The following is a 56,382-nucleotide window of genomic DNA, read 5'->3' on the forward strand; positions in this document are numbered from 1 at the left end:
TACACTGGGTCGGAATAAGGTACTCAGAGAACGATAACCTCATGTGGACATTGCTTGTTTCCGCTGCTGTCCTCGTCCTGTACGTGACAGCAGTGGTCTTCGCGATACGGGCGGCACAGACCGCCCGAACACCGCAGGGCGCGGTTGGCTGGGTGGTGTTTCTGATCTCAGCTCCGATGATTGGCGTACCCATGTACCTTTTTCTGGGCCACCACCGTTTCCGCGGGTATCGCATTGCGCGAAAGCACAGCGAACGCGTCGTTGAAGGCATCAAAAGCTTTGCAGATTTTTCAATGCCCGAGCCCGGCTCAATGCCGTTCAACGCACGGCCATTCGAGGTTCTGGCGCACCTGCCGGTATCGCGTGGAAACGGTGCCAATTTGCTGATCGACGGCAAGGCCACGTTCGATGCCATTTTCGAGGCAATCGACGCCGCGCAAAGTTATATCCTGATCCAGTTCTACATTGTCCGCGATGACGACCTGGGCAAACAGTTGCAGTCCAAACTGATTGCCGCAGCCGAGCGTGGTGTCTCGGTCCGCTTTATGACCGATTCCGTCGGCAGTTATGGTCTGCCGACCGCCTACCTTGACACCTTGCGCGCCGCCGGGGTCGAGATTGCAAACCCGCGCGACCGGCGCGGACCACAATATCGCTTTCAGCTGAACTATCGCAACCACCGCAAGACCGTAATCATTGATGGTGAAACGGGCTTTATTGGCGGTCACAATGTAGGGGTCGAGTATCTGGGCCAGAGCAAACATTTCGGCCATTGGCGCGACACACATCTGAAAATGACCGGCCATATCGTCCGTCAATTACAGTTGATTTTTGTCGAGGATTGGCACTGGGCCCACGAAGAAGATCTGATTGATCAGCTCAACTGGGCCGGATCAGAATCCGAACAGGACATGAATGCCCTGCTGGTCGCCACCGGTCCGGGGGACGAAACGGAAACTGGTGCGATGATGTTTTTCTCGGCCATCACTGCAGCCAAGGAACGGATATGGATCGCCTCACCCTATTTTGTTCCTGATATCGACGTCATGACGGCCCTGCAGCACGCTGCCCTTCGAGGTGTCGATGTGCGCATCCTTGTACCCGAGGTGATTGACCACCGCCTGCCCTGGCTGGCTGCCTTCGCTTATTTCGACGAAATCCGCGACTGCGGTGCGCGGGTGTTTCGGTATACTGAAGGGTTCATGCATCAAAAGGCATTCGTGGTCGATGACACTCTGGCTGCTGTGGGAACGACCAATCTGGACAACCGATCATTCCGGCTGAATTTCGAAGCCATGGCACTGTTTTTCGACCAACGCGCGGCTGAAGCGGTGGACAAAATGCTGCGCGACGATTTTGAAAACAGTTATGAATTGACCCGCAAACTGCCCGAACAACCCGGCTATATTCGGTTCGGCTCGCCGCTTGCGCGCTTGTTCGCACCCATCCTCTAAGACATCAGCTCTTCTTTGAAAACCTGGGTCATCAGCGCAACCATAAAGGCCGTCGACAGGCCAAACGCCAGCAAACCTGTGACCGAGGCAAACGCGCCAAAAATGCGCAGTGGCTCACCCAACACAATGTCGCCGTACCCTAGGGTGGTGAAAGTCACCAACGAGAAATACAAGGCCGAATTCCAGTCAGGCAGAACATCCCCCAACACCCAGACGATCGCCCACAACCAGACTTGAAACGTGTGAATTGCAACGATGAATGCTAGTGCGATACAGATGGGACCGGCGATGGCAAGAAACCGTTTCGTGTTCTCAAGCCGGGGTACCGCGTGCCGGATGACCTGCGTACACCACGTCAAAAGGATGATTTCGATTAGGAAGCAAATCCCCAGGTAGATACTGCCCCAAACAATCTGCTGCGCTAGTGTCATAAACTCGTATCCCGGCCCGGAGAAGTTCTGACACAATGGCGACTTAACCAAAAAAGAACAAGGCTGTGACAATCGCAAAAGATTGCGCCCGGATGCTGGACTCTGTGGGGTGGCGTTGCACATTGTGACAGGCACTGTCCAAGGGGTTTGCATGCTGCTGAATATCGACAAGGTCCAGAAATCCTATCCCGGCGGGCGGCCGGTGTTGCGCGATGTGTCACTGGCTTTGGATCAAGGTCAGACGCTGGCTCTGACCGGTGAAAGCGGCAGCGGCAAAAGCACGCTTTTGAACCTTGCTGCCGCTTTGGACAGCTTTGACGGCGGCGAGATTACGCTGGACGGCACCGCCCTTTCTTCGCTGGATGACCGTGGTCGGGCCGCGTTGCGCCGTGAGAGCGTGTCGTTGGTGTTTCAGCAATTCAATCTGATTCCATCGCTGACGGTCGCTCAGAACCTCTCATTTCACGCCCGATTGGCGAACCGTGAAGACACCGACTGGACCGCGCAACTGGCTGAACGGCTTGGTTTGTCCGACTTGCTGACGCGCTATCCTGAAAACCTGTCAGGCGGTCAACAACAGCGCGTCGCCGTCGGCCGCGCTATGGCCCCCCGGCCTAAATTGTTGCTGGCGGACGAGCCAACCGGCAATCTGGACGAAACCGCCAGCGCGACCGTGCTGGATTTGATGCTTTCGCTAGTTGCCGAGACAGGTGCCGCCTTACTGTTAGTTACGCACTCGCCAGACATCGCGGCGCGTCTGGATCGGCGGGCGCATCTGACCGGTGGCCATATCGCATGACTGGGGCAATCATACAGGCATTGCTGTCGCATTGGCGACGTCACTGGCTGCAACTGGCAACGCTGTTGATTGGCATCGCGTTGGCGACCGGGTTGTGGTCGGCGGTGCAGGCCATCAATGCCGAGGCGCGCGCCAGCTATCAACAGGCCAATGATCAGCTTGCGCTGGGTCTGTTTGATGAGCTGCGCGACCCGTCCGGCCCGATCCCGGTTGAGCGTTATGTCGCGCTGCGCCGTGCAGGTTGGCAAGTGGCAGCTGTTTTGGAAGGCCCCCTGCGGATTTCGGGTCGCACGGTACAGGTGATGGGCGTTGACATGGTCGCCTACCCGGCCCTGCCCGCCGTGACCCAGATTGAGCAAAGCGAAACGCCCCCCGACCCGGCCGACATGCTGACCGCACCGGGCCGCTTGCTGGCTGCGCCTGATCTTGCACAGGTGCTGCGCGGGCAAAGCGGTCTGCCGCCGATTCTAACCTCTGACACGGTTCCGCCTGATCTGATCCTGACCGATATCGGCGCTGCCGAGACACTTCTGGACAAATCCGGGCAGATCTCGCGCATGATAGTGCTTCCGGATCAGCCGCTTGGCGTACCACCGCTATCCGAGATCACGCCTGAACTTGAACGGATTGCAGCTTCGGCGCAGTTGGATGCGGCCAGTCTGACGGATAGTTTTCATCTGAACCTGACCGCATTTGGACTGCTGTCCTTTGCCGTCGGTCTTTTTATTGTTCATGGCACCGTCGGGCTGGCCTTTGCGCAACGAAGGGCGATGATCCGCACCCTACGGGCTCTGGGTGTCTCAATGCGGCGTTTGATCTGGGTGATCATGGCTGAATTGACCGCGTTGGCCCTGATCGGCGGCACCTTGGGCCTGATCCTTGGGTTCTTTCTCGCCGGAGCGCTGCTGCCCGACGTCGCGGCCACTTTGCGCGGGCTTTACGGCGCACCTGTCGACGGGCAAATGTCCTTGCAACCGCAATGGGCGCTGGCGGGGCTGGCGATGGCATTAGCGGGCACAATGTTTGCCAGTGGCCACGCCTTGTATCGATTGGCGCGTATGCCCTTGCTGACTGGTTCCGGAGTTCAAGCTTGGCGTGGTTCAGCCTTGGGACAACGCAGCGCGGGCCTGATCGGTCTGACCCTGATCGGGGGTGGCTTTGGCATAGGGTTTGCCTTTAACGGGTTGGTTGCCGGGTTTGTGATGGTCGGCGGCATTCTCACCGGAGCGGCACTGACTCTGCCCTATCTTCTGTCCCTCGCCCTATCGGTTTTTCATCGGCGCGCCCGAGGGCCGATCGCACAATGGGTCTGGGCCGATATGCAGGCGCAATTGCCGGGTCTGTCTTTGGCTTTGATGGCACTGCTGCTGGCTTTGGCCGCGAATATTGGTGTCGGAACCATGGTTTCCAGCTTTCGCCTCACCTTTGTTGGCTGGCTGGATCAACGCCTGACGTCCGAGGTTTACGTGACCGCCACTGACAATCAACAAGGTCAACAGATTGCCCAATGGCTAGGCCCGCAGGTGGACGCCGTGTTGCCAATCCGCAGCGTTGAACTGATCCACGAAACCGGGCCGTTGTTCTTATACGGAATTGTGGACCACCAGACTTACCGCGATCACTGGCCTCTGATCGCCTCTTCAGATGATGTCTGGGATCGCGTCCTGACGGGTGACGCCGTTTTAATCAATGAACAGCTCGCCCGCCGTGCGAGTTTGTGGCCTGGGGATACGCTGACCCTGAATGCAGGGCATGCGCTGACCGTGGCAGGTGTTTATTCGGACTACGGCAATCCAACCGGTCAGGCGATCGTATCAATGCCGCAGCTTGACCAAATCGCCCCGGGGGCCGACACGCGCAGGTTCGGTATCCGCCTTGCACCCGAGCGCGCCACCGAAGTAACGCAGGCGTTGCGAGACCAGTTTGACCTACCTCGGCGGGCCGTCGTGCAACAGGCCGCCATGAAAGCGCAATCGCTGGCGATCTTTGACAAGACCTTTGTGGTGACTTCCGCACTGAACGTACTGACACTGGGGGTGGCGGGATTTGCCATCCTGACCAGTTTGCTGACATTGTGGACGCAGAGGCTGCCGCAGGTTGCCCCGGTTTGGGCGTTGGGGCTGACACGCGCGCAACTGGCACGGCTAGAGGTGTTGCGCAGTGTGCTGCTGGCGGCGTTGACGGCCGTGCTTGCCTTGCCACTTGGGTTGGTTCTGGCCTGGGCGCTGTTGGTGGTGATCAACGTACAGGCTTTTGGCTGGCGACTGCCGATGTTTCTGTTTCCTGCTGATTGGGTCTATCTGTTTGTGCTGACCCTGTTTGCCGCCTTTGCCGCCGCAGCCTTGCCCGCATTGCGCTTGATGCGTTTGCCACCCGCCGACCTTCTGAAGGTATTTGCCAATGAACGTTAAAGCTTGGCTGTTTGTCCTGATCCTATTGCTGCCCTCTGCCTTGCACGCGCAGGGTTATGCCGGGCTGGGCGGGTCAGCCGACGGGTTCGACATCCCCAAGCCTGGCTACCAGTTCGAATTTCCGCGGGATCACGGCCCGCACCCGTCCTTTCGGATCGAGTGGTGGTATCTGACTGCCAACCTGACCGGAGAAGACGGGCGCGACTACGGCATTCAATGGACCTTGTTCCGATCCGCCCTGAAACCGACCGAGGCCGAAGGTTGGCAAAGCCCTCAACTGTGGTTGGGACATGCTGCTGTGACGACTGAGGAAGCGCATTATTTTGCCGAACGCCTGTCGCGTGGCGGCATAGGTCAGGCTGGGGTGACTGCCGAACCATTCGAGGCCTGGATCGACGAATGGCATATGCGCGGGCCTGATCCCCGCGCCTTGTCCTTGTCCGCGAGCGGCGCCGAATTTTCCTATGACCTAACCCTGACAACTCAAGGTCCACTGGTGTTTCACGGAGAGGACGGATACTCGGTCAAGTCCGCCGATAGGCAGGCCAGCTATTACTATTCTCAACCCTTCTATGACGTCGAAGGTTTACTGCGCCTACCCGATGGAGATGTCGCTGTCACCGGTCAGGGCTGGTTGGATCGTGAGTGGTCCAGCCAGCCTCTTGCTGCCGATCAAAGCGGATGGGATTGGTTCTCGCTCAGCTTTGATGATGGCAATAAGCTGATGGCATTTCGCCTGCGCGGCGGGCGCGGGGATTTCACAGCGGCCACTTGGATCACAGCAGATGGCACCGCGACGCCCCTGCCCGACGGGTCCGTTTCGTTCACACCGCTGGATACAGCACGAGTCGCTGGTCGGGACGTGCCCATCCAGTGGCGCGTGACATTGCCTGATCGCGATTTGCAGGTCGACGTATCGGCGATCACACCCGATGCCTGGATGGCGACGCGGTTCGAATACTGGGAAGGCCCCGTAAGGGTCTCAGGCAGCCACTCTGGGCGCGGCTACCTTGAAATGACCGGATACTAGCGCACCACGTAAACCGAGACCGTCGAATGCCGCACGACCCGCGCCGCGTTCGGACCCAGAAGATAGTCCTTGAGGTCCGGTTTGTGTGCGCCGATCACGATCAGATCGCTGTTCGCGCTTTCAGCGGTCTTCAAGATCTCCTGATAGGCCGTTCCGGTGGCGACGACGTGGCGGATTCTCTCGTTCCGCTCTGCACCCAAAGTTGCCGTACACATATCGGTCAGTTTGGTATGCGCCTCATCCAGCGCCTTTTCGTGGAAATCCGGTTGGAAAAAGCCAGATACCCAGCTTTCCCCAAAATCCGGCAACACAGTCACAACGTCCAACTGCGCATTGTCCTGTTCAGCCAGGGCCGCCGCGGTCTTCAACACATGTACGTCCAGATCGCCATTGCTGATATCAACGGCACAAAGAACAGAGTTTGTCATGCGGGCACCTCTTGTCTGGCGGCGCGGCCGCGTTGAAGGAAAGCGATCAGCCCCAGCAGAATCATCGCCGGGATATAGATCAATTGCTTCGGCGGCTGACTGGATGGCAGGCTGACCGAGGTCAGACGCACCGCGTCATCCGCGTAATAGTCGAAGTTATCCAACTCATCCGCGACCGGGGTGCCAAACATCGGTTCGTCCAGTTTGACCAGACCGTCCTCTTCAATCAGCATCAGGCCCATGGCGTCCACACGCGCGGCGCCACCCTCTTCGCTGCCAACCGGCACTACGACCGTAGTGTCCGTCATCTCCAGAGTGTCAAAATCAGGGCCGCTAACGACAAGGCGGACTTCTGTTCCCGGCGGCGTTTGCCCGATCGTTTCAACGAAGGCCGACGGTTCAACCGACGCATAGGGCGGTGAAAGCCGATCCATGAAGAAGTCGGGCCGGAACAGCGCAAATGCAACGAAGATCAGCGCGACGCTTTCGTAAATACGGCTGTGCGTCACGAAATAACCCATCGTCCCCGCAGTAAAGACAAGGATGGCTATGGTTGCGAATATCGCGACGGTTATCCCTTCAACCCAGGTGACGTCGATCAACAGCAGGTCCGTATTGAAGATGAACACAAACGGAAGTGCCACGGTGCGCAGGCTGTAGAAGAACGCGGTGAAACCGGTTTTGATCGCATCGCCGCCTGACACAGCCGCTGCCGCAAAGCTTGCCAGCCCGACCGGAGGCGTCACATCCGCCATGATCCCAAAGTAGAAAACGAACAGGTGCACGGCGATCAGCGGCACGATCAGGCCGCTCTGCGCGCCTAGTTCGACAACCACACCAGCCATCAGCGAGCTGACAACGATGTAGTTCGCCGTGGTCGGCAGGCCCATGCCCAGGATCAGGCTTAGGATACCAACCATCACCAGCATCAGGATCAGGTTGCCGCCCGACAGGAACTCGACCAGATCGGCCATCACCTGCCCGACACCAGTCAGGGTAACCGTGCCAACGATGACACCTGCAGTCGCGGTCGCAAGGGCGATACCGATCATGTTGCGCGCGCCGTCAATCAGGCCCTGCCAAAGGTCGGCGACACCATCGATAAAGCTGGCGTTCAGGTTACTCTGCCCACGGAACAACGCCTTGAGGGGCTTTTGAGTCAGCAGGATCACGAACAGTAATGCGGTGGCCCAAAACGCTGACAAACCCGGCGATTTCTGTTCGATCATCAGGAAATAAACCAGAACGATGATCGGCAGCAGATAGTGTAGCCCAGCCTTATAGATATCAGCGATGACAGGTAGTTGTACTTCTTTGGCGTTCGGATCATCGGGTTCCAGATCCGGCACCTGAGCCGCCAGATACAGCAGCACCACATAGACCGCGCAGACAATCAGGCTCAGGACCAATCCGGCCGCCGAGGGCACCCAGCTGGTGACCGCATCGACCGGGTATTGCGAGCCATAGCAAAGCCCCGCAAACACAAGGAAGAACATCAACATTCCAACGACAGTGCGCGCCAGATGCACGTCGCGATCACCCAGTGTGGGCATGTTCCGCTTCACCGCTTCAAGATGAACGATATAGACGAGCGCGATGTAGGAAATCGCCGCTGGCAGGAACGCGTGGGTAATCACCTCGACATAGGAAATGCCCACATATTCCACCATCAGGAAGGCCGCAGCGCCCATCACAGGCGGCATGATCTGGCCGTTCACTGAGGAGGCAACCTCAACCGATCCGGCCTGTTCACTGCTGAACCCGACGCGCTTCATCAGCGGGATGGTGAAGGTACCGGTGGTCACAACGTTGGCGATGGACGAACCTGAAATCAGGCCGGTTGCCGCAGAGCCCACAACCGCCGCTTTGGCCGGACCACCGCGCAGGTGGCCAAGGGCACCAAACGCCATCTTGATAAAGTAGTTCCCTGCCCCGGCCTTGTCGAGCAAGGCGCCGAACAGCACGAACAGGAAGACGAATTTGGTGGAAACACCCAAGGCGATGCCGAACACGCCCTCGGACGTGATCCACATGTGGCTCATGGCCTTTTTCAGGCTTGCGCCTTTCCAGCGGATAACCTCGGGCACCCATTCAGATGAGCCAAAGAACACATATGCCAGAAAGATCGTCGCGATAATGGCCATTGCAGGCCCAAGCGCACGGCGCGCGGCCTCGAACAACAGCAGCAGGCCGGCCAATGCGACCCACTTGTCAGTGTCATCCGCAAGACCGCCCGCATCGACGATCTTTTCGTAGAAGAAGTACCCGTATAGCGCAAGAAACGCGCCAGCGACCCCCATAATCCAGTCCTGAACCGGGATATAGTCACGCGGGCTGGATTTCAGTGCCGGATAAGCGGCAAAGGCCAGAAACATGGCAAAGGCCAGATGAAACTGACGTGCATTATTCACGACGCTGCCCGGCAACACATAGTTGGCGATAGGCGATGCTAAAAGCACCTGAAAAATCGACCAGATCGCCGCCACAACGGCCAGAAAAATCCCGACATTGCCGACCGGATTACGCCCACCCGCATCGGACGAAGCTACCAGTTCCTGCAGCTCTTCTTCGGATAGCGGACGATTGGATTGTGTGTCGGAACTCATGCAAATGTCTCCCCGTCGTGGCCATTTTGGCCTTTTGAACCACCCGTTATTTTACGGGCTTTAGGTTGCAGGGCGCCCGTGGGCACCCTGCGTCAGGTCTGGTTTACTGAATCCAGCCTTTTTCTTTGTAGTACTTCTCGGCACCCGGATGCAGCGGAGCCGACAGGCCGTCCGCGATCATCTCTTCGGGCTTGAGGTTTGCAAATGCCGGGTGCAGCTTTTTGAAGTCGTCGAAGTTTTCAAAGACCGAGCTGACAACTGCATATACCGCGTCTTCCGACACGTCTGCCGAGGTCACAAAAGTCGCGCCAACACCAAAGGTTGCGGTGTCACCGTCAGAACCGCGATACATGCCACCGGGGATGGTTGCGGTGCGGTAGAACGAGTTGTCGCCAACCAGCTTGTCCACGGCGTCGCCGCTGACATTCACCAGCACGGAATCACACGCGGTGGTGGCTTCTTGGATCGAACCCGAGGGGTGGCCAACGGTGTAAACCATCGCGTCGATCTGGTTGTCGCACAGAGCAGCAGACTGTTCAGCCGCCTTCAGCTCGGTCGCCAGTTCGAAATCGTCGGTGGTCCAACCCATTTCGCCCAACAGGACCTCCATGGTGCCGCGCTGACCGGAACCGGGGTTGCCGATGTTGACGCGCTTGCCCTTCATGTCTTCAAAGTTCGTGATGCCGGAATCGGCACGGGCAACAACGGTGAACGGCTCGGGGTGTACCGAGAAGACGGCGCGCAGACCTTCGAAGGGACCAGCCTCTTCGAATTTCGAGGTGCCGTTAAAGGCGTGGTACTGCCAGTCGGACTGCGCCACACCAAACTCCAGCTCGCCTTCGCGGATGGTGTTGATGTTGTAAACCGAACCACCGGTCGATTCGACCGAGCAGCGCACGCCGTGCTCTTTGCGGCCTTTGTTGACCAGACGACAAATCGCGCCGCCTGTCGGATAATACACACCGGTCACACCACCGGTGCCGATTGTGATGAATTCCTCTGCATACGCGGCCGGAGCCATAAGGGCCGCGGTGACGACCGCGCCGAGGCTAAGCTTGCTGCTGTTTTTCATTTTCGTGAACTCCCAATTCTTTTGGTGGATGGGAGACTGTTAGCGGTCCCATCCGGGACCTGCCGGTACGCCAACTGCACCTGTCTTGCAACAGGCACAAGCGACTGAATTTCCAAATTCTCCCAACACCTTCGACGTTTCATTCAGATACTCAACTTGTCAACCCCCGTACTCGGCCTGACACGCCCACGCCGCATATCTGAGGGCTTTTTCCGAACTTTCCCCCCAGAATGTCCAAATCTCAGGTCTTTTGGTGGTCAGGAACAATTCTTTTGAAACTCGGTTCGGTGATCTCTAGTGTCAAACCGACATTCACAGACACCTGTAAGCGCAGGGCTGGAAAGGAATTTGTTCTGCAACTGCCAGGAAAGGCCGTTTAAAATGAAGCCAGCGTCACCCAGCCCGTTGCTTGTCATCGCTCTGACCATCAGCGCAGCGATTGCGGCCTGGGGTATAGTCGACCCGCAAGGGCTGGGGCAGCTTGCATCCGCAGCGGTGGCTACGCAGTTCAACAGCCGTGGCTGGTTCATCATGCTTGAGGTCAGCGGCCTGCTGTTTGTCACGCTGTATCTGGCCTTGTCCCGATTTGGCGACATTCGCCTTGGGCCCGACGGGGCCGAACCTGAGTTTTCAACGCCTGCCTGGATCGCCATGCTGTTCGCAGCTGGCATGGGGGTTGGCCTGTTATTTTATGGCGCGGCCGAACCCCTGACCCATTTCGAGGTTCTGCGCCAATACAACCCCGATCCCATGGCCGCCGGTCATGCCTTGTTCATAACCTATCTGAACTGGGGATTTCACGCCTGGGCCATCTACGCGATCGTTGGTCTGGTCATCGCCTATTTTGCCTATCGTCGAGGGCGCACGCTACTGCTGAGCGCCCCTGTAACCGATACATTGGGTGAGGCCCGCTGGACCAAATCTCTGGGATGGGTTTTCGATCTGCTCTCGATTGTTGCGATTGCCGTCGGCTTGGCCGGGTCGCTGGCGATGGGCGTATTCCAGATTCAAACCGGCCTAGCTGGTCTGATCGGGATTGATTCACCTGGCGTGCTAACCCTGCCCGTTTTTGCCTTGCTGTGCGTAGCTTATATCATTCCGCTGCGCCGCGACCTTGGCGAAGGGATGTCTCTGCTGTCCAATATCGCGATGCTGATTGCGGTTGGAATGATGGTCTATCTGCTGATCCTCGGCCCCACATCGTTCATGATGGACGGCATCGTGTCAGGCTTCGGACGCTACCTCTTCGGCGTTCTTCCAGCTGGATTCTCTACAGCTGAATTCTTCGACGACATCATCGTCGACTGGTTCCACGGCTGGACGCTGAACTATATGATCTGGTGGTTGGCCTGGTCGCCTTTTGTGGGCATTTTCATCGCCCGAATCTCACGTGGGCGCACGATCCGAGAGTTTTTGGTCGGTGTCATCGTTGCCCCCACCTTGTTCTCGATCTTGTGGTTCGGCATTTTCGGTGGACTGGGTTTCTACGACACTCTGCGTCAGGACGGTACCCTGTCCGCCGTTAACGCCGAGAATCTGGACGCGACAACTTTTGCCCTGCTTGCAAAATTCCCATTGGGCGGTGTGACGCAAATCGCCACTGTTTTGGCCGCGTTCCTGTTCGTTGTAACCAGCGTCGTAAGCGCAGGATTCACACTAGCAATGATCGGCACTGGAGGTGACGAGAACCCGTCGCCCCGCATCCGCACAATCTGGGGCATTATTTTGGGGGCACTGGGGCTGGCGATGATTCTGGTGGGCGACATTTCCGTGGTCAGATCAATCATCGCACTTTCGGCCATGGCGTTCGTCTTTATCGTACCGATCCTCGTGATCTGCCTGTTCAAAAGCCTATCGCGAGAGGACCGAACATGAGCGGACAGTTTGTTGATACCATGCTGAATGTTGTCGTTTTCGCATATATCGGATTCCTGATCTGGTTGATCTTCACAGGCTTTCCCAAGGCATCCAAACCCGCCGACTCTGAGACTCAGGCAAAACGTCACCAAAACGAATAGATGTGATTTGGCAGTGTGTGCAAACGCAATGCCGAAAAAGAAAAAACAGAGAGCAGGTTTCCCTAACCCTCTGTTTTTACTTTGGTACCCAAGGCCGGACTCGAACCGGCACGGTATCACTACCGGGGGATTTTGAATCCCCTGCGTCTACCATTCCGCCACTTGGGCCACGACCATTGGATTAGCGCCCATAACCGGGAAGGTCCAGAGGCAAAAAGCAACCAAAATCCAGTTTGTATTCGCGGTGATGCTTGACGCCTTGCCGGGCGCGTGGTTTGGCTTGCGCTACGTTAGAACAGGATTTTAGCATCTTATGTTGCGATCGCTTTATGACTGGACCATTCGTCTGGCAGAACATCCGCATGCATTGTGGGCGTTGGCCTTCGTGGCTTTTATCGAAAGTTCGGTCTTTCCGATCCCACCTGATGTTTTGATGATTCCCATGATTCTGGCCCGCCCGTCGCGGGCTTGGCTGATTGCATCGGTCGCACTGGTCTTTTCGGTGTTGGGGGGCTTGCTGGGCTATGCCATTGGCGCGTTCTTTTATGAAAGTCTCGGCCAACCGATTCTCGAGTCGATGGGCAAAGCCCACGCCATGGAAGAGTTCAACACCCGCTTCAACGATTTCGGCTTTTGGGCCGTACTTGCGGCTGGGGTTACCCCCTTCCCCTACAAGGTCATTACGATCATGTCCGGTTGGACTGGTATGCCGCTGGGAACTTTCATCGCCACCTCTATCCTAGCCCGTGCCTTGCGGTTCTTTATGGTTGCCGGTCTGCTTTGGGGCTTTGGAGAACCGATCCGGGCCTTCATCGAGAAGCGGCTGGGCCTTATGTTCACTCTGTTCGTCATCCTGCTGTTCGGCGGATTTTTCGTGGTGAAATACCTATGACTCGCAAAAACACTCTGATCCTGATCGCTACGGCAGGGTCTGCGGCACTTCTGCTTGGGGCGTGGGGTTTTCAGTACCTCGGCGGCTTGGCGCCTTGCAAAATGTGTATCTGGCAACGCTATCCGCATGGCGCCGCCGTTCTAATCGGAGCAATGGCTTTGGCCCTGCCACGGGCAACGCTGTTGCCATTGTTGGGAGCGCTTTCGGCCCTAACCACGGCTGCAATCGGCGTGTTTCACTCGGGGGTCGAGCAGAAATGGTGGGAAGGCCCGTCTAGCTGCACATCCGGTGACATCGGCGGCCTGTCGACAGAGGATCTGATGGAACAGATCATGTCCGCCCCGCTGGTGCGTTGCGATGATATCCCCTGGCAGATGTTGGGCTTGTCGATGGCAGGTTGGAACGCTGTCCTGTCCGGCGTGTTGGTGCTGGTCTGGATCGCAGCCTGGCGCGCTCGTTAAAGTTCGTCCAGTTCCGCATCCCAATAGAGAAAGTCGATCCAGCTGTCATGCAGGTGGTTCGGCGGGAACTTGCGCCCAATATTGCGCAACGCCTCTGATTCCGGTTGGCGCGGAGGCTTGCGCAACGTCATCCCCGCCTGTCGCAGTGACTTTGACCCTTTTTTTAGGTTGCACGGGCTGCAGGCCGCCACGACATTCTGCCAGCTTGTGACGCCCCCTGCCGCACGCGGTACCACATGGTCAAACGTCAGATCACCCCGGCTCCCACAATACTGACAGCGGAATTCGTCCCTCAAAAATAAATTAAAGCGCGTGAAGGCCACGCGCTTTCTGGGTTTTACATAATCTTTCAGGACAACGACCGAAGGTATTCGTATCTCGGTACTGGGGCTTCGGACGACTTCGTCGTATTCAGCCACTATGTCCACCCTGTCCAGCCAAGCAGCCTTGATCGCCTCTTGCCACGGCCACAGGGATAACGGGTAATAGGATAAGGGGCGATAATCGGCGTTCAAAACCAATGCCGGATGATGCCTGAGCGCACCGGGTTCCCTGACAAATTCGGTCCTGAAGTCTCCATCCATCTCAGAATCGCTCCTCGCTCTGCTCTGCCCGTTTTTGACATCAGAGCGGGGAACACCCGCCCCGGCCTTAACTTAACTATATATCGTGTTAAATCTCTGACAAGCCCTGAGTTTCCACAATATCTCGGGGATTGGTTAATCCGAATCTGTAACACCTGCGTAACAGTTATCCACAGGTTGCGCCTCACTGACCTGCGGGCTATGGCGTTTGTCATGTCCTGGTTCATTCGCTTCAACAAACCTTTCGATGTGCTGCCGCAGTTTACCGACCGCGCCAACGCAGATTCGCCCCGCCGCACTCTGTCAGACTATATCGATCTGCCAGGCGTTTACCCGGCCGGGCGGCTGGATCGGGACAGCGAAGGCTTGATGCTGCTGACCGACAATGGGCGACTGCAAGCGCAAATATCGGATCCAAAACACAAGATGGCCAAAACCTATTGGGTTCAGGTCGAAGGTCTGCCGGATGACGCTGCCATGAAAGCCCTGCGAGACGGGGTTGAACTGAAAGACGGCCTGACCCGACCTGCCAAAGCCCGGTTGATGGATGAACCGCCAGGGCTGTGGCCCCGCAATCCGCCGATCAGAGTGCGCCAGACGGTGCCCGATTGCTGGATCGAACTGACCATCCGCGAGGGCCGCAATCGGCAGGTGCGGCGGATGACAGCTGCCGCCGGTCACCCGACCCTGCGCCTGATCCGCGCCCGGATCGGCGACTGGTCGCTAGAGGGGCTTGAGCCAGGCCAATGGGACAGCCTACCGACGCCAACATTGAACTCTGCCCCGCAAGGCAAACGCGACCGTCGTCCACGCCGGTGACAAAAACTGCATGTTGTGATAGGCTTACAGCATGAAAGTCACACCCGACATTCCAGTACCAACCGGCATTCTTGAGGCCGCTCTCTATGTCGACGACCTGGATGCTGCCGAACGGTTTTATGGAGAGATCCTGGCGTTGGAGAAAATCCAGCGCGTGACGGATCGACACGTATTCTTCCGGATCGGCAGTTCGGTCTTGTTGTTGTTCAACGCGGAAGAAACCGAGAAACCGCCGGGTAATCCCGACTTGCCCGTTCCCCCCCATGGTGCGCACGGGCCTGGCCACGTTTGTCTGATCCTGACACGCGCGGAGATCGACACGATGCGCAAACATCTGCTGGATTGGAATATCCCCTTAGATGCCGAGTTTGACTGGCCAAACGGCGCACGCTCTCTTTACGTGCGCGATCCGTCAGGCAATTCGGTTGAATTTGCCGAAGGGCATTTGTGGGGCTGACCTCTCAGAGTGCCGCGCCCACCGATAGATCAAACCTTTTGGATATTCTATCAACCAGCGTGCCATCCTGCAGTGGCACGCCATAGGCGACCGAGTAGTCGCGAAACCCCATCTTGTCGTAGTAGCCAAGACCCATCCCATTATCGGCGCGGATGGTTGCATTAATCGCTGTAAACCCTATTGCCGCCGCGAATTTCGAAGTTTCCGCGAACAAGGCCCGGCCCGCCCCTTTCAGCGCAGGATGACGTCTGGTGAAGGTCGCGATATCGGCGCAATCCTGTGGCAACGCGTCGTGCATTCCCAGCCACTGAAAGCCAGCCACCTCTCCTTGATCGTCCAAGGCGACGTGGGTGCAGATTTTGTCAGCGCCCTCTAGGTAGCTTTGAACGAACAACGCGTCAGAGAACGGAATTTCAAACGCGGTGCTGCCCCCGATTTCGATGATCTCATTGAGGATGCGGCAGGCTGTGGCCACATCCTCTGGCATCATGGGGCGGACCGCGATCATCCCTACAGACTCAGTTTGTCGCGCATAAAGGCCAGCGCGACACTCAGGCCGTCCGGCGCAATTCCGTGGCCGGTACCCTTCATCACATGAGCGTAAACCTCTTTGAACCCGGCCTCTTGCAGCGCTTCGGCGGCGGCAGGCAAGGATTGCGGCGGCACCACATCATCGACGTCACCATGAACCAGCAGAATCGGCATCCGGCTGACCGTCTCGTCGGGCAGCAGATCGGGTTCTAGCAACCGTCCCGAAAAGGCAACGATGCCGGCAACCGGATCCTCGCGACGCGGTGCGACGTGCAGGCTCATCATCGTGCCCTGGGAAAACCCGAACAATACAACCTGTTCCGGCAAAACATCCTCGTCCACCATCAGCGCATCGAGGAAGGCGTTGAAATCCTCAACCGCCATTTCCATGCCGCGTCGGGCCTCTTCTTCGGACGAACCGTCAATCCATGGGATCGGAAACCACTGAAACCCATTTGGCATCCCGGGGATCTGCTCGGGCGCATCGGGGGCGACAAAAAGCGTGTCGGGCAAGTGTTCGCCTAAAGGATCGGCCAAGCCCAGCAGGTCGGCCCCATTGGCCCCATAGCCGTGCACGAACACAACGACCGAGCGTGTGTCGCCCGAAACCGGCTCTTTTCGGAGCGCATTCAAAACCCGTGTCATCTGATCCCTTCTCGTTCTTTAGCCACCCGGTAATAGGCCCACAACACACGCGCCGCAACCGATCGCCAGGGCGACCAAGCTTCGGCCATTTGGCGCAGTTCTTTGTCCGTGGGACGTTTGGGCAAGTCATAGAGGATGCGCGCTGCCTCTTGCAGCGCCAGATCGCCCGGTGCGATCACATCGGCGCGCCCCAAAGAGAACATCGCGTATATTTCGGCTGTCCAGACACCGATCCCCGGCACCTCGGTCAAAGTCGCGATGACATCCGCATTAGAAGCGTCGCGTAATGTTTTGTAATCAATACGCGCCTCAGCCAACGCGCGTGCGTAGCGTATCTTTTGACGGCTCAGCCCCACGGCCCGCAAATCGTCATCGGTCGCCCACATGATCTTGCGTGGTCCGGTCAGTTTGGCATCCTGCATGCGTTTCCAAATGGCGCTGGCCGAGGCCACGCTGACCTGCTGGCTGACAATAGCGCTGAGAAGTTGGGCAAACCCATCCGGACGGCGACGCAGGGGCAAAGGCCCAGTCTGATCCATCGCCCAGGCCATCCGCGGGCATTCCGCGGCCAGCCATTCGGCGCCCTCTGCGACACAGTCAGGTGATTCAATGATGCGTCCGACAGACATGGGCCCTCCGGGAAAATGATATCGCGCTCACGGTAGGTTGCTTTGTCGCAGATGCAACCCGCTTGTACGACTGGCTTTTCAAAGATACGCATTGGCGCATGACACTAACGACGACAACCCTCGACACCAGTCGCGCCAAGCGCAATGTCGCCGTTTTGGTGGCGGCACAAGCTGTACTGGGCGCACAGATGCCGATGCTCTTTATCGTGGGCGGGTTAGCTGGGGATTCACTGGCTACAAACGCGTGTCTGGCCACCCTGCCGATTTCGCTCATCGTGCTGGGGTCGATGTTGGCTGCCACGCCGATCTCGGCGATCATGCAGCGCTGGGGACGGCGCGCCGGGTTTCTGGTTGGTGTTACTGCGGGGGCTTGCGGCGGGGCGGTCGGCGCATACGGGTTGTTTCTGGGCTCGTTCCCGGTCTTCCTGCTGGGAAGTCTGCTGACCGGCATTTACATGAGCGCGCATGGATTTTACCGCTTTGCAGCCGCTGATACGGCGTCTGACGCGTTTCGGCCCAAAGCGATTTCATATGTCATGGCAGGCGGTCTAGCAGCGGCGATCATCGGTCCGCAGATCGTCAAACTGACCTCGACCGCATATGTGATTCCGTTTTTTGGTACCTATCTGGCTGTCATCGCGATGAATGTCTTTGGGTCAGTGCTGTTTTTCTTCCTCGATATCCCGACGCCCGAAAAGCCAAAGGAAGACGCGCCCAAAGGACGATCCCGGCTTGAAATGCTTAGAACCCCACGCATCGCCGTGGCGATCATTTGTGCGATGGTTTCCTACGCTTTGATGAATCTTGTCATGACCTCGACCCCGCTTGCGGTTGTGGGGTGCGGTTACAGCGCCAACGATGCCGCTGATGTCGTCACTAGCCATGTTCTGGCGATGTATGTGCCCAGCTTTTTCACGGGCCAGTTGATCGCGCGGTTCGGAGTCGAAAAAATTGTAGCCCTCGGTCTCGCCATTCTGGCCGGCGCGGGTGTGGTTGCTTTGCAAGGCGTCGAGTTGGGCAATTTCTTTATCGCGCTGATCCTGCTGGGCATTGGCTGGAACTTTGGCTTTATCGGCGCCACGACGATGCTGGCCGCGTCGCACGACGTGAACGAACGTGGGCGGATGCAGGGGCTGAACGACCTGCTGGTGTTTGGGGGCGTGACACTTGCGTCGCTCGCTTCGGGTGGGTTGATGAACTGCTCGGGTGGTTCACCAGTCGAAGGCTGGACCGCCGTGAACCTGGCCATGATCCCACTGTTGACGCTGGCAGGTGGTGCGCTGCTGTGGTTGGTTCTGAAACCCTCTGAGCCGGAAACGGTCTGACGCCTACCAGCGCCCGCTGGCAACGGACCACATTAAGGACGCTCTGCGGCGAATTTCACCCTGTGCGAGGTCCCCGACGGCGACGCGCTCTGGGCGAGTTACGACACGCCGCAAAACCCATTCTGCCTGCCATCCCGCAAAAAGCGCGGGGCGGGCATCTGCTGAAACACCTGCACTGTTTGACCGTGCGCGCTGAAGTTTGTCCAAGGCCTTTTGCGCCAGTGACCGAACACCATCAGACGTGCCGTCAAGCAAAGGAATACGACCACGCGCCTCAAGATCAGGAATCGCCCGAAACCAGCTCGCCACCCCTACGCCATAGCCGAAATCGCGCAGCACAGCTTCGTCCGCTTCACCCAGAACCTGCGCGGCTGCGACCATTAAGGATCCGGCGCTATGGTTGATGTAGGTGTCGAAATGCGCTTCATCCTCAAACGGATCACGGTAAATATCCCAACGCCTTACGGCCACATACTCATTCAACGTAGCCGCCAGATCGGGCGATAGGACCTGCGACAGAGGCGTCACAACCTCATGCCGACGTACTGCCTTACCTTCGGCAATCTCTTGCAGCGCATCGCGCCACCATTGCAGGCGCATCTCAGCGATCATTGTCTCTTGCGTGACCCAAGGGGCCCGAGCAACCTCGACATTCAGCGCATAGAGCGGAAACAGTTTAGGCCGTACCGCAACGGGTGCCGCCATGACCGCCATGAACCGATCAGGATCGGCGCGATGCACCAATGCTGCGCAGGCCTTAACGTCATCATCAAAATCTACGCTCACTCGGCCACCGCCGTCTGTGACCCGCAATCGCGCACCAGTTTCCACTGTATCGCGTCCAACAGCGCCTCGAACGAGGCATCGACTATGTTCGCGCTTACCCCCACGGTCGACCAACGCCGCCCCTGCCCGTCTTCGCTGTCGATTATCACGCGGGTCACCGCCTCAGTGCCGCCCTGCGTGATGCGTACCTTGAAGTCGACCAGACGCATGTCGGACAAAATCTGCGAATACTGCCCCAGATCCTTGGCTAGCGCTTTGGCCAGCGCGTTCACCGGCCCCCGGTCACTGCCGTCCTCGTCCAAAGACTCGCTAACCGACAGTTTCTTTTCCCCGTCGACTTTCACAACAACGACGGCTTCGGATAGGCTGACCATCTTGTTGTACTTGTTCTTGCGCCGCTCAACGGTCACCTTATAGCGCTTGACCTCAAAGAACTCGGGCAGCTGCCCCAACTCATCACGTGCCAGCAGCTCAAAACTGGCCTGCGCAGTGTCATAGGAATACCCCTCGGCCTCGCGCTGCTTGATCCGGTCCAGAATGCGCCCCAGCGCCGGGTTGTCCATTTCGACGGACAGACCGGCCTCGGTCAAGCGTTTGCGCAGGTTCGACTGCCCCGCCTGGTTCGACATCGGAATGATCCGCGCATTCCCGACAGAGGCCGGATCGACATGTTCATAAGTCGATGGGTCCTTGAGGATCGCGCTGGCATGCAGCCCTGCCTTATGTGCAAAGGCCGAGGCGCCGACATAGGCCGATTGCTTGCTGGGCACCCGGTTCAGGATATCGTCCAGCATCCGGCTGATGCGCGTCAAACCGGCCAGAGCTTGCTCACTAACACCAATATCGAAACCCGACGCATAGGGCTCCTTCAACAGCAAAGTCGGGATCAGAGCGGTCAGATTCGCATTACCGCATCGCTCACCCAACCCGTTCAGCGTGCCTTGTATCTGCCGCGCGCCCGCATCGACAGCGGCCAGAGAGCAAGCCACCGCGTTTTCGGTATCGTTGTGGGTGTGGATGCCCAGCCGATCCCCCGGCAACCCGGCGGCAATCACTTCGGTCACGATCCGCGTTACCTCGGCGGGCAGTGCGCCGCCATTAGTGTCGCACAGCACAACCCAGCGCGCGCCAGCATCCAACGCCGCCTGACACACCTGAACCGCATAGCCGGGGTTGTCCTTGTACCCATCAAAGAAGTGCTCGGCATCGAACAGCGCCTCACGCCCCTGCGCCACGATATGCGCAACCGAGGCGTGGACATTCTCGACATTCTCCTCCAGCGAGATTCCCAGCGCGTGGGTCACGTGGTAATCATGCGACTTGCCGACCAGACACACCGCCTGCGTGCCCGCATTCATTACAGCGGCCAGCACATCGTCATTCTCAGCCGACCGGCCCGTGCGCTTGGTCATACCAAACGCGGTCAATCGGGCCGAGGTCTTGGGCGCAACTTCGAAAAACGCGCTGTCGGTCGGGTTTGCGCCGGGCCAGCCACCTTCGATATAGTCGACCCCTAGTACGTCCAACGCCTGCGCGATCTGCACCTTCTCAGAGGTCGAAAACTGTACGCCCTGTGTCTGCTGCCCATCGCGCAGCGTGGTGTCGTAGAGGTAGAGGCGGTCTTTGGTCATCACACCCCCTCCAGCTTGGCAGCGTCGAACCCAGCACCGGGCACCAGTTCGACACCATCCTTGCTCATACGAACCTCAAGCCCAGCAGCCAGATAAGCGGCTTTGAGACGGTCCACTTCCGAGAAGTCCTTGCTTTGCATCGCAATGACCCGCGCATCTGCCAACCGGTCCGCATGTGCCGACAAATCCGTCGATGTGGTATCCGCCCACGCCCCCATCTCGGGGGTCAAGAGACCAAGCAATTGTGTGCTGGCCAACAAACTAACGGCATCTCCATCCGCAGCCAGACGGTGGAGTTCAGCCAAAGCGCCCGCAGTGTTCAGGTCGTCACTAAGCGCTGCGATAACTGCAGGTGCCGCGCTGGCGGCGGGCTCGATGCCCGACGTCAGCGCCCGCCACTTGCGCAGCGTCGCCTCGGCTTCACGCGCCTTCTTCTCAGTCCAATCCATCGGCTTACGATAGTGGGTTTGCAGGAAGACAAAGCGGATCACCTCACCCGGGACGCCCTGCTCCAGCAGATCATGGACGGTGAAGAAATTGCCCAAAGATTTGGACATCTTCTTGCCTTCCACCTGCAGCATCTCATTGTGCAGCCAGACCTTTGCGAACTCACCATGCGGATGGGCGCACTTGCTCTGCGCGATCTCATTCTCATGATGCGGGAACATCAAGTCATTGCCACCGCCGTGGATGTCAAAACTCTCGCCCAACAGCTCATAGCTCATGGCCGAGCATTCGATGTGCCAGCCCGGACGCCCCCGGCCCCAAGGTGACTCCCACCCCGGCAATTCGTCGGTTGAGGGTTTCCACAACACAAAATCCATCGGGTTTTTCTTGTAGGGCGCAACCTCAACCCGAGCGCCCGCGATCATGTCGTCGACGGACCGGCCCGACAATTCGCCGTAATGCTCTTTCCAGCTGTCCACGGCAAACAGAACATGGCCCTCGGCCGCGTAAGCATGGCCCTTGGCGATCAGGTCTTCGATCATCGCGATCATCTGCGCAATGTATTGCGTAGCGCGCGGCATTTCATTGGGCTCTAGCGCCCCAAGCGCGCCCATATCGTGCAGATACCAACCGATGGTCTCATTCGAGCGTTCCTGAACCAGCTGCTCCAACGTGCCTTCAGCCCCCGCCTGTTGCCGTGCCAGCGCGGTCGCGTTGATCTTGTCATCCACGTCCGTAAAATTGCGCACATAAGTCACGTGATCCGCACCATAGGTGTGTCGCAACAATCGGTAGAGCACATCGAACACCACTACAGGCCGTGCGTTGCCCAGATGGGCGCGGTCGTAAACTGTGGGCCCACAGACATACATCCGCACATTGTCGGCACTGATCGGCACGAAATCCTCTTTCGTCCGCGTCCGGGTGTTGTGCAGTTTGATCGTCGTCATCGGTCGGCTCCTAAAGACAGCATGGCTGGTCGCGTTAACGCGGGCTTAGCAACTTGTCTCAGGGATGAAAACGAAAGAAACCGGCCCGCTTGAAGTATCAGCAGGTAATGCAGCAAATAATGATGCAGGTCATCGGGTTCATATTGTCCCAGTATCACGGCGACCGCCTTTCGCCAAGCCTTGAGTTCCAACCATCTGTTTCGCCGATTGACATTCTACAACGGCTCTGGCCCTTTCGGCGCAGAACACCAGACGGAGGCGGGTCATGAAATTGTCGCAGCGTATTACTCATCTGACCGGCGGCGGCAGTGACGGTTGGGACGTGTTCTATCGTGCCCGTCGACTGATCAGTGACGGCTATGCTGTAGTCGAACTGACCATTGGTGAACATGACGTCCGAACCGACCCATCGATTCTGGAAGCCATGGACCTTTCGGCACGGCAAGGCCACACCGGATACGCGATGGTGCCCGGCACGGATTTGCTGCGCGATACCGTGGCCGCCCGGCTGCAGGCGCGCACCGGAGTTCCCACTACCAGAAACAATGTTTTAATCACGCCTGGTGGGCAATCCGCCTTGTTCGCTGCCCATGTTGCAGTCTGCGATCCGGGCGATGTTGGTCTGTATCTGGATCCATATTACGCCACCTATCCCGGTACGATCCGCGGTGTCGGAGCGGAAGCGCGGGCGATTCAGACAACCGCCGAAGACGCATTTCAACCGCGTGCCGAGCAGATTGACGCGGTCGCGGATGGCGCTGTGTCCCTGCTGATCAACACACCAAACAACCCCACCGGGGTCGTCTATTCCCGCCAAACGCTTGAAGGGATCGCCAAGGTCTGCCGCAAGCGTGATCTTTGGCTGATTTCGGATGAGGTTTATGACACACAAGTCTGGGAAGGCTCACATATTTCGCCGCGCACTCTGCCGGGTATGACCGAACGTACGCTGGTGGTTGGGTCGATGTCCAAGTCGCACGCCATGACGGGTTCGCGTTGTGGATGGATTGTTGGGCCAGAGGATGTAATCGCGCATCTGATCAACCTCGCTACGCATACGACCTATGGGGTTCCCGGGTTTATTCAGGACGCTGCTAGTTTCGCCCTGAACGCAGGTAAAGTGCTGGAAGATCAAATCGCTGCGCCGTTCCGCAGGCGGCGCGCACTCGCCGTGGGTATTCTGAGCGCTCAGAACACTGTCGGGTTGGTTCCAGCGCAGGGGGCCATGTACCTGATGCTGGATATCCGCGCCACGGGTCTCAGCGGAGAAGCATTCGCCAACGCGCTGCTGGATACGCACGCCATTGCCGTGATGCCGGGTGAGAGTTTTGGGTCCGCCGCCGCCGGCCATATCCGTGTGGCCATGACCATTGATGACGAACGGTTCGGGTCCGCTTTGTCAACGATTTGCGAATTTGCAACGGAAATAGCCGGTCGTCACGCCGCGGCCAGTTAACGGGTGTCAGAACCGGAATGAGGTTCGCAGGTTAAAGACATTCGAATCCAGGGCGCCATCTGATCGGGTGACATCGTCGAACTCCTGCCGCAACGCCTCGCCGCTGATGACAAAGCGGTCGCCGATGGGATAGGCCACGCCAATTCCATACACAGCAGCGGTATCGTTATCGACTGAGCTATCGACCCGCGACGCACCGATCACAACATAGCCCAAAGCCGGGCCAAAATCATAGCCGCCGCGCAGCTTCAGGCGGGTCATGCTGTCCAGGGAACCCTCGCCCTGCCCCAAGTCCAAAGACAGGCTATTGTATTCAAGCTCGCCGCCCAAAACAAAATTCCCGAAGTCGCGGTCATAGCCAATATGTGGCGCGAAGGTCAGATCATCGCCGCTGGAGCCATTCGGGCCTTCGGCATCTGCATATCCAAAGCTAAAACCTGCATAAGCCCCGGTCCAATCCTCAGCCAATACCGGGGTCGCGAGGGACACCAATGTTGTGAGACTGAGGGCCTTAAGGGCTTTCATTAATCTCTCCTAAAAACCTTTCGCCGCAGAGACGTTCGGTTAAGTCATGTTAACTCAAAAATTTGGTACATGATCGTTAAATTTCAATTGAGATCACGAACCACTCTTAAATAAGTGAAGGAACTATAACAGATTTTCAGGTGCCAAAGAAAAAAACTTGAGCAGACAAAAGAAGAGTGTGACATCTTCATGAATACTTCGCTTTTAGGCGCTCAGGTCGCAAACAGAACAGATTGTGATCAGGTACATCGGGAAACTTCAGGTCAATAGGTGAGGACCTGCATGCAAAACGACGTTTGGAAGATTCGACTGGTCAGCCGCACCATTGGTGCGGATCGTGGTCGTGCGGCACGTGGGCGGCCGTCAGAGGCTTAGATCAACCCTTCTGACAGCCAATTACCCATCGGAATCCGAACCATGAACGATCAAACCCGCACCTCATCCCGCACCGGCGGTCGCGCCGCGCGTCGTGCTGCCCGTGCAACTGCACTGCCCGAACATTTGCGCCCTGTCCGTGCAGGTATGGAAGGCGGCACTCTCAATGTGCTGACCCAAGCCCAAATCGAGCGCATCCACGAAGCCGCCTTGACCGCATTGGAAACCATTGGTCTGGCGGATGCCCCGCCAAGCGGCATCGACTACCTGGTCGGCGCCGGGTGCATCCTGGGTGACGATGGTCGCATCCGGTTCCCGCGCGCGTTGGTGGAAGACACGATTGCCAAGGCCAACCGCTCGGTCACCCTGTACAGCCGCGATGGAAAGACCGACCTAGAGTTGTCGGGCACTAAGGTTCACTACGGCACCGCCGGTGCTGCCGTCAGCATGGTGGATGTACACGGGCGGGAATACCGCGACTCGACCGTTCAGGACCTGCACGATGCTGCGCGCATTTGCGAACAGCTAGAAAACATCCATTTTGTTCAGCGCCCCATGGTTTGCCGCGACATCTCGGACAATCTGGAAATGGACCTGAACACAATCTACGCCGCCTGTTCAGGCAGCTTCAAACATATCGGTACGTCCTTTACCGAACCCAGCCACGTTGCCCCCGCGGTGGAAATGCTCCACATGATTGCCGGCGGCGAGGACAAGTTTCGTGAGCGGCCCTTCGTGTCGAATTCGAACTGTTTTGTCGTGCCTCCGATGAAATTCGCGACCGAAAGTTGCGAAGTGATGGAAGAGTGCATCAAGGCCGGGATGCCGGTTCTGCTATTGTCTGCTGGCATGGCAGGCGCGACCGCGCCTTCAACCATCGCCGGAGCAATCACGCAGGCCACTGCGGAATGTCTGGCCGGACTGGTTTACGTAAATGCCGTAAGCCCCGGCGCACCGGCAGTTTTTGGCACCTGGCCATTTGGTTTGGACCTGCGCACAGGTGCGATGTCCATCGGTTCGGGCGAACAGGCCCTGTTAACGGCCGGCTGCGCGCAAATGCATCGGTTTTATGACCTGCCGGGTGGTGCTGCGGCTGGAGCATCGGACTCGAAGCTGCCCGATATGCAGGCCGGGTGGGAGCAGATGTGTTCCAACGTCATGGCGGGCCTGTCAGGTTTGAACATGGTATACGAAGCGGCGGGCATGCATGCCTCGTTGCTGGGCTTTTGCCATGAGAGCCTGATCCTGAGTGACGACCTGATCGGTCAGGCACAGCGCTGTGTGCGCGGGATCGAAGTGACTGACGAAACCTTGGCCTTGGACCAAATCGCCGAGGTCTGCATTGGCGGGCCGGGTCACTATCTGGGCACCGATGCCACGCTTAGCCGGATGCAAGCGGACTATGTATATCCCGTTTTCGGTGACCGCACCTCACCCAAGGAATGGGCCGAGCTTGGCAAGCCCGATCTGATCGAAAAGGCGATCAAGCGGAAGGAAGAGATCTTGTCGATGCCGTCCCCGGCGCGTTTTGATCCACTTCTGGATGCTGAAATTCGGACCAGATTCAATATTCACCTTCCCCAATAAGATACTAAAAAGCGGCCAGAAATCCTCTGGCCGCTTTCTTTAATGTGTTAGCCGTCTGTTGGCGGCAGCAATCCTGCTTCCTGTGCCACGGCAATCTCGGCCTCATCCAGCGCGCCGTCGCCGTTGGCATCCATTGCCGAGAAACCATCCGTGTCCACTTCAGGCAGAACCGCCTGCACTTCTTCGATGGTCAAAACGCCGTCTCCATTTGTATCTGCCGAGGATTGTGCGACGGCCAGCGTCGGCAGTCCAAGGGCAAGGGCGGAAATAGCGGCCAGAGTTTGCGGTTTCATTGTGATGCCTCCTGATTGAGTTTTTTGCATGTTTGCGTCCGGACAAGCCCTACAAACACCGCACGCCGGGCTGCTGTCACCCGCATTGCGGGACTAAGCCACTTTCGCGCCAATCTTTGCGTGTTTTTCCGAGTCGCGTCTGCGGCGAGCCGCTGGGCAAAATTCCCCCATCACGTCTCGGCGGGTCTTGCCCGATGAGGAATGCACAATCCGGCAGAACCCTGCCTAATTTCCCATTCACGGTAAAAAAAAAGAAAGGGGGCCGAAGCCCCCTGTCAGTTTCGCCTTCCAGGCTCATTTCGTTGACCGCCCGGTGTTTTTTTGCCTGCGGCCTGGACTGCGCATGGGACGAGCGCACCCGCCCCGTGAAAGAGTGGGAAAGAGCAAATATTCCGCCCCACCCTGTTCCCGGCCGACACGGGCATGTCGACCGAGTGGAGCAAGACGCCTAGTGGTAAGTCTCAGGCTATGCCTTGCCCCGTATTCGTCGGGACCGAATATCCGAGGGGAAATTCAGGTCCCTACACCCCGCCTGGCGGGGCGTTTGCCTTAGCTACACCCGCTGGTCCCGCCGCAGGTGTTGCATTTCATGCAGGTGCCGTTGCGCACCAGCGTATAGTTTCCACATTCGCCGCACGGGTCTCCTTCGTAGCCCTGCATCTTGGCCTTGGTGCGAGCATCCATGCCTGTGGCAACCGCTGTTTCCGCGACCGGAGCCTCGAACGATGCGGCGGTTTCTGCCATGCCGTTCACCTCGGCCTGACCGCCGTTAAAGACGACAAGGTCCTGCGGCAGACGCTTGCGAAGATACCCGGTTGAGCTGATTTGTTTCAGCACTTCCAAAGACTTAGTCGCTGCACTTTCACTGATTTCAGAGACGTTTGAGACACCCTCTTCCTCGCCCCGGCCCAGATCATCGAAGGTTGCACCTTCGGGTTTCACATGGGCCAGATCGGTACGGTCCAGATAAGACACGGCCAATTCGCGGAAGATGTAATCCAGGATCGACGTCGCGTTCTTGATCGAGTCGTTGCCCTGCACCATTCCCGCCGGTTCGAACTTGGTGAAGGTAAAGGCATCGACGAACTCTTCCAGCGGCACGCCATATTGCAGGCCAACCGAGACAGCGATGGCAAAGTTGTTCATCATCGCCCGGAAGCCAGCGCCTTCCTTGTGCATATCGATGAAGATCTCGCCCAACTTGCCGTCTTCGAACTCACCGGTTCGCAGATAGACCTTGTGGCCGCCCACGATCGCTTTCTGAGTATAGCCCTTGCGGCGATGCGGCAGTTTCTCGCGGTGGCTGCGGATGATTTCCTTGACCACAACCTTCTCGATCACCTTTTCGGCCAGAACGACGGCCTTTTCCTGCGCCGAGCCGCTTTCCAGCACTTCGGCCGCCTCGTCATCATCCTCGACCAGCGCTGCTGCCAGCGGTTGCGACAGTTTCGAACCGTCGCGATAGAGTGCGTTGGCCTTCACACCCAGCGACCACGAAAGCTCATAAGCCTTTTGGCAATCCTCGATGGTCGCGTCATTCGGCATATTGATCGTCTTCGAGATCGCACCCGAGATAAAACTCTGCGCCGCCGCCATCATGGTGATGTGGCTATCAACCCCAAGGAAACGCTTGCCTTTCTTGCCGCACGGGTTGGCGCAGTCAAAGATCGAATAGTGTTCTTCCTTCAGATGCGGCGCGCCTTCCAGCGTCATGGTTCCGCAAACATGGTCATTGGCTGCTTCGATATCCGCGCGGGTGAAGCCCAGATGGCGCAGTAGGTCGAAGGTGGGATCGTTCAGCTTGGTTGCCGGGATGCCCAGAACGCCGGTGCAGAAATCCTCGCCCAGTGTCCACTGATTGAACACGAACCGGATATCAAAGGCGCTTTCCAGCGCGGCGTCCACCTTGGCCAGCTCATTCGGGCCAAAACCGTGACCGGTCAGCGAGGTGTGGTTAATCCCCGGCGCGTTGCCGATAGTGCCGTGACCAACCGCATAACCGACGATTTCTTCGATCTGCGACGAGGAATAGCCTAGCTTTTCCAGCGCGGAAGGCACCGAACGGTTGATGATCTTGAAGTAACCGCCACCAGCCAGCTTCTTGAACTTTACCAGCGCAAAGTCAGGCTCGATCCCAGTGGTGTCGCAATCCATCACCAGACCGATGGTGCCTGTCGGCGCAATCACGGTGGCCTGCGCGTTGCGATAACCGTTCTTCTCACCGAGGCTCAGCGCCTCATCCCAAGCGGACATGGCCAGATCGATCAGACGCTTGTCCGGGCAGTTACCATGGTCCAGTGGCACCGGCTTTACGGCCAGTTTCTCATAACCATCGGTCACGCCTTGCGATGCACGACGGTGGTTGCGGATGACGCGCAGCATGTGGTCAGAGTTGCGCTCATACCCCTTGAAAGGTCCAAGCTCGCCTGCAATCTCGGCCGAGGTCGCATAGGCGACACCGGTCATGATCGCGGTCAGCGCGCCACAGATCGAACGCCCCTCGTCCGAGTCATAGCTGTAGCCCATGTTCATCAGCAGGCCGCCAATGTTGGCGTATCCCAGACCCAAAGTACGGAAATCATAAGACAGTTGCGCGATTTCCTTGGATGGGAACTGCGCCATTGTCACCGAGATTTCCAGCGTCAGTGTCCAAAGGCGCGAAGCGTGCATGTACTCCGCCGCCTGGAATTCACCATCCTTGAGGAAGGTCAGCAGGTTCATCGACGCCAGGTTACAAGCCGTGTCATCGAGGAACATGTACTCCGAGCACGGATTCGAACCGCGGATCGCACCATCTTCGGGGCACGTGTGCCATTCGTTAACTGTGTCATGGAACTGAATGCCGGGATCGGCGCAAGCCCATGCGGCGTGGCCAACCTTTTCCCACAGATCCCGCGCCTTGACGGTCTTCGAGACTTTGCCATCGGTGCGGTTGATCAATTCCCAATCCGCGTCTTTCTCGACGGCGGTCAGGAATGCGTTGGTCACACGGATCGAGTTGTTCGAGTTTTGGCCCGACACCGAGCTATAGGCTTCCGAATCCCAATCCGTATCATAGGTCGGGAACTCAATACTGTCATGGCCCTGCTTGGCGTAATCCAGAACGCGCTTGATGTAAGTTTCTGGGATCGCAACCTTTTTGGCTTCGCGAACCGCTTTCTTCAGGCTGTCATTCTTGTTGGGATCATACGCGTCGTCCTGAGCGCCGTCCCAGCTGCGGATGGCCTCGAAAATGCCGTTCAGCATCTTCTCGTGCATCTTCGATCCGGCAACGATCGAGGCCACCTTCTGCTCTTCGATCACCTTCCATTCGATGAATTTTTCGATGTCAGGGTGATCAGCATCGACGATTACCATCTTTGCTGCTCGACGGGTTGTTCCGCCTGATTTGATCGCGCCAGCGGCGCGGTCGCCGATCTTGAGAAAGCCCATGAGGCCCGAGGATTTGCCGCCACCCGACAGCGCCTCGCCTTCTGCACGCAGATGGCTGAAGTTGGTCCCGGTACCCGAGCCGTATTTGAACAGGCGCGCCTCGCGCACCCAAAGATCCATGATGCCGCCTTCGTTCACCAAATCATCATCGACGGACTGGATGAAGCACGCGTGCGGCTGCGGATGCTCGTATGCGGATTTAGATTTGGTCAGCTTGCCGGTCTTGTAGTCGACATAGTGGTGACCCTGCGCGGGGCCATCGATTCCGTAGGCCCAGTGCAGACCTGTGTTGAACCACTGCGGGCTGTTCGGCGCGGCGCGCTGAGTCGCCAGCATATAACGCATCTCGTCAAAGTAAGCGCGCGCATCCTCCTCGGTCGAGAAATAGCCGCCCTTCCAACCCCAATACGCCCAAGCGCCCGCCAAGCGGTCGAACACCTGCTTGGACGAGGTTTCGCCACCGAATTCTGCACCTTCTGCAGGAACTGAGCGCCACAGAAATTCGGGAACGTCCTTTTCCTTGACCTTTTTCAGAGCCGACGGAACGCCAGCCTTACGAAAGTATTTCTGAGCGATGACATCACTGGCGACCTGGCTCCACTTTGCGGGGATCTCGATTTCGTCCAGTCGGAAAACAATGGTGCCGTCCGGGTTCCGTATCTCAGATGTCGCAGAGACAAAATCCAGTTCTGCGTATGCATCTTGCCCCGATTTGGTGAATTTCCTGTCAATCTTCATGTCCGCAGCCCTAGATTCAATCAACTTGTCCGTTCGCGTCAGATGCATTTCAGCGATCCGCACGCCATGCCTGAAAATTGGGCGCAAATGACCGGTCGCTGTCTTTAACAGCGCGAAACCGCTTATACGGTTGCACGTTTAATAGATGTGCTTTCCGACCCTCGCCCTATGCCTTACCCTGGTTATGCTACCAGATTTAGTGGCATGTCTTTCGGCCCATACAACTTGGCGTATTCGGCCATAGATCGTCAACGCCATTTTCATTCATTTTTGAAATCTTTTTTGTTGACCAAACGGTTCCAAAGGGTCCGCGGGCGTTGGATTCCGATTCCTCCACAGGTTCATCCACGGGATAAAGCACTGCACTTGAAAATCGCGCAACAGGATTAACTGTTTTTATCAGCAGAGTTACCGGCATTTGATAATCCCGTTGTAAGGTGGATAGGCCGAATGAGAATCACAACACCACCGGTCGCGTGGCCAGACAGGAGGTATAACGTGCAGAATAGAAAATCGAGAGTGTCAAAGGGGATGACCGCGTTTCGATTTCTGCCCGCAATGGCCCTTATCGTGGCCTGCGCACCACAAGATATGCCCCCTCCGACCCGTAGCGCGCAGTTTGAAACATATCCCGAACGGCTGTTTGACACCTTTGAGACTCAGTGCGCTGGGCCAGGAGAAAAGTTCGAGAAAGTGGGGAATCGGGTGTTTGAGTGCCAGGAGTTTCTTCCTCCGGACACCACCGCGTTTCTGATTCTCAATTATGATGGCTACCCGCAAGACCTGCCCAAAAGCGTCATGCGCATGACGTCGACCAAGAACACTACCGGGTATCGCGTGGACGCCGAATTGTACTTTAGTGTGCCGCAAAAACAGGGCCCGGCCGTCAAAGTTCCCGTAGAGAGCAAAGCACTGGATCAAGCGTTGGGCGCGCTGTTCCAAAAGATGGGTGGTTCACCAACATAAGAGGAAGAAGTGGTCGGGGCGGCAGGATTCGAACCTACGACCCCCTGTACCCAAAACAGGTGCGCTACCAGACTGCGCCACGCCCCGGACCGTGCGCCTTCCTAACGTTGCCATTCTGATTTGAAAAGCCCTAACAGGGCCAAATTGCAGGACCTTGCGAAAAAATTTCGTGCTGCATCTGTGTTCCTTGGGTGATCAGGTAACGCGCCGCCAATCCAGCGTTGATTTCCAGGACTGCATACACCGAATCTCCGCCTTCGATCAGTGATTCATCCCCGGGAATCGCGTTCTCATGCACATGTACAACAGCTCCTGTGCGATCCAGAAAAATGATATCCAAGGGAATCAGCGTGTTTCTCATCCAAAAGGCGACTGGCTGCGGCGGATCGAACACGAACAGCATTCCAGACCGCTGCGGCAGCGACTCGCGAAACATCAATCCACGCGCCCTATCCTGCGGACTGATTGCAAGCTCGACGTTGAAACTGACCTGAGTTTTGTCGTTCCGCAGCCCGACACGATCCACCTGGCACGCAGCCAGCACGTTACCGGCCCACAGCATTGTCACACTTGCAAGAACCGTTAACAGTCTGATCATCTGGTATTATTCGTCCAGTGCCGCTTCCCAGGCCAGGACCTGAGCCGCCATACGCCCGCGTTTGCCATTAATGACGCGCATCGCCAACGCTTCGCCTGGTTGCAGATCAGCCAGACCAGATCGACGCAGCACCTCGATATGCAGGAAAACGTCTTCGTCCCGACCAAAAACATTGGCAAAGCCAAAACCCTTGCCCTTGTCGAACCATTTCACCCGCGCCGCTTCCAAAGGAGCCTCGGCGATCACAACCGGATCAAGTTCCGCGAAATCCGCCAACATCATTGAGTCGGTGCGCGCCGGTGGGTCTACGCTGACAACCTCAACCGCCTGAACGCCGCGGTCAGTGCGATGCGTCATGATCTCGATCCCGGCGCCATCGGCGACCGAGCTTTGACCAAAGTTACGTAACACGTTCACATGCAACAGAATATCCGGGCCACCTTCGTCGGACACAACGAACCCGTACCCCTTAGCGGGGTCAAACCATTTCACGTGTCCTCGAACGCGGTACATATTGTTCAGGTCTTCCGGCACAGCATTCCTATCGCGAAAATTAATAGTTCGTTAAGGGTCCGATGTGTATGGGATTGGCTCGCAAATTCAAGCTGAAAAAATCCTTTGATTTCTTTGTGTTGCATTTCACGATACGCGAATGTCATGGATTCAACCTTTGTACATCCCATGCCGAGTCTTCCTGATCCCGGCGCCACTGAAACCTGTCGTGCAACCGGAATGCACCATCGGCCCAAAACTCGATCTCGCTCGGCACTAACCTGTACCCGCCCCAGAACGGTGGTCGCGGTGGGTTCGGCCCCAATTTCGCGGTCACCTTTGCAACTTCTGCCATCAAAGCAGCCCGGCTACTAAGAGGCTGAGACTGTTTCGAAGCCCAAGCCCCAAGACGGCTTTTTAGCGAGCGCGACGCATAATACTCATCGGCTTGCGCCCCGCTTTCCCGGGTTATTGTACCACGAACACGGATTTGCCGCCTCAATGATTTCCAATGCATCACAAAAGCTGCTTTGCCCGCCGAATCCAATTCGGCCGCCTTGGCACTTTCGTAATTGGTGTAAAATACAAAGGCACCGGATTCGATTTCTTTCAACAGCACCATACGCACGTTCGGCATGCCGTCAGAATCGACGGTTGCCAACGCTATTGCATTGGGATCGTTCGGTTCGCTGTCTTTGGCCTCACCCAGCCACCGCCCCGCTATTTCAAACGGATCGGAGCCGGCGAAGATGCCGTCACGCTCGGTCATTTCCATCCCCCGGAAACTATTATTGGCCACCCTAGGGCGAGAACCCGCTGCGGGCAAGAGTACGCGGCCTTGATGCAGCGCATCCAATGGCATAAACCAACGCAACAAATCGCGAAGACAGGCGGAGAACCAAACATGTCAAATCAGTTGATGGCCGGCAAACGCGGCCTCATCATGGGACTGGCCAATGATAAATCGATCGCATGGGGCATTGCCCGCGCTTTATCCGATGCCGGGGCCGAATTGGCCTTTTCCTATCAGGGCGATGCCCTAAAAAAGCGGGTCGATCCGCTGGCGGCGCAGCTGGGCAGTGAAATTGTTCTTCCCTGTGATGTGGGTGACGAGGACTCGATTGATGCTCTGTTCTCGGAATTGGAACAGAAATGGGGCAAGCTGGACTTCGTGGTTCACGCGATTGGTTTTTCCGACAAGAATGAGCTGCGTGGTCGGTACGTCGATACCAGCCGGGCGAATTTCAAGCTGACCATGGATGTTTCGGTCTACTCTTTCACCGCCGTCATGCAGCGTGCGGAAAAGATGATGTCCGAAGGCGGCAGTGCAATCACTCTGACCTATTACGGTGCCGAGCAGGTTATGCCGCACTATAACGTCATGGGTGTCGCCAAGGCCGCGCTGGAAGCATCGGTCAAATATCTGGCCGAGGATCTGGGCAAAGACGGTATCCGGGTGAACTCGATCTCGGCCGGTCCGATCAAGACGCTGGCAGCCAGCGGTATTGGTGACTTCCGCTATATCATGAAGTGGAACGAGTATAATTCGCCCCTGCGCCGCAACGTGACCATCGACGATGTCGGTAAATCAGCGCTGTATCTGCTGTCCGATCTCAGCAGTGGTGTCACGGGCGAAAATCTGCACGTAGATTCGGGGTATCACATCGTCGGTATGAAAGCCGTCGACGCCCCGGACGTTGAAAAGGGTTAACGCAATGAGCGCCAAGGACCGTCTGCCTCACGAAAAAGGCTTTCACATCAGTTGGGACCAAATCCATCGCGATTCCCGTGCTCTGGCATGGCGGCTGGATGGTCAAGGACCGGACGACGGTGCTTGGCGCGCGGTTGTTGCGATCACACGCGGTGGTATGGCCCCAGCCATGATCGCCAGCCGTGAGCTGGACATTCGCACCGTCGACACGATTAGCGTGCGGTCCTATCACCATCAGGAACAAGGCGAAGCCGAGGTGCTGAAAGCCCCTGATGCCGATCTGATGGGTGATGGTGAAGGCGTTTTGATCATCGACGATCTCGTCGACAGCGGCAAAACACTGGAACTGGTGCGTGCGATGTACCCCAAGGCGCATTTTGCCACTGTCTATGCCAAACCCAAAGGCCGCCCGATGGTGGATACGTTCATCACCGAAGTCAGCCAGGATACGTGGATCTTCTTCCCGTGGGATATGGCCCTGCAATATGTCGAGCCCTACCGCGGCACAGACTGATCTTTTCCTGAACATCTAGGATCTCGCATGACCCGGACACGCACCGCCGCCACCTTCGCCCCTCCGGTGATGGAGGCGCGGCGCTGGCTGGAAGGCGCGAATTTCCCTGACGACCAGCCTTTGATCAATGTCAGTCAGGCCGCACCGGTCGATCCGCCCCCTTTGGCCTTGCGTCAGGCCATGGCCGAATTTGCGGTGACCGAGGATCGGGCCCATCTCTATGGGCCGGTTCTGGGCAATCCCGATCTGCGCAACGAATTGGCGGCGCAAATTGGTCAGCACTATGATGTCGAGGTCGCAGCGGATCAGGTCGCAATCACCTCGGGTTGCAATCAGGCATTTGCCGCCACAATCTCGGCCATCACTGACGAAGGGGATGAGGTTATCCTGCCAACCCCATGGTATTTTAATCACAAAATGTGGCTGGACATGGCCGGGGTACATGCCGTTGACCTGAAGACCGGTGATGATCTGTTACCTAATCTTGATGCCGCCCGCGCTTTGATCACCGACAAGACCCGCGCCATCGCTCTGGTCACGCCGAACAACCCGGGTGGTGTGGAATACCCGGCCGATCTGGTGCGCGCGTTCTACGAACTGGCCCGTGAAAACGGTCTGCGCTTGCTGGTCGATGAGACCTATCGCGATTTCGACAGCCGCAGCGGCCCGCCCCATGACCTGTTCGCACAGCCCGGTTGGGATAAGACGTTGGTTCACCTCTACTCCTTCTCCAAGGCTTACCGCCTGACCGGTCATCGGGTTGGTGCCATTGCAACCGGTGCTGACCTGCTATCCGAAGTGGAAAAATTCCTCGATACGGTGGCGATCTGCCCGGGCCAGATCGGCCAGTTCGCGGCCCTTTGGGGCATGCGGAACCTGTCCCAATGGGTCGCCGGAGAACGCGACGAAATCCTCGACAGACGCGCGGCTATCAAAGAGCAGTTGCCAAACCTGACTGACAAGGGTTGGCGTCTGTTAGGTTTGGGCGCCTATTTCGCCTATTTCGAACATCCGTTCGATATCCCCTCGGACGAACTGGCCCGCCTTCTGGTGGCGGAGGCCGGCATCCTTCTGCTGCCCGGAACGATGTTTATGCCGCCGGATGATCCCGCCGGAAAACGCCAGATGCGCATTGCATTCGCTAATCTCGACCGCGCCGGTATTCAGCAATTGTTCGAACGGTTGCAAGCCCTGTCCTTCTGAGCTTGCCCCCCGGCGGTGCGCGTCGTATTCAGGGCCGCAACCGACAGGGCAGTTCCTTGCCACAAGATTAAGAGGGCACCATGGCCGCAGGCATGAAAAACCTATCGAAGACCTTTGTCTGGATTCTCATGGGCCTATTGATGCTGGGCCTTGCGGGCTTTGGCGCAACCAGCCTGACCGGCACCGTGCGCACCGTCGCGCAAGTTGGGAACGAAGAGGTTTCGATCAACCAATACGTTCGCGAATTGCAGCGCGAAATCCGCGCGGTCGAAAGCCAGACCGGCCAGCCCTTGCAAATGTCGCAGGCGCATGAGTTCGGTCTGGATCAGTTGGCCCTGTCGCGCCTGACCGCTTTGGCCGCGCTGGACAACGAAGTCGGTGAGCTGGGCATTTCGATCGGGGATGAGAACCTGCAAGAAGAAATCGTCGCCATCCCGGCCTTTCAGGGCGTCAACGGAACGTTTGACCGCGAGGCCTATCAGTTCCAGCTGGAACAGGCTGGCATGACGGATACAGAATTCGAATCGGATCTGCGCAAGGAGTCCTCGCGCACCATCGTACAAAACGCGGTGATCAGCGGGGTTGAAATGCCTTCACTTCTGACGCAAGTGCTGACGGACTATGTCGGCGCACGCCGCAGTTTTACCGTTGCGACGGTCGGACCCGACGCCCTGACATCGCCTGTTCCTGCACCCACGGATGAGCAGATCCAGACCTATTTTGATGAGAATCAGGATCAGTTCACCCTGCCCCGCACCAAGCAACTGACTTATGCGATTCTGTCGCCCGACATGCTGTTGGACAGTGTCGAGATTGATGAGGATGCGGTGCGTCGCGTCTATGATCAGCGTGCCTCGGAATTCTATCAGCCCGAGCGTCGTCTGGTCGAACGTCTGACTTATCCGAACGAAGAAGACGCACAGCATGCGATGGCGCAGCTTGAGGTTGGTGGCACCACGTTCGAAAACCTCGTAAGAGATCGTCAGCTAGAGCTGAGCGATATCGACCTTGGCGATGTCACCCGCGAAGATCTGGGCGAAGCTGCTGATGCCGTCTTTGCCGCCGATCTGGACGCGGTTGTTGGCCCGCTGCCCTCGACCTTCGGCCCCGCGCTGTTCCGTATCAACGGATCGCTGGCCGAAAACAACACGCCGTTCGAAGATGCCGCCCCTGCCCTGCGCGAAGAACTGGCCGCCGACCGCGCGCGCCGTCAAATCGAAGCACAGGCCGAAGACATTGACGACCTGCTTGCCGGTGGTGCGACACTGGAAGAGCTGACCGGCGAGACCGAGATGGAACTGGGCCAGATCGACTGGACCCGCGAAAGCGGTGAAGGCGTCGCCGCGTATGACGGTTTCCGCGCCGCTGCCGAAGCCGTAAACGAAGGCGACTTCCCCGAGGTTGCGTTCCTCGAAGACGGTTCGATCTTTGCTTTGCGTTTGAACAAGGTGCTGCCCCAACGCCCCGAGCCTCTGGAAAGCGCACGTGATCGTGTGGCCGCCGCATGGACGCAGGTGGAAACCGGCAAGGCGTTGGCTGAAAATGCGAATTCCGTTCTGGAGCAACTGAATGCTGACGGCGATTTCACCGCCACCGGTTTGCCGTTCCGGGTTGAAAATGCGCTGACCCGCACCGCTTTCCTTGAGGATGTGCCGGCAGATTTCATGGGTCAGGTGTTCGAGATGGAACCTGGTGAGCTGCGCGTCATTCCTGGCGATGGCACGGCTTTTGTCGTGCGTCTTGAAGAATTGCTACCGCCCGCCGAAACTGATGAACTGCGCCAGGTACAGACCGCGCTGGAAGCACAGTTAAATCAGGCGCTGGCCCAGAACATCTTTGACGCTTATGTGCGCGACGCGCAGACCCGCGCCCGTCCCGTGATTGACCAACGCGCGCTGAACGCCGTGCAGTCGAGCTATTAAAAGAGACCAAATATGGCCCTGACCCCCGAGTTTGACAGCTTCGCCCGCGCCTATGAGGCTGGCGAAAATCAGGTCGTCTACACCCGCTTGGCGGCCGATCTGGATACGCCCGTGTCCCTGATGCTCAAGCTGACCGGTGCGCAGAAAGACGCCTTTATGCTGGAATCCGTGACCGGAGGCGAGGTGCGTGGCCGCTATTCAATCATCGGGATGAAACCGGACCTGATCTGGCGCTGCCGGGGTGAGGCGTCCGAATTGAACCGCTCGGCCAGGTTCGATGCCGACGCGTTTTCGCCTCAGGATGGCAATCCGATGGACAATCTGCGCGCTCTGCTGGCCGAAAGCCGGATTGAGCTGCCTGACGATTTGCCTCAAGCCGCCGCAGGGCTGTTCGGTTATCTTGGGTATGACATGGTGCGTCTGGTAGAGTATCTGCCGGATGTGAACCCAGACCCGCTGGGCCTACCCGATGCGATTATGCTGCGCCCATCGGTCATCGCCGTTCTGGACGGTGTAAAGGGAGAGGTCACGGTCGTCTCCCCTGCCTGGGTCGCCGAGGGTCAATCCGCCAAGGCTGCCTATGCGCAAGCCGCTGAGCGTGTGATGGACGCAGTGCGCGATTTAGATCGCGCCATGCCCGCCGAGACTCGCGATCTGGGCGACGCCTCTGAAGTCGCGCCTCCGGTGTCGAATTTCACAAAATCCGGCTATATGGAAGCGGTTAAAAAGGCCAAGGAATACATCCGCGCAGGTGACATCTTTCAGGTGGTACCAGCTCAGCGTTGGACACAGGATTTCCCGCTGCCGCCCTTTACGCTCTATCGGTCATTGCGGCGCACTAACCCCTCTCCGTTCATGTTCTATTTCAACTTTGGCGGCTTTCAGGTGGTCGGTGCCAGCCCAGAAATTCTGGTGCGTGTCTTTGGCGACGAAGTAACAATCCGCCCCATCGCAGGTACCCGACCCCGAGGTGCAACCCCCGAAGAGGATAAGGCCAACGAGGTCGATCTGCTGGCCGACAAGAAAGAGCTGGCCGAACACTTGATGTTGCTGGACCTGGGCCGCAACGATACCGGCCGCGTGGCCAAGATCGGAACGGTGCGGCCAACCGAAGAGTTCATCATCGAACGCTACAGCCATGTGATGCACATCGTGTCGAACGTGGTCGGAGAGCTGGCCGAAGACAAAGACGCGTTGGACGCGTTCTTTGCCGGGATGCCTGCTGGCACCGTCTCGGGCGCGCCGAAAGTGCGCGCGATGGAGATCATAGACGAGTTGGAGCCTGAAAAGCGCGGTATCTATGGCGGCGGCGTTGGTTATTTCAGTGCCGGCGGCGACATGGACATGTGCATTGCTCTGCGAACGGCCATCGTGAAGGATCACAAGCTTTATATTCAGGCGGGTGGCGGCGTTGTTTTTGATAGCGACCCCGAGGCAGAGTTTATGGAAACCGTCCATAAATCAAACGCCATTCGCCGCGCTGCTGCCGATGCGTCCCGGTTCACAGGATCGGGCAACACATAAAAAAACGGCGGGCTTTCAGGGCCAGCCGTTTTTGTTGTTTCGAGGTTACTGAACCTCTTTCATCATCACTGCAGAGATTGGGGCCATCGCCACACGGCTGCCCCGATCTTCAAGCCCCCACAGCAACAAAGCCGAGATCGTGTCAGGGCGCAGACGGCCCAGCATTACAACCGTCCCCTCCTGCCCGGCACGAAATGCCGCTTGGTCCAGAAAACGACGCATGATCTTGGGGTCCTGGCGCGCACCGTCGATATCGCGGAAAATCACACCCGATGGAATACCGTTGCGCGCAGCCAGTTTTTGGACAGTGTTCAGACCATTGTCCTGTGTGATCAGACCACGCCCTGTACCGGCAGCAATTGCGGCCACCTGGTCGGCCAGCTTGCGATTGCCCTGAATGCCCGAATCCACGCCTTCGAGAATTCCCACCGTTTCCGGTAACGTGTCGAGCCATACGGCCAGCGATACTTCGGCATCCTGCGCGCTGGCGGCTTCGTGTAGATCAGCCAGAGCCAGAACTTCGAACCCGGCTTCGCGGTGACGCGCCATCTTTTCAACAGCGTCCGGATCAGACGGGCTGACGGCAAAACTCAGCGGATAAGGAAAATCATGCAGAGCTTCAGCCCCATAGGCACCTTCATCGTCGATCAGAATGATTGACATCAACGGCTTGGATTCGGGGTTTTCGAATTCCGCCGCATAAGCCTCGATCGGCTTGCCGGGAATAGCGACCTCCACGTTGGATGTGCTTACCTCAATAACATCATCACGTTCCGTCAATGGAACCACGCGCGTTCCGACTGTCGAGACTGTGGTCGCTTCGCTTGCCCCCCCAATTTGCGGAACCGACGCGATCCGGGGCAGATTGCGCGGTGCTGTATCCTCATCACCTTCTACGGCGATTGGGCTGTCGACAAATGGGTTTTTCTCGGTTTCCGGATCGGCGGCTGCGGCGACCTCGGGTTCCGGTTGTGCTGCACTGTCGGCAACAACAGGGTCCGATTTCTGTTCCCCCTCGGCAACCTCGGGTTCTGGTTTCGGCTCGGCCTCCACAACCTCGGGCTCTTGTTCGACGGCCGGTTCAGGCTGAGGTTCAGGCACCTCCAGCGACACCTCAGGCAAGGCTTCGGCATTTGGGGATACCTGCGACAACGGCGGGGCCTGTGGAGAGACCGGGGCCACAGTGGTTGCAATTACAGGAGCTGATTGAGCAACGCTGGGCGCATCGACTTGCGCCGGGTCCAGGTTGACTTTGGGTTGGGCATCGGGCTCAACCTCGACATCTGACAATTCAGCCAGCGTGTCCGTCTGTTCGCCGACAGATTCAGGTGTGGTTGGTGGCAAGTCCAGCACATCGGGGTCACCCCCGGTATCAGTGGCGTCCGCCACTGTATCCGGGACATCAGCCAGAGAGGGTTCAGGCGCAGAAACCGCCACGTTCGGTTTGCTGGTCAAAGGCATGTTCAAAGACAGCACCGCCCCCAGCACAAGAACAGCGACCGTTCCCACGATCATTCCGCCGACAAATCCGCCCATAACAATTGCCTCTCGTCTTGGCCCTGCATCGATCACATGTTCGCCGTCTGCTGCGGCATTTGCTTACCGCAGCGCCAAGTACGGGATGTCCCCTTGACGCTGCCGCGCAAGCCTGAGCATGTATGTCCCGACATTATACCGTGGCTCGGGGCTGCATCGCCAGCCCGAAATGCCCAAGCCGAGACAAGTGCCCAAATGCTGCTGCTGATCGACAACTACGACTCGTTTACCTACAACCTGGTACATTATTTAGGCGAACTTGGCGCCGAGATGGTCATTCGGCGGAATGACGCCTTGGACGTTCAGGAAGCCATGGCCATGAACCCATCCGGCATCCTGCTCAGCCCCGGCCCCTGTGATCCGGATCAGGCCGGTATCTGCTTGGCCTTGACCGAAGCAGCGGCTGAAACGAAAACGCCGCTGATGGGAGTCTGTCTTGGCCATCAGACTATCGGACAGGCCTTTGGGGGCGACGTCATCCGCTGCCACGAAATCGTACATGGCAAAATGGGAACGATGCACCACACCGGAAAAGGTGTGTTTGCCGGGCTGCCCTCGCAATTTGAGGCGACCCGCTATCATTCTTTGGTGGTCGACCCCAACACCCTGCCCGACTGTCTTGAGGTCACGGCAGAGCTGGAAGACGGCACCATTATGGGTCTGCAGCACAAAGAATTGCCGATTCACGGCGTTCAGTTCCACCCGGAATCCATCGCCTCCGAGCATGGTCATGCCCTGCTCAAGAATTTCCTGTCTGAGATGAAAGTTCCCGCATGAGCGACGCTCTGAAACCGCTGATCGGAGCCGCCGCCGATCGGCCTCTGACCCGTGCCGAAGCCGAACAGGCCTTTGGTATCTTGTTTGACGGTGAAGCCACGCCCAGCCAGATCGGTGGCCTGCTGATGGCCATGCGCACCCGTGGCGAAACGGTCGAGGAATACGCCGCGGCCGCCGCCGTGATGCGCGCCAAGTGCAATGCCGTCACCGCGCCCGACGGTGCAATGGATATCGTCGGAACCGGAGGCGACGGCAAAGGCACGCTCAATATCTCAACCGCCACGGCATTTGTTGTCGCTGGTGCTGGTGTCACCGTGGCCAAGCATGGCAACCGCAACCTCAGCTCAAAATCCGGGGCAGCGGATGCCTTGGGTCAGTTGGGGATCAACGTCATGGTTGGCCCGGAAACTGTTGAGAATGCTTTGAAAGAGGTCGGCATCGGCTTTATGATGGCCCCGATGCATCACCCAGCCATTGCGCATGTCATGCCCTCGCGGCAAGAGCTTGGGACCCGGACGATCTTCAACATTCTCGGCCCTTTGACGAACCCTGCGGGCGTCAAACGGCAATTGACCGGAGCCTTCAGCCGCGACCTGATACGCCCAATGGCCGAAACGCTTGGTCTGCTGGGGTCTGACCGTGCCTGGCTGGTACACGGATCAGATGGGACCGATGAGCTGACCATCACTGGCATCAGTTGGGTCGCCGCACTAGAGGATGGTGGCGTTAAGGAGGTGGAACTTCACCCCGAAGACGCGGGCCTACCGGTTCATCCGTTCGAGGATATCATCGGCGGAACACCCGAAGAAAATGCTGTCGCCTTCCGCGCGCTGCTGGACGGGCAGCCCTCGGCCTATCGCGATGCGGTTCTGTTGAACTCTGCCGCCGCGCTGGTGGTTGCAGACGCCGCAACAGATTTGCGGGATGGTGTCGAAAAAGCCGTCGAAAGCATCGACAGCGGAAAAGCCAAAGAAAAAATCGCGGTACTGGCCCGCATGACTCAGGAGGCCGCATGACCGAGACGGTACTGGACAAGATCAAAGCCTATAAGCTGGAAGAAATAGCTGCAGACAAGGCTGAGAAGTCCTTGGAAACACTGGAAAGTGAGGCACGGTTCGCATCCGAAGTGCGCGGCTTTGCCGAAAGCTTGCGGAAAGCGACCCGCAAGGGGTATGGCCTGATCGCCGAGGTCAAAAAGGCCAGCCCCTCCAAGGGGTTGATCCGCGCCGATTTCGACCCGCCTGCATTGGCCAAGGCGTATGAAGAAGGCGGTGCAGCCTGTCTGTCTGTACTGACCGACACGCCTAGCTTCCAAGGCGCCAAGGAATACTTAACCGCGGCACGCGCAGCAACGTCGCTGCCAGCCCTGCGTAAGGATTTCATGTACGACCCTTATCAGGTGGTCGAAGCGCGCGCTTTGGGTGCCGATTGCATTCTAATCATCATGGCCTCGGTCGAAGATGGTCAGGCGGCCGAGCTGGAACAAACGGCCTTTGACTGGGGGATGGACGTTCTTATCGAAGTTCACGACGAGGCTGAACTGGAACGTGCGACCCAACTAAAAAGCCCATTGATCGGGATAAACAACCGTAATCTCAAGACCTTCGAGACCACACTAGATACCACGCGCCGTCTGTCGAAACTGGTTCCGGGAGGTCGGACGATTGTCTGTGAAAGCGGGCTGAGTACGCCCGAAGATCTGGCCGATATCGCCCGTTATGGCGCGCGGTGTTTCCTGATTGGGGAAAGCCTGATGCGTCAGGATGATGTCACCGCCGCCACCCGGCAATTGCTGGCAAACCCGCTGATCCCCGGAGTGATGTGATGCCTCTGACCCATTTCGATGCACAGGGACAGGCCCATATGGTCGACGTCTCAGATAAGGCTGTTACTGACCGCGTCGCGGTGGCGGCTGGCCACATCAAGATGGCAAAGGAAACCTTTGATTTAATTTCAGAAGGACGCGCCAAGAAGGGCGACGTTTTGGGTATTGCGCGGCTGGCAGGCATCATGGGAGCGAAGAAAACACCCGACCTAATCCCGCTATGTCACCCCTTGCCAGTCACAAAGGTTGCGGTTGAGTTGACCCTGAACCCTGATTTGCCGGGCGTACAGATTGAAGCCACCGTCAAGACCGCAGGCCAGACCGGGGTTGAGATGGAGGCGTTGACTGCGGTCTCAACCGCGGCGCTGACTGTGTATGACATGACCAAGGCAGTCGATAAGGCGATGGAGATCGGCGGTATCCGGGTCCTGCTGAAAGATGGCGGTAAATCAGGCCGTTACGAGGCGAGATGATTACGGTCGAAGAAGCCAGGTCACTACTGTTTGATCTTGTTTCCCCGCTAAACGCCGAAACAGTTCCGCTTGCCGAATCTGCTGGCCGCGTGCTGGCGGAAGACCTCAGCGCCACGCGCGATCAACCGCCATTTTCGGCCTCTTCCATGGATGGTTATGCGCTGAAGTCGACCGAAGTCGAACAACACGCCATGTTCAAAGTAGTTGGCGAATCCGCTGCCGGGCGTCGTTTTGAAGGCACCGTGGGCCCCGGTCAGGCCGTTCGTATCTTTACCGGCGCTCCGGTGCCGGAAGGTGCTGATTTCGTGGTTATTCAAGAAGATACGGAACGGCGCGGGGATTTGCTTACAATCACCGACGATCCCGGACCGAAAACAAATATCCGACCTGCAGGTGTCGACTTTACCGTCGGCACCAAGATTAGCGCTCCGCGCCTTTTGCGCCCTGAAGACGTCGCGCTGTTGGCAGCAATGAATATTGCAACAGTGCCGGTCAAACGCAGACCCGTGGTCGCATTGATTTCAACCGGAGATGAACTGGTTATGCCCGGTGAGATCCCAGGCCCGGATCAAATCATCGCTTCGAACACTTTTGGCCTGAAAGCCATGCTAGAGGATGCCGGTGCACATGTGCGAATTCTGCCGATCGCGCGCGATACTGTCGCGTCCTTGGAAACGGCGTTTGGGCTGGCAAGCGGCGCCGATCTGGTCGTGACAATCGGCGGTGCCTCGGTCGGAGAATACGATCTGGTCGGGGACGTTTCTCAGAAATTGGGGATGGAACGGTCGTTCTACAAAATCCGCATGCGCCCCGGGAAACCCCTGATGGCGGGTCAGTTGGGTGACACAGCGATGGTTGGACTCCCGGGAAACCCCGTGAGTGCAATGGTTTGCGGTTATCTCTTCCTGATCCCCATGTTGCGTCGCATGTTGGGCATCGAACAAGCCCTTACCCCGTTTCGCCGGGCCAAGCTGGCCGAGCCCATCGGCAAAAACGGCCCACGCGAACATTATATGCGAGCTGTCGTCGGTGAGGATGGCATTCGCGCCTGTGCCGATCAGGACAGCTCGCTTCTCAGTGTTCTGGCGCAGGCCAACGCGCTTTTGGTACGTGAGCCGAATGATCCGGCGCGCCCCTCGGGGGATGAGGTTCTGTACCTGCCGATATAGGCCACGCTCAAATCCGTTGACACAAAACGTGAACATGCGTAGAACAAAAGAAAACGCATGACCGACGAGGTGTGAGCAATGCTGACCAAGAAACAGTTGGATTTGTTGGAATTCATCCACAAACGCGTTCAGGCGGACGGTGTTCCGCCCAGTTTCGACGAAATGAAGGCCGCGCTGGATTTACGGTCGAAGTCCGGGATTCATCGCCTGATCACTGCGCTGGAAGAACGTGGCTTTATTCGTCGCCTTGCCCACCGGGCGCGCGCGATTGAGATCGTGAAGCTGCCCGAGAGTCTCGGTGGCGAACCAACAGCCGCTTTCAAACCTCGCGTGATTGAAGGCGACAGGCCCGAAGGTCCCCGCCCGGCGAATTTCGAACCGGTCACTGTAGATGCCTTGGAATTGCCGGTCATGGGCCGTATCGCTGCTGGTGTTCCGATTGAGGCGATCAGCCACGTATCGCACCGTGTGGCGGTCCCGGGCAGCATGGTTTCGGGCAAAGGCGAACATTACGCGCTTGAGGTACGTGGCGACTCGATGATCGATGCCGGTATCAATGACGGCGATGTCGTGGTGATCCGTGAAACTCGGGTTGCCGATAATGGCGATATCGTCGTGGCTCTGGTCGAAGATCAGGAAGCGACCCTGAAGCGCTTTTTCCGCCGTGGCAATGCTATCGCGCTTGAGGCTGCGAACCCCGCCTATGAAACCCGCGTTCTGCCCGAGGACAAGGTCAAGGTGCAGGGACGGCTGGTCGGGCTGATCCGCAGCTACTGATCCCGTTTTAAATTGCGGTTCTCGGCGATAGCCGGGGACCACAGGCGATGGCCGATTGCCTCTCGGCTGGTTGTTATGCGTCCTTTTGAAAACGCCAGGCTTCCGGTCTCTTTCAGGCGGTTCGGATCGAAAAGACCGCAATCCCCATTCAGGTTCAACTCAACTGCAGACACCACGATCTGGTTTGATTGGCATTCTTCAAACCCTTTTGCCGCACGTTTTCCGGTGATGTGAATCACTTCCTTGCCCTGCCAATCAAAGCGCTGAACAGCGTTTTCTGCATCAGGCCAGCGGCTGGCCGCCTTTTTCTGATCTTCTCCGTCACCGTCGTTTTCCAACCATACCGTAGCGATGAAACCGCTGCCTTTTTCTTTGCTCAGCGCGCGGCCATGTTCCGTCATGACACCCACCAACCCGCCTGAATCCGCGATCAGAACCTCGGGTCTTTGCCCCTGCCCCCACAACATAAATGCGGACGCAACCGGTATAATCCCAATCCATTTTGCGCGGCCCTGCCACAGCGCCAGCCACAACGCCCCCAGCGCAAACATGGGCAACACGTAATGCGGCGGACTAACGACATAGCCTTGCGCGCCATCTAAGTTTGACACCTTATCTGAAACGATCAGAATCCACTCCAATCCCAGACCCATGACATTCAATGCGACCGCCTCTAGCCCGAAAGGGGCCAGCAATGCCGCGACAAAGGCGGCGGGCACCACAATCGTGCCCATTACCGGGACCGAGAGCATATTGGCCAGCAACCCATAGTGTGACATCGTGTTGAAATGCGCCGCCCCGATAGGTGCGGTCGCAAGCCCTGCAATCGCCGAAGACAACAGCAAGCCGGTCACCGGTTTCAGCCATTTTGGACCGGGCATTGGGCCATGGTCCCGCAACTGCCCAAACACCGCGACAAGCGCCGTAGTGGCAGCAAAGGACATCTGGAATCCCGGGCTCAACAATGTTTCTGGCCGTAGAATCAGCACGATTAGGGCAGCCACGGCCACGGCGCGCAAAGTAATCGCACGGCGGTCGATCAGGATCGCCCCCAGCATTACGCTGGCCATGACGAAAGCGCGTTCCGTTGCAACATTGCCCCCGGACAACAGCAGGTAAAGGACGGCCGCGATCAACGCACAAACTGCCGCCAACTTGCGGACGGGCAACCTTAAGGCCACTGAAGGAATGGCTGATAAGCCCAACCGAAACACCAGAAAAACGAACCCCGTCAGCAACCCCATGTGAAGGCCCGAAATCGCCAGCAAATGCGCTAGGTTCGAGGCCCGCAGGGATTTTAACGTCTCTTGCCCCATGCCACTGCGATCTCCGGTTGTAACGGCGGCTGCGAACCCACCGATCTCACCAGGCAGGATCGCACGTACCCTTTCCGAGATGGCCATACGCCAGGCAGTTACCCGGACCCCTTCGGTCGCGTCAGTTGCGGGGGCAATGGTCATCACCGGCACCCGGGTATAGCCAACCGCGCCCAGCCCTTGAAACCAGGCATGACGGCGGAAATCAAACCCTCCGGGTTCAACCGGCCCTTGCGGCGGTGAGAGATGCCCGGTGGTCATGATCCTTTGCCCAGGCGCCAGGGAAACCGATCCTCCGTGCAGTGAAAGCCGGACGCGCTGCGGTCTGCGATCTGCGGGCACATCCCCTATGCGCACCCGATCCAGCGTGACCCGCAACGCGTCCGACGCAGAGCGATCCATGGCTACGACCCGCCCCTCGATCGGGCCGTAGTAACGCCAGGACAGGACCGGCTCTGCGACCGTATGGGCTCGTGCGCCGGCCAGTATAAAACCGGACGCGATCATCGCGCCCCCCGTTGCCAACGCAGCCCAGCCAGTGCGGCGCGTGCGGCCAACCCAGACCAGCAACGTGATGCCAAGCAGAAGACAGGCATAGACCTGCCATTCCGGTTCAAACCGAAGGCTGAAATAGAGGCCGATGCCAACTGCCAGACAAATCGGAGACCACTGGAACAAATACCCTGTCTGGTTCAGCAAAGCGGCGTCGACCCGTGCCAGAACACGCATGGTTGCCCCCGTCCTTCGGGCTCGTTAGACAGACGCCAAACTATGCCCGACACGGTTACCAAAAGGTTAATCCACACAATGTCCGATCAGGTCGTCACCCGTTTCGCCCCCTCGCCCACCGGTTTTTTGCATATCGGCGGTGCCCGCACTGCGTTGTTCAACTGGCTCTATGCTCGTGGTCGTGGCGGTAAGTTCCTGCTGCGGATCGAAGACACGGATCGCGAACGCTCGACGCCTGAGGCGACAGCCGCAATTCTGCAAGGCATGGAATGGCTTGGCCTAGATCACGATGGTGATGTAATCAGCCAGTTTGAGGGGGCCACACGCCATGCCGAGGTCGCTCACCAGCTTCTGGCCGAAGGTAAAGCCTATAAGTGTTTTTCAACCCAGGATGAAATTGCAGCCTTTCGTGAGCAGGCTCGGGCCGACGGCAAGTCCACCCTGTTTCGCAGCCCTTGGCGTGACGCTGATCCGGCCACCCATCCTGATGCACCTTTTGTAATCCGTATCCAGGCCCCACAGGAAGGCGCCACCGTGATCCGCGATCAGGTGCAGGGGGATGTGACCATTCGCAACGATCAGCTGGACGACATGGTCCTTTTGCGCTCGGACGGAACACCGGTTTATATGCTGGCTGTGGTGGTGGATGATCACGACATGGGCGTAACGCATGTGATCCGGGGCGACGATCACCTCAACAACGCCGCACGCCAGATGATGATCTACGAGGCGATGGGTTGGGACGTTCCGGTATGGGCACATATCCCGCTGATTCACGGACCAGACGGTAAGAAACTGTCGAAGCGTCACGGTGCCTTGGGCGCACAGGAATATCAGGCGATGGGCTATCCTGCCGCTGGCATGCGCAACTATCTCGCGCGTTTGGGCTGGAGCCACGGCGACGATGAGTTTTTTACCGACGAGCAGGCCAAAGAGTGGTTTGATTTGGACGGAATCGGCAAAAGTCCGGCCCGCTTTGATCTGAAAAAGCTTGAGAATCTCTGCGGTCAGCATATCGCGACGTCTGATGATGCTGCGCTGCGGCATGAAATCGAAGCTTATCTGGATGCGGCGGGCCTTCCTGCTCTCACTCAGACACAATCTAGTGTTCTTGAACGTGCAATGTATTGTCTGAAGGATCGCGCCCGAACCTTCCCGGAATTGCTTGAAAAAGCACACTTTGCGCTGATTTCCCGCCCGATTGAGCCGGATGAGAAAGCGGCAAAAGCACTGCAAACAGTATCCGACGGTATACTAAGTGAATTGACGCCGCATGTGCAAAATGCTAGCTGGTTGCGGAACGAACTGGAGGAAACCCTCAATGCCTTTGCAGAAGCGAAAGGCATCAAGTTCGGCAAGCTGGCTGGACCCTTGCGGGCGGCTTTGGCGGGTCGGGCAGTGACTCCTTCGGTGTTTGACATGATGCTTGTGCTGGGGCGTGAAGAAACCTTGGCACGGCTTTCCGACGCAGCAAAATGACCCTGGCTTAATATTCAGGTAACGCTGCTTCGTTACGACCGGTCAACACTTTAGTGTGTGACCGCTGACCGCGCGCAGGCCGCTCACCCGGCGTGCTCATGAACGAAGAAGGGACAACGATGACCGACAGCAAAAAAACAGCCACTCTTACCGTACATGGTGAAAATTACGAGTTGCCGGTTCACTCGCCAACCGTTGGCCCGGATGTGATCGACATTCGCAAACTGTACAGTGATGCGGGTGTGTTCACCTATGATCCGGGCTTCACCTCGACAGCCAGCTGCGACAGCACCATCACCTATATTGACGGCGATAAGGGTGAACTGTTGCACCGCGGCTATCCGATCGACCAACTGGCCGAGAAATCGCACTTCCTCGAAGTGTGCTACCTGTTGCTGTACGGAGAGCTGCCAGTCGCAAAAGATCTGGAGAAGTTCGAGACCACGATCACTCGCCACACCATGATGCACGAACAGATGCAGTATTTCTATCGTGGGTTCCGTCGCGATGCGCATCCTATGGCAATCATGGTTGGCGTCGTCGGTGCAATGTCGGCTTTCTATCATGACTCGACAGATATTCATGACCCACGTCAGCGCGAGATTGCGTCGCACCGTCTGATCGCCAAGATGCCGACCATCGCAGCCTGGGCATACAAGTATCACACCGGTCAGCCCTTCGTGTATCCGCGCAACGACCTGGACTATGCGTCGAACTTCCTACGCATGTGCTTCAGCGTTCCGGCCGAAGAGTATGATGTTAACCCGATCCTCAGCCGCGCGATGGACCGCATCTTTACCCTGCACGCGGATCATGAACAGAACGCTTCGACCTCGACCGTGCGTCTGGCTTCAAGCTCGGGTGCGAACCCGTTTGCCTGTATCGCGGCCGGTATCGCCTGTCTGTGGGGTCCGGCCCATGGTGGCGCCAACCAAGCGTGTCTGGAGATGCTGGAAGAGATCGGTTCAGTGGATCGCATCCCTGAATACATTGCCCGCGCCAAGGACAAGGATGATCCGTTCCGCCTGATGGGCTTTGGCCACCGCGTCTACAAGAACTTTGACCCGCGCGCCAAGGTGATGAAGCAATCCGCTGACGAAGTGCTGGATCTGCTGGGCATCGAAGACAATCCAAAACTGCAGGTCGCCAAAGAGCTTGAGCGAGAAGCGCTGGAAGATCCGTATTTCGCCGAGAAAAAGCTGTTCCCGAATGTGGACTTCTATTCGGGCATCATCCTCGAGGCGATGGGTTTCCCAACCTCGATGTTCACGCCGATCTTCGCCCTGTCGCGCACCGTTGGCTGGGTCAGCCAATGGAAAGAGATGATCGCCGATCCACAGAACAAGATCGGTCGTCCGCGCCAGCTGTATCTGGGCGAAACCATGCGTGATTACGTGGATATCGAAAACCGCTGATTGCAGCGATGAAATGCTTAAGCCCCGGACCTGCGTCCGGGGCTTCTTTTATAGCAGGCTCAACTGATCGCCGATCTGAGCCGGGCGGGCAAACAGGTCGCATCGCAGGGGCGATGTCCGCGTTACAAGGCCCAGGCGCTTGACCGCCAAGGCAAACCGCTTGGCAATCAGCCCAGCATATTCACCCTCACCCCGCATCCGGTGGCCCCAGCGCGGGTCATAGTCCCTGCCCCCGTGCATTTCGCGCAGCTTGGACATGATCTTTTCCGCCCGCGCGGGTTCGTGATCCTGCAACCACTCCTGCCACAACGTCGATACTTCACGCGGCAAGCGCAACATGATCCAACTAGCAGCATCCGCGCCCGCCTCACGCCCGGCCTCAAGTAGATGTTCCAACTCATGATCCGTCAGACCAGGCACCACGGGTGACGTCATGACCCGCACAGGCACCCCGGCTTCGGTTAGGCGACGTATGATGGTTAAACGCCGCTGAGGAGACGGCGCGCGTGGCTCCATCCGACGGGACAGATTAGCATCCAGAGTGGTCAGGGATATCCCGACCCGCACCATCCCCTGCTCAGCCATGGGCGCCAGGATGTCCAAGTCCCGTTCGATCAAGGCCCCCTTTGTGACGATGGCGATGGGGTGATTGAATTCTTGCAGAACCGACAGGCAGCCTCTTGTAATCGCGCGGGTTTTCTCAATCGGTTGGTAAGGGTCCGTGTTGGTACCCAAGGCAATGGGTGCAACCTTGTACCCTTTGGCCGATAACTCCTTGCGCAGGATATCCGCTGCGTTTGGCCGCGCGATCAGGCGGGTTTCGAAATCCAGCCCCGGCGATAGCCCAAGATAGGCATGGGTCGGGCGGGCGAAACAATAGACACAACCATGCTCACACCCGCGATACGAGTTGATCGAGCGATCAAACGGCAAATCCGGCGACCGGTTATAGGTAATCAGGCCGCGCGCGACCTCGTCCCGAACATCGGTTCGCAAAGGCGGCAGGTCCTCGTCGATATCCCAGCCATCGTCACAAGGGATGGTGTCGAAATGTTCGAACCGTCCAGCGGCATTTGTGGCGGCTCCTCGGCCGCGAATATGCGGTGCAACCATGGTTGTTCTCGTTATGTTCCCTTGATTGGGTATAACGGCAATCCCGAATATCCGCAAGCACAGCATTCGAGGCCGCGCAGGTATCAACCGCGTGGTTATCCGCCAGTAAAATGAACCAGATGCAGGATCATCTTGCAGATTATTCTGTCGAGAGACGTGAAAATTTGACGTATAGGTCGGTCCCGAAACGACTGAGGTCGCAATCGTCACAGTCAAACTGCGACGTTTTGGCCAAAACGGAAAAAATGCCACCACGGGCCTATGGCTCGCACAGCTCAGGGAAACGCCCCATGTCTGAAGAAGAAGACATCGTCCTGTCCGAACTGAATGACGACGAACTTGTCGAGCAGATGTTCGACGATCTTTATGACGGCCTGAAAGAAGAGATCGAAGAAGGTGTGAACATCCTGCTTGAACGCGGATGGACGCCTTACGACATCCTGACCAAGGCTCTGGTCGGTGGCATGACCATCGTGGGCCACGACTTCCGCGACGGTATTCTTTTCGTGCCCGAGGTTCTGCTGGCTGCAAACGCCATGAAGGGCGGTATGTTTATCCTCAAGCCGCTGCTGGCCGAAACCGGCGCACCGCGCGTGGGTAAGATGGTGATCGGTACGGTCAAAGGCGACATCCACGACATCGGCAAGAACCTTGTGTCGATGATGATGGAGGGCGCTGGCTTTGAAGTGGTCGATATCGGAATCAACAACCCGGTTGAAAACTATCTGGAAGCGCTTGAAACCGAAGAGCCAGATATTCTGGGCATGTCCGCCCTGCTGACCACGACCATGCCTTACATGAAGGTTGTGATCGACACGCTGGTCGAACAAGGTAAGCGCGAAGACTATATCGTTCTGGTCGGCGGCGCGCCGCTGAACGAGGAATTCGGCAAAGCCATCGGTGCGGATGCTTATTGCCGTGACGCAGCCGTTGCGGTTGAAACCGCCAAGGATTTCGTCTCGCGCAAGCACAACCAACTGGCCGGTTAACCGGACGCGCAGGTTATTCTGGGGCCGTCCGGGTTTCGGGCGGCCTTTTTTGTTACACTGACAGTCGCGTAGAATCCGAGAAGCACCCAATGCAGCAAGATAAATTGCCAGACGATGCCAGCCTGACGACCAAGGGCTACGAATCCGGTGAGCACGGGCGCATCCTGCTGTTGGCCTGTGGCGCGCTGGCGCGTGAGATTCTGGACCTGAAGCAACGCAATGGCTGGGATCATATGGCGCTGACCTGCCTGCCCGCGATTTTTCACATCCAGCCTGACAAGATCATTCCGGCGGTACAAGAGGCCGTCGCCAAACACCGTGACGACTATGACCAGATCTTTGTGGTCTATGCCGATTGCGGAACGGGTGGCCTGCTGCAGCAAGCCTGCGAAGACCTGGGCGTCGAGATGGTCAAAGGCCCCCATTGTTATTCCTTCTTCGAAGGAAATCAGGCGTTTGAAGCACATGGTGATGAGGAAACCACCGCCTTTTACCTGACCGATTTTCTGGCTCGGCAGTTCGATGCCTTTGTGTGGAAACCGCTGGGGCTGGACCGACACCCCGAGTTGCTTAGCATGTATTTCGGCAACTACACCAAGCTGGTCTATCAGGCGCAAATTGACGATCCGGACCTGACGGCCCGCGCTCGTGAATGTGCCGAGCGGATGGGTTTGGAATTCGAACGTCGCCTGACCGGCTATGGCGATTTGGAAACCACCCTGACCGATTGGGCAAAACGTAAGCCGAAAGCCTGAATGGCGTCAGGCGTTTTCCTGCGCCACTTCGCGGATGCGTTCAATCATTGCCCGCAACCCGTTTGATCGCTGAGCAGACAGGTGATCATTCAGACCCAAGCGCGCCAGCTCTCCGCCTGCGTCCACCTTGGGAACTTCGCTGACGGGCAACCCGTTATACAAGGAACGCAGCACCGCGATCAGGCCACGTACGATCAGCGCATCGCTGTCCCCGTCGAACCGGAAAACCCGGTCTTCGATGATCGGGTGCAACCAGACCTGGCTTGCGCAGCCGTGGACCTTGGTGGCCGGCACTTTTAGTGCGTCCTCCAGCGGCTCCATCGCTTTGCCCTGGTCGATGACGTGGCGGTACCGGTCTTCCCAGTCCTCCAGAAACTCGAAATCGTCGACAATCTCTTCAAAGGCAGGCGTTGCCATGTCGCGGCGGTCCTTTCGTTGCAATCACAATTGTGAACTATGCCTCCGATCTATGCCTGTCCACCCCCCTACGCGGCTTTTCAATCAACAGAAATTGCGATAACCCATTGCTGGACTTACAGCTCTGGACGTTGGGACCATGCAAAAATCGTTTACTGTTCTCTTGGTGGCTACCCTGGCCCTGTCTGCCTGCAACAGCTGGCGCGAGTCACGGGTGAACCCGTCCAACTGGTTCGGTTCAAGCACGTCAGCCCCGCCGCCGGAAACAGCGACCTATGACGCGAACGCTCTTGTGCCCGAAACAAGGGAAGGCGGTGGGTTGCTCTCAAGGCCAACCCCCGAGGATACAAGCGTTCCGATCGCCAAGATTGATGAACTGAGGATTGAGCCGACCCCGAACGGTGCAATCGTCTACGCCTCGGGGACGGCAATCCGGCAAGGTGCTTATGACGCCCGACTGGTTCGCGTGGACAGTGAAGAAAACCAGAAGAACGGCGTTTTGGAGTTCACTTTCCGGGTAACCTATCCCGCGCGCGCAACGAATACGGGAACCGAACGGTCTCGAATGGTGTCCGACGCCATCAATATCAGCAAGAAAGACTTGGAAAATACCCGTCTGGTGCGGGTTGTAGGACAGCAGAACGCATTGGAATCGCGGCGCCGTTAATCGGCGCTACAGCGATACAACTTTGACGTTCTGACCTTTGGCCGCCAGCGCGATTTTACCTTCACACAGTTTCAAGGCGTCTTCGCCGAACACCTCAAACCGCCAACCTGACATCGCAGGCAGTTCCCGCTCACCCGCTGCAATCTGATCCAATTCCGAGCTGGTGGCTATCAGTTTGGCTGCCACGCCAGAGCTTTCGGTTTTCGATTTCAGCAAAACCCGCAGCAAATCCGCCAGCGCCGGGTTCACCTTCAGTTTGTCTCGGCTGTTGTCGACTTGCGGCAGCTGATCCGCAGGGCAATTCACCCCTTTTTTGACGGCGCTTAGAATACCATCGGCAATCGCGCCCTTTCGGGCCTCGCGCAGCAACAAGCGCGAGCCGCCCAGATCCGAGGGCGATTTGGGCTTGGTTGATGCCAACTCGATCAGCGCATCATCCTTGAAGACCCGGCTGCGCGGAACATTGTTTTCCTGCGCGTAAGCCTCACGAAACTGCGCCAATTCCCGCACCACGGCCAGAAATTTGGCCGAATTCGTCCGGGTCTTTACACGTTTCCATGCATCTTTGGGGTGAATGTCATAGGTCGCAGGATGGGTCAGCGTGCGCAACTCCTCTGCCACCCAATGACTGCGCTGCGATTTTTGCAATTGCGCTGCGAGATATTCATAGATTTGGCGCAGATGGGTGACATCCGCCAGCGCATAGGTCTTTTGCGCCTCGGATAGCGGGCGGCGGGACCAATCGGTAAACCGCGAGGTTTTGTCGACCCCCTGCTTGCAGATCTTGCGCACCAGCGTTTCATACCCCACCTGCTCACCGAAGCCACAAACCATTGCTGCAACTTGCGTGTCGAACAGCGGTTTCGGAAAGACACCGGCTTCGACCCAGAAAATTTCAAGATCCTGACGCGCGGCATGGAAGACCTTGACCACATCGTCGTTGCCGAACAGCTCATAAAGCGGGTCCAGAGACAATCCATCAGCCAGCGGATCAACCAGAACCGCGCTGTCTTCGTCATCAGACGGAACGGCCAGCTGTATCAGGCAAAGCTTTGAATAATAGGTCCGTTCGCGCAGAAATTCGGTATCTACGGTGACATAGTCATATTCAGCCGCGGCCTTGCAGAAATCGGCCAGCTCTTGCGTCGTTGTCAGGGTTTTCATGCGCGGTGCTGTTCTTGCTCTTGTTTTCTTCGGCTGATC

The 56,382-nt window shown here is 57.7% G+C and carries 53 protein-coding genes and 2 tRNA genes (1 of these 55 cut by a window edge); 31 read left to right on the plus strand and 24 right to left on the minus strand.

Features of this window, described 5'->3' with window-relative positions; all coding sequences use genetic code 11:
• Window positions 1-18, plus strand: partial view of an HAD family hydrolase gene (locus ACR0JB_RS05645; RefSeq protein ID WP_170505791.1) — the final stretch only. 957 nt of this gene lie to the left of the window's left edge; the window shows 18 of its 975 coding nt (coding positions 958-975); its start codon lies off the left edge, out of view; its stop codon occupies window positions 16-18.
• A 23-nt stretch (window positions 19-41) separates the two neighbouring features.
• The gene (cls, locus tag ACR0JB_RS05650; protein WP_170505788.1) at window positions 42-1,454 is read left to right on the plus strand and encodes a cardiolipin synthase; all 1,413 of its coding nucleotides are present in this window, start codon (window positions 42-44) and stop codon (window positions 1,452-1,454) included.
• Here the strand turns inward: cls and ACR0JB_RS05655 are convergent.
• Entirely contained in the window at window positions 1,451-1,885 is a 435-nt protein-coding gene (locus tag ACR0JB_RS05655; RefSeq protein WP_170348790.1) for an ion channel, read from the minus strand. The genes cls and ACR0JB_RS05655 overlap by 4 nt on opposite strands.
• Before the next feature lie 151 nt (window positions 1,886-2,036).
• Between ACR0JB_RS05655 and ACR0JB_RS05660 the strand changes: the two genes are divergently transcribed.
• From ACR0JB_RS05660 to ACR0JB_RS05670, 3 genes are read left to right on the plus strand one after another with little or no spacing between them, the layout of a single operon-like run.
• Window positions 2,037-2,684 (plus strand): ABC transporter ATP-binding protein, encoded by a 648-nt coding sequence (locus ACR0JB_RS05660; protein WP_170394192.1) that lies wholly within the window; start codon window positions 2,037-2,039, stop codon window positions 2,682-2,684.
• Window positions 2,681-5,095 (plus strand): ABC transporter permease, encoded by a 2,415-nt coding sequence (locus tag ACR0JB_RS05665; RefSeq protein WP_170394194.1) that lies wholly within the window; start codon window positions 2,681-2,683, stop codon window positions 5,093-5,095. Before ACR0JB_RS05660 ends, ACR0JB_RS05665 begins: the two co-directional genes overlap by 4 nt.
• Entirely contained in the window at window positions 5,085-6,125 is a 1,041-nt protein-coding gene (locus ACR0JB_RS05670) for a lipocalin-like domain-containing protein (RefSeq protein ID WP_170394196.1), read from the plus strand. The genes ACR0JB_RS05665 and ACR0JB_RS05670 overlap by 11 nt, the downstream gene beginning before the upstream one ends.
• Here the strand turns inward: ACR0JB_RS05670 and ACR0JB_RS05675 are convergent.
• From ACR0JB_RS05675 to ACR0JB_RS05685, 3 genes are all read right to left on the minus strand, one after another.
• Window positions 6,122-6,553: a universal stress protein gene (locus ACR0JB_RS05675; RefSeq protein WP_170348794.1), complete on the minus strand. Its 432-nt coding sequence runs from the start codon at window positions 6,551-6,553 to the stop codon at window positions 6,122-6,124. The two genes, ACR0JB_RS05670 and ACR0JB_RS05675, sit on opposite strands and share 4 nt — an antisense overlap.
• Complete coding sequence (locus ACR0JB_RS05680; protein WP_170394198.1) at window positions 6,550-9,159, minus strand: TRAP transporter permease; 2,610 nt, start codon at window positions 9,157-9,159, stop codon at window positions 6,550-6,552. The genes ACR0JB_RS05675 and ACR0JB_RS05680 overlap by 4 nt, the downstream gene beginning before the upstream one ends.
• Before the next feature lie 103 nt (window positions 9,160-9,262).
• On the minus strand, window positions 9,263-10,231 hold the full coding sequence (locus ACR0JB_RS05685) for a TAXI family TRAP transporter solute-binding subunit (RefSeq protein ID WP_170348796.1): 969 nt from the start codon (window positions 10,229-10,231) through the stop codon (window positions 9,263-9,265).
• Between the two features lie 381 nt (window positions 10,232-10,612).
• On the opposite strand from ACR0JB_RS05685, the gene ACR0JB_RS05690 reads away from it, so the two are divergent.
• Complete coding sequence (locus ACR0JB_RS05690; protein ID WP_170394201.1) at window positions 10,613-12,106, plus strand: BCCT family transporter; 1,494 nt, start codon at window positions 10,613-10,615, stop codon at window positions 12,104-12,106.
• Window positions 12,103-12,249 (plus strand): hypothetical protein, encoded by a 147-nt coding sequence (locus tag ACR0JB_RS05695; protein ID WP_170394203.1) that lies wholly within the window; start codon window positions 12,103-12,105, stop codon window positions 12,247-12,249. Before ACR0JB_RS05690 ends, ACR0JB_RS05695 begins: the two co-directional genes overlap by 4 nt.
• An 82-nt stretch (window positions 12,250-12,331) precedes the next feature.
• Here ACR0JB_RS05695 and ACR0JB_RS05700 read toward each other — a convergent pair.
• A tRNA-Leu gene (locus ACR0JB_RS05700) sits at window positions 12,332-12,417 on the minus strand.
• A gap of 145 nt (window positions 12,418-12,562) precedes the next feature.
• On the opposite strand from ACR0JB_RS05700, the gene ACR0JB_RS05705 reads away from it, so the two are divergent.
• Window positions 12,563-13,141 (plus strand): YqaA family protein, encoded by a 579-nt coding sequence (locus ACR0JB_RS05705; RefSeq protein ID WP_170348799.1) that lies wholly within the window; start codon window positions 12,563-12,565, stop codon window positions 13,139-13,141.
• Complete coding sequence (locus ACR0JB_RS05710) at window positions 13,138-13,602, plus strand: disulfide bond formation protein B (protein WP_170394205.1); 465 nt, start codon at window positions 13,138-13,140, stop codon at window positions 13,600-13,602. The genes ACR0JB_RS05705 and ACR0JB_RS05710 overlap by 4 nt, the downstream gene beginning before the upstream one ends.
• Here ACR0JB_RS05710 and ACR0JB_RS05715 read toward each other — a convergent pair.
• Complete coding sequence (locus tag ACR0JB_RS05715; RefSeq protein WP_170348801.1) at window positions 13,599-14,186, minus strand: HNH endonuclease; 588 nt, start codon at window positions 14,184-14,186, stop codon at window positions 13,599-13,601. The genes ACR0JB_RS05710 and ACR0JB_RS05715 overlap by 4 nt on opposite strands.
• Before the next feature lie 213 nt (window positions 14,187-14,399).
• On the opposite strand from ACR0JB_RS05715, the gene ACR0JB_RS05720 reads away from it, so the two are divergent.
• Both ACR0JB_RS05720 and ACR0JB_RS05725 read left to right on the plus strand, forming a co-directional pair.
• On the plus strand, window positions 14,400-15,005 hold the full coding sequence (locus ACR0JB_RS05720) for a pseudouridine synthase (RefSeq protein ID WP_170394208.1): 606 nt from the start codon (window positions 14,400-14,402) through the stop codon (window positions 15,003-15,005).
• Window positions 15,006-15,036: 31 nt separating this feature from the next.
• Window positions 15,037-15,462 (plus strand): VOC family protein, encoded by a 426-nt coding sequence (locus ACR0JB_RS05725; protein ID WP_170348803.1) that lies wholly within the window; start codon window positions 15,037-15,039, stop codon window positions 15,460-15,462.
• A gap of 4 nt (window positions 15,463-15,466) precedes the next feature.
• Here ACR0JB_RS05725 and ACR0JB_RS05730 read toward each other — a convergent pair whose 3' ends face one another.
• Genes ACR0JB_RS05730 through ACR0JB_RS05740 form a run of 3 tightly spaced genes read right to left on the minus strand, consistent with a single transcriptional unit; the run spans window position 15,467 to window position 17,267 of the window.
• Complete coding sequence (locus tag ACR0JB_RS05730; RefSeq protein WP_170394210.1) at window positions 15,467-15,970, minus strand: GNAT family N-acetyltransferase; 504 nt, start codon at window positions 15,968-15,970, stop codon at window positions 15,467-15,469.
• A 2-nt stretch (window positions 15,971-15,972) separates the two neighbouring features.
• A complete protein-coding gene (locus tag ACR0JB_RS05735) occupies window positions 15,973-16,638 on the minus strand; it encodes an alpha/beta hydrolase (RefSeq protein WP_170348805.1) in 666 nt (221 codons plus the stop codon).
• On the minus strand, window positions 16,635-17,267 hold the full coding sequence (locus ACR0JB_RS05740) for a DNA-3-methyladenine glycosylase family protein (RefSeq protein WP_170394212.1): 633 nt from the start codon (window positions 17,265-17,267) through the stop codon (window positions 16,635-16,637). The genes ACR0JB_RS05735 and ACR0JB_RS05740 overlap by 4 nt, the downstream gene beginning before the upstream one ends.
• Before the next feature lie 98 nt (window positions 17,268-17,365).
• On the opposite strand from ACR0JB_RS05740, the gene ACR0JB_RS05745 reads away from it, so the two are divergent.
• Window positions 17,366-18,592 carry an MFS transporter gene (locus ACR0JB_RS05745; RefSeq protein ID WP_170394214.1) on the plus strand — a complete coding sequence of 409 codons (1,227 nt, stop codon included), beginning with the start codon at window positions 17,366-17,368 and terminating at the stop codon, window positions 18,590-18,592.
• A 3-nt stretch (window positions 18,593-18,595) separates the two neighbouring features.
• On the opposite strand, the gene ACR0JB_RS05750 is transcribed toward ACR0JB_RS05745, so the two are convergent.
• From ACR0JB_RS05750 to cysS, 3 genes are read right to left on the minus strand one after another with little or no spacing between them, the layout of a single operon-like run.
• Window positions 18,596-19,378 (minus strand): squalene/phytoene synthase family protein, encoded by a 783-nt coding sequence (locus tag ACR0JB_RS05750; RefSeq protein WP_480789744.1) that lies wholly within the window; start codon window positions 19,376-19,378, stop codon window positions 18,596-18,598.
• Complete coding sequence (gene cimA, locus ACR0JB_RS05755) at window positions 19,375-21,009, minus strand: citramalate synthase (protein ID WP_480789745.1); 1,635 nt, start codon at window positions 21,007-21,009, stop codon at window positions 19,375-19,377. The genes ACR0JB_RS05750 and cimA overlap by 4 nt, the downstream gene beginning before the upstream one ends.
• Window positions 21,009-22,406 (minus strand): cysteine--tRNA ligase, encoded by a 1,398-nt coding sequence (cysS, locus tag ACR0JB_RS05760; protein ID WP_480789746.1) that lies wholly within the window; start codon window positions 22,404-22,406, stop codon window positions 21,009-21,011. Before cysS ends, cimA begins: the two co-directional genes overlap by 1 nt.
• Window positions 22,407-22,671: 265 nt before the next feature.
• Here cysS and ACR0JB_RS05765 point away from each other — a divergent pair, with 265 nt between their 5' ends.
• The gene (locus tag ACR0JB_RS05765; protein ID WP_170505773.1) at window positions 22,672-23,862 is read left to right on the plus strand and encodes a pyridoxal phosphate-dependent aminotransferase; all 1,191 of its coding nucleotides are present in this window, start codon (window positions 22,672-22,674) and stop codon (window positions 23,860-23,862) included.
• Window positions 23,863-23,868: 6 nt separating this feature from the next.
• Here ACR0JB_RS05765 and ACR0JB_RS05770 read toward each other — a convergent pair whose 3' ends face one another.
• The gene (locus tag ACR0JB_RS05770; RefSeq protein ID WP_170348812.1) at window positions 23,869-24,387 is read right to left on the minus strand and encodes an outer membrane protein; all 519 of its coding nucleotides are present in this window, start codon (window positions 24,385-24,387) and stop codon (window positions 23,869-23,871) included.
• Window positions 24,388-24,804: 417 nt separating this feature from the next.
• Here ACR0JB_RS05770 and ACR0JB_RS05775 point away from each other — a divergent pair, with 417 nt between their 5' ends.
• Complete coding sequence (locus ACR0JB_RS05775; protein ID WP_170394224.1) at window positions 24,805-26,349, plus strand: trimethylamine methyltransferase family protein; 1,545 nt, start codon at window positions 24,805-24,807, stop codon at window positions 26,347-26,349.
• 47 nt (window positions 26,350-26,396) lie between these two features.
• Here the strand turns inward: ACR0JB_RS05775 and ACR0JB_RS05780 are convergent, their stop codons facing one another.
• Both ACR0JB_RS05780 and ACR0JB_RS05785 read right to left on the minus strand, forming a co-directional pair.
• Window positions 26,397-26,642: an EF-hand domain-containing protein gene (locus tag ACR0JB_RS05780; protein ID WP_170358611.1), complete on the minus strand. Its 246-nt coding sequence runs from the start codon at window positions 26,640-26,642 to the stop codon at window positions 26,397-26,399.
• Between the two features lie 549 nt (window positions 26,643-27,191).
• Entirely contained in the window at window positions 27,192-30,812 is a 3,621-nt protein-coding gene (locus ACR0JB_RS05785; RefSeq protein WP_170505770.1) for a vitamin B12-dependent ribonucleotide reductase, read from the minus strand.
• 531 nt (window positions 30,813-31,343) lie between these two features.
• Between ACR0JB_RS05785 and ACR0JB_RS05790 the strand changes: the two genes are divergently transcribed.
• The gene (locus ACR0JB_RS05790) at window positions 31,344-31,778 is read left to right on the plus strand and encodes a hypothetical protein (protein ID WP_170394355.1); all 435 of its coding nucleotides are present in this window, start codon (window positions 31,344-31,346) and stop codon (window positions 31,776-31,778) included.
• Window positions 31,779-31,788: 10 nt separating this feature from the next.
• Here ACR0JB_RS05790 and ACR0JB_RS05795 read toward each other — a convergent pair.
• The 4 genes from ACR0JB_RS05795 to pdxH form a co-directional block, all read right to left on the minus strand.
• Window positions 31,789-31,865: transfer RNA gene (locus tag ACR0JB_RS05795), tRNA-Pro, on the minus strand.
• Window positions 31,866-31,908: 43 nt separating this feature from the next.
• The gene (locus ACR0JB_RS05800; RefSeq protein WP_170577724.1) at window positions 31,909-32,376 is read right to left on the minus strand and encodes a DUF192 domain-containing protein; all 468 of its coding nucleotides are present in this window, start codon (window positions 32,374-32,376) and stop codon (window positions 31,909-31,911) included.
• Window positions 32,377-32,382: 6 nt separating this feature from the next.
• Entirely contained in the window at window positions 32,383-32,889 is a 507-nt protein-coding gene (locus ACR0JB_RS05805; protein WP_174818762.1) for a cold-shock protein, read from the minus strand.
• 142 nt (window positions 32,890-33,031) lie between these two features.
• Window positions 33,032-33,637, minus strand: coding sequence for a pyridoxamine 5'-phosphate oxidase (gene pdxH, locus ACR0JB_RS05810; protein WP_170358619.1), 606 nt, complete (start codon window positions 33,635-33,637; stop codon window positions 33,032-33,034).
• A gap of 135 nt (window positions 33,638-33,772) precedes the next feature.
• Between pdxH and fabI the strand changes: the two genes are divergently transcribed.
• From fabI to trpE, 5 genes are all read left to right on the plus strand, one after another.
• Window positions 33,773-34,579: an enoyl-ACP reductase FabI gene (fabI, locus tag ACR0JB_RS05815; protein WP_170348819.1), complete on the plus strand. Its 807-nt coding sequence runs from the start codon at window positions 33,773-33,775 to the stop codon at window positions 34,577-34,579.
• Window positions 34,580-34,583: 4 nt separating this feature from the next.
• Window positions 34,584-35,093, plus strand: a complete 510-nt coding sequence (gene gpt / locus ACR0JB_RS05820; protein ID WP_170348820.1) for a xanthine phosphoribosyltransferase — start codon at window positions 34,584-34,586, stop codon at window positions 35,091-35,093.
• Window positions 35,094-35,120: 27 nt separating this feature from the next.
• Window positions 35,121-36,296: an aminotransferase gene (locus ACR0JB_RS05825; protein WP_170577719.1), complete on the plus strand. Its 1,176-nt coding sequence runs from the start codon at window positions 35,121-35,123 to the stop codon at window positions 36,294-36,296.
• Between the two features lie 80 nt (window positions 36,297-36,376).
• Complete coding sequence (locus ACR0JB_RS05830) at window positions 36,377-38,218, plus strand: peptidyl-prolyl cis-trans isomerase (protein WP_170394230.1); 1,842 nt, start codon at window positions 36,377-36,379, stop codon at window positions 38,216-38,218.
• 12 nt (window positions 38,219-38,230) lie between these two features.
• Entirely contained in the window at window positions 38,231-39,742 is a 1,512-nt protein-coding gene (gene trpE, locus ACR0JB_RS05835) for an anthranilate synthase component I (RefSeq protein WP_480789747.1), read from the plus strand.
• A 45-nt stretch (window positions 39,743-39,787) separates the two neighbouring features.
• On the opposite strand, the gene ACR0JB_RS05840 is transcribed toward trpE, so the two are convergent.
• Window positions 39,788-41,278: a divergent polysaccharide deacetylase family protein gene (locus tag ACR0JB_RS05840; RefSeq protein WP_170505754.1), complete on the minus strand. Its 1,491-nt coding sequence runs from the start codon at window positions 41,276-41,278 to the stop codon at window positions 39,788-39,790.
• A 195-nt stretch (window positions 41,279-41,473) separates the two neighbouring features.
• On the opposite strand from ACR0JB_RS05840, the gene ACR0JB_RS05845 reads away from it, so the two are divergent.
• The 6 genes from ACR0JB_RS05845 to lexA all read left to right on the plus strand — a co-directional run bounded on the left by ACR0JB_RS05845 (window position 41,474) and on the right by lexA (window position 46,299).
• Complete coding sequence (locus ACR0JB_RS05845) at window positions 41,474-42,055, plus strand: anthranilate synthase component II (protein ID WP_480643791.1); 582 nt, start codon at window positions 41,474-41,476, stop codon at window positions 42,053-42,055.
• Entirely contained in the window at window positions 42,052-43,071 is a 1,020-nt protein-coding gene (gene trpD / locus ACR0JB_RS05850) for an anthranilate phosphoribosyltransferase (RefSeq protein WP_170375479.1), read from the plus strand. The genes ACR0JB_RS05845 and trpD overlap by 4 nt, the downstream gene beginning before the upstream one ends.
• Window positions 43,068-43,880 (plus strand): indole-3-glycerol phosphate synthase TrpC, encoded by an 813-nt coding sequence (gene trpC / locus ACR0JB_RS05855; RefSeq protein WP_170577712.1) that lies wholly within the window; start codon window positions 43,068-43,070, stop codon window positions 43,878-43,880. Before trpD ends, trpC begins: the two co-directional genes overlap by 4 nt.
• Window positions 43,880-44,353, plus strand: a complete 474-nt coding sequence (gene moaC / locus ACR0JB_RS05860; RefSeq protein WP_170348827.1) for a cyclic pyranopterin monophosphate synthase MoaC — start codon at window positions 43,880-43,882, stop codon at window positions 44,351-44,353. The genes trpC and moaC overlap by 1 nt, the downstream gene beginning before the upstream one ends.
• Window positions 44,350-45,522 carry a molybdopterin molybdotransferase MoeA gene (locus ACR0JB_RS05865; RefSeq protein ID WP_480789748.1) on the plus strand — a complete coding sequence of 391 codons (1,173 nt, stop codon included), beginning with the start codon at window positions 44,350-44,352 and terminating at the stop codon, window positions 45,520-45,522. The genes moaC and ACR0JB_RS05865 overlap by 4 nt, the downstream gene beginning before the upstream one ends.
• A gap of 78 nt (window positions 45,523-45,600) precedes the next feature.
• Window positions 45,601-46,299, plus strand: a complete 699-nt coding sequence (gene lexA, locus ACR0JB_RS05870; protein WP_170348829.1) for a transcriptional repressor LexA — start codon at window positions 45,601-45,603, stop codon at window positions 46,297-46,299.
• Here the strand turns inward: lexA and ACR0JB_RS05875 are convergent.
• Window positions 46,293-48,344 (minus strand): ComEC/Rec2 family competence protein, encoded by a 2,052-nt coding sequence (locus tag ACR0JB_RS05875; protein WP_170394244.1) that lies wholly within the window; start codon window positions 48,342-48,344, stop codon window positions 46,293-46,295. The genes lexA and ACR0JB_RS05875 overlap by 7 nt on opposite strands.
• Before the next feature lie 78 nt (window positions 48,345-48,422).
• Here ACR0JB_RS05875 and gltX point away from each other — a divergent pair, with 78 nt between their 5' ends.
• Together gltX and gltA are read left to right on the plus strand one after the other, a co-directional pair.
• Complete coding sequence (gene gltX, locus ACR0JB_RS05880) at window positions 48,423-49,823, plus strand: glutamate--tRNA ligase (RefSeq protein WP_170424701.1); 1,401 nt, start codon at window positions 48,423-48,425, stop codon at window positions 49,821-49,823.
• Window positions 49,824-49,942: 119 nt separating this feature from the next.
• The gene (gene gltA / locus ACR0JB_RS05885; protein ID WP_170348831.1) at window positions 49,943-51,238 is read left to right on the plus strand and encodes a citrate synthase; all 1,296 of its coding nucleotides are present in this window, start codon (window positions 49,943-49,945) and stop codon (window positions 51,236-51,238) included.
• Window positions 51,239-51,286: 48 nt separating this feature from the next.
• Here the strand turns inward: gltA and ACR0JB_RS05890 are convergent, their stop codons facing one another.
• Window positions 51,287-52,351, minus strand: a complete 1,065-nt coding sequence (locus ACR0JB_RS05890; RefSeq protein ID WP_170577706.1) for a PA0069 family radical SAM protein — start codon at window positions 52,349-52,351, stop codon at window positions 51,287-51,289.
• A 290-nt stretch (window positions 52,352-52,641) separates the two neighbouring features.
• Between ACR0JB_RS05890 and ACR0JB_RS05895 the strand changes: the two genes are divergently transcribed.
• Together ACR0JB_RS05895 and ACR0JB_RS05900 are read left to right on the plus strand one after the other, a co-directional pair.
• Window positions 52,642-53,340 carry a corrinoid protein gene (locus ACR0JB_RS05895; protein WP_170348833.1) on the plus strand — a complete coding sequence of 233 codons (699 nt, stop codon included), beginning with the start codon at window positions 52,642-52,644 and terminating at the stop codon, window positions 53,338-53,340.
• An 89-nt stretch (window positions 53,341-53,429) separates the two neighbouring features.
• Window positions 53,430-54,095: a DUF1638 domain-containing protein gene (locus tag ACR0JB_RS05900; RefSeq protein ID WP_170358647.1), complete on the plus strand. Its 666-nt coding sequence runs from the start codon at window positions 53,430-53,432 to the stop codon at window positions 54,093-54,095.
• A 6-nt stretch (window positions 54,096-54,101) separates the two neighbouring features.
• Here ACR0JB_RS05900 and ACR0JB_RS05905 read toward each other — a convergent pair whose 3' ends face one another.
• A complete protein-coding gene (locus tag ACR0JB_RS05905; RefSeq protein ID WP_170358649.1) occupies window positions 54,102-54,512 on the minus strand; it encodes a SufE family protein in 411 nt (136 codons plus the stop codon).
• 139 nt (window positions 54,513-54,651) lie between these two features.
• Here ACR0JB_RS05905 and ACR0JB_RS05910 point away from each other — a divergent pair, with 139 nt between their 5' ends.
• The gene (locus ACR0JB_RS05910) at window positions 54,652-55,179 is read left to right on the plus strand and encodes a hypothetical protein (protein WP_170375493.1); all 528 of its coding nucleotides are present in this window, start codon (window positions 54,652-54,654) and stop codon (window positions 55,177-55,179) included.
• Window positions 55,180-55,185: 6 nt separating this feature from the next.
• On the opposite strand, the gene rnd is transcribed toward ACR0JB_RS05910, so the two are convergent.
• A complete protein-coding gene (rnd, locus tag ACR0JB_RS05915) occupies window positions 55,186-56,343 on the minus strand; it encodes a ribonuclease D (protein WP_170394250.1) in 1,158 nt (385 codons plus the stop codon).
• Window positions 56,344-56,382 lie beyond the last annotated feature (39 nt).

The sequence above is a fragment of the Ruegeria sp. BI7 genome, assembly GCF_056537925.1.

Bases quoted from the DNA above. Each gene is read 5' to 3' on its own strand.
- gltX (WP_170424701.1), top strand. From the start codon at position 48,423: ATGTCCGATCAGGTCGTCACCCGTTTCGCCCCCTCGCCCACCGGTTTT.
- cimA (WP_480789745.1), bottom strand. From the start codon at position 21,009: ATGACCAAAGACCGCCTCTACCTCTACGACACCACGCTGCGCGATGGG.
- ACR0JB_RS05790 (WP_170394355.1), top strand. From the start codon at position 31,344: ATGACCGCGTTTCGATTTCTGCCCGCAATGGCCCTTATCGTGGCCTGC.
- ACR0JB_RS05710 (WP_170394205.1), top strand. From the start codon at position 13,138: ATGACTCGCAAAAACACTCTGATCCTGATCGCTACGGCAGGGTCTGCG.
- ACR0JB_RS05745 (WP_170394214.1), top strand. From the start codon at position 17,366: ATGACACTAACGACGACAACCCTCGACACCAGTCGCGCCAAGCGCAAT.
- ACR0JB_RS05730 (WP_170394210.1), bottom strand. From the start codon at position 15,970: ATGATCGCGGTCCGCCCCATGATGCCAGAGGATGTGGCCACAGCCTGC.
- cls (WP_170505788.1), top strand. From the start codon at position 42: ATGTGGACATTGCTTGTTTCCGCTGCTGTCCTCGTCCTGTACGTGACA.
- ACR0JB_RS05740 (WP_170394212.1), bottom strand. From the start codon at position 17,267: ATGTCTGTCGGACGCATCATTGAATCACCTGACTGTGTCGCAGAGGGC.
- ACR0JB_RS05830 (WP_170394230.1), top strand. From the start codon at position 36,377: ATGGCCGCAGGCATGAAAAACCTATCGAAGACCTTTGTCTGGATTCTC.
- ACR0JB_RS05805 (WP_174818762.1), bottom strand. From the start codon at position 32,889: ATGTACCGCGTTCGAGGACACGTGAAATGGTTTGACCCCGCTAAGGGG.
- ACR0JB_RS05865 (WP_480789748.1), top strand. From the start codon at position 44,350: ATGATTACGGTCGAAGAAGCCAGGTCACTACTGTTTGATCTTGTTTCC.
- ACR0JB_RS05725 (WP_170348803.1), top strand. From the start codon at position 15,037: ATGAAAGTCACACCCGACATTCCAGTACCAACCGGCATTCTTGAGGCC.
- ACR0JB_RS05910 (WP_170375493.1), top strand. From the start codon at position 54,652: ATGCAAAAATCGTTTACTGTTCTCTTGGTGGCTACCCTGGCCCTGTCT.
- ACR0JB_RS05780 (WP_170358611.1), bottom strand. From the start codon at position 26,642: ATGAAACCGCAAACTCTGGCCGCTATTTCCGCCCTTGCCCTTGGACTG.
- ACR0JB_RS05660 (WP_170394192.1), top strand. From the start codon at position 2,037: ATGCTGCTGAATATCGACAAGGTCCAGAAATCCTATCCCGGCGGGCGG.
- trpE (WP_480789747.1), top strand. From the start codon at position 38,231: ATGGCCCTGACCCCCGAGTTTGACAGCTTCGCCCGCGCCTATGAGGCT.
- ACR0JB_RS05675 (WP_170348794.1), bottom strand. From the start codon at position 6,553: ATGACAAACTCTGTTCTTTGTGCCGTTGATATCAGCAATGGCGATCTG.
- ACR0JB_RS05715 (WP_170348801.1), bottom strand. From the start codon at position 14,186: ATGGATGGAGACTTCAGGACCGAATTTGTCAGGGAACCCGGTGCGCTC.
- ACR0JB_RS05895 (WP_170348833.1), top strand. From the start codon at position 52,642: ATGTCTGAAGAAGAAGACATCGTCCTGTCCGAACTGAATGACGACGAA.
- ACR0JB_RS05785 (WP_170505770.1), bottom strand. From the start codon at position 30,812: ATGAAGATTGACAGGAAATTCACCAAATCGGGGCAAGATGCATACGCA.
- pdxH (WP_170358619.1), bottom strand. From the start codon at position 33,637: ATGACCGAGCGTGACGGCATCTTCGCCGGCTCCGATCCGTTTGAAATA.
- ACR0JB_RS05875 (WP_170394244.1), bottom strand. From the start codon at position 48,344: ATGCGTGTTCTGGCACGGGTCGACGCCGCTTTGCTGAACCAGACAGGG.
- ACR0JB_RS05705 (WP_170348799.1), top strand. From the start codon at position 12,563: ATGTTGCGATCGCTTTATGACTGGACCATTCGTCTGGCAGAACATCCG.
- ACR0JB_RS05770 (WP_170348812.1), bottom strand. From the start codon at position 24,387: ATGAAAGCCCTTAAGGCCCTCAGTCTCACAACATTGGTGTCCCTCGCG.
- gpt (WP_170348820.1), top strand. From the start codon at position 34,584: ATGAGCGCCAAGGACCGTCTGCCTCACGAAAAAGGCTTTCACATCAGT.
- lexA (WP_170348829.1), top strand. From the start codon at position 45,601: ATGCTGACCAAGAAACAGTTGGATTTGTTGGAATTCATCCACAAACGC.
- trpC (WP_170577712.1), top strand. From the start codon at position 43,068: ATGACCGAGACGGTACTGGACAAGATCAAAGCCTATAAGCTGGAAGAA.
- fabI (WP_170348819.1), top strand. From the start codon at position 33,773: ATGTCAAATCAGTTGATGGCCGGCAAACGCGGCCTCATCATGGGACTG.
- gltA (WP_170348831.1), top strand. From the start codon at position 49,943: ATGACCGACAGCAAAAAAACAGCCACTCTTACCGTACATGGTGAAAAT.
- ACR0JB_RS05670 (WP_170394196.1), top strand. From the start codon at position 5,085: ATGAACGTTAAAGCTTGGCTGTTTGTCCTGATCCTATTGCTGCCCTCT.
- ACR0JB_RS05665 (WP_170394194.1), top strand. From the start codon at position 2,681: ATGACTGGGGCAATCATACAGGCATTGCTGTCGCATTGGCGACGTCAC.
- ACR0JB_RS05845 (WP_480643791.1), top strand. From the start codon at position 41,474: ATGCTGCTGCTGATCGACAACTACGACTCGTTTACCTACAACCTGGTA.
- ACR0JB_RS05890 (WP_170577706.1), bottom strand. From the start codon at position 52,351: ATGGTTGCACCGCATATTCGCGGCCGAGGAGCCGCCACAAATGCCGCT.
- ACR0JB_RS05680 (WP_170394198.1), bottom strand. From the start codon at position 9,159: ATGAGTTCCGACACACAATCCAATCGTCCGCTATCCGAAGAAGAGCTG.
- ACR0JB_RS05765 (WP_170505773.1), top strand. From the start codon at position 22,672: ATGAAATTGTCGCAGCGTATTACTCATCTGACCGGCGGCGGCAGTGAC.
- ACR0JB_RS05695 (WP_170394203.1), top strand. From the start codon at position 12,103: ATGAGCGGACAGTTTGTTGATACCATGCTGAATGTTGTCGTTTTCGCA.
- rnd (WP_170394250.1), bottom strand. From the start codon at position 56,343: ATGAAAACCCTGACAACGACGCAAGAGCTGGCCGATTTCTGCAAGGCC.
- ACR0JB_RS05685 (WP_170348796.1), bottom strand. From the start codon at position 10,231: ATGAAAAACAGCAGCAAGCTTAGCCTCGGCGCGGTCGTCACCGCGGCC.
- trpD (WP_170375479.1), top strand. From the start codon at position 42,052: ATGAGCGACGCTCTGAAACCGCTGATCGGAGCCGCCGCCGATCGGCCT.
- moaC (WP_170348827.1), top strand. From the start codon at position 43,880: ATGCCTCTGACCCATTTCGATGCACAGGGACAGGCCCATATGGTCGAC.
- ACR0JB_RS05655 (WP_170348790.1), bottom strand. From the start codon at position 1,885: ATGACACTAGCGCAGCAGATTGTTTGGGGCAGTATCTACCTGGGGATT.
- ACR0JB_RS05720 (WP_170394208.1), top strand. From the start codon at position 14,400: ATGTCCTGGTTCATTCGCTTCAACAAACCTTTCGATGTGCTGCCGCAG.
- ACR0JB_RS05900 (WP_170358647.1), top strand. From the start codon at position 53,430: ATGCAGCAAGATAAATTGCCAGACGATGCCAGCCTGACGACCAAGGGC.
- ACR0JB_RS05840 (WP_170505754.1), bottom strand. From the start codon at position 41,278: ATGGGCGGATTTGTCGGCGGAATGATCGTGGGAACGGTCGCTGTTCTT.
- ACR0JB_RS05775 (WP_170394224.1), top strand. From the start codon at position 24,805: ATGAACGATCAAACCCGCACCTCATCCCGCACCGGCGGTCGCGCCGCG.
- ACR0JB_RS05735 (WP_170348805.1), bottom strand. From the start codon at position 16,638: ATGACACGGGTTTTGAATGCGCTCCGAAAAGAGCCGGTTTCGGGCGAC.
- cysS (WP_480789746.1), bottom strand. From the start codon at position 22,406: ATGACGACGATCAAACTGCACAACACCCGGACGCGGACGAAAGAGGAT.
- ACR0JB_RS05800 (WP_170577724.1), bottom strand. From the start codon at position 32,376: ATGATCAGACTGTTAACGGTTCTTGCAAGTGTGACAATGCTGTGGGCC.
- ACR0JB_RS05905 (WP_170358649.1), bottom strand. From the start codon at position 54,512: ATGGCAACGCCTGCCTTTGAAGAGATTGTCGACGATTTCGAGTTTCTG.
- ACR0JB_RS05690 (WP_170394201.1), top strand. From the start codon at position 10,613: ATGAAGCCAGCGTCACCCAGCCCGTTGCTTGTCATCGCTCTGACCATC.
- ACR0JB_RS05825 (WP_170577719.1), top strand. From the start codon at position 35,121: ATGACCCGGACACGCACCGCCGCCACCTTCGCCCCTCCGGTGATGGAG.